General features: G+C 67.7%; 47 protein-coding genes (2 of these 47 running past the window's edge). 22 read left to right on the top strand and 25 right to left on the bottom strand.

Translation table 11 applies throughout. The features are described from left to right. From QSK35_RS35470 to QSK35_RS35450, 5 genes are all read left to right on the top strand, one after another. On the top strand, positions 1–610 hold the 3' portion of the coding sequence (locus QSK35_RS35470) for a hypothetical protein (protein ID WP_285752072.1). 2,702 nt of this gene lie to the left of the window's left edge; 610 of the gene's 3,312 nt are visible here — the last part of the coding sequence; its start codon lies beyond the left edge, outside the window; its stop codon occupies positions 608–610. Positions 611–749: 139 nt separating this feature from the next. After that, on the top strand, positions 750–5,675 hold the full coding sequence (locus QSK35_RS35465; protein WP_285752071.1) for an NAD-glutamate dehydrogenase: 4,926 nt from the start codon (positions 750–752) through the stop codon (positions 5,673–5,675). Beyond that, the gene (locus QSK35_RS35460; RefSeq protein WP_285752070.1) at positions 5,676–6,605 is read left to right on the top strand and encodes a winged helix DNA-binding domain-containing protein; all 930 of its coding nucleotides are present in this window, start codon (positions 5,676–5,678) and stop codon (positions 6,603–6,605) included. Positions 6,606–6,624: 19 nt separating this feature from the next. After that, a complete protein-coding gene (locus QSK35_RS35455) occupies positions 6,625–7,056 on the top strand; it encodes an acyl-CoA thioesterase (protein WP_285752069.1) in 432 nt (143 codons plus the stop codon). Then, positions 7,049–7,678 (top strand): DUF8010 domain-containing protein, encoded by a 630-nt coding sequence (locus QSK35_RS35450; protein ID WP_285752068.1) that lies wholly within the window; start codon positions 7,049–7,051, stop codon positions 7,676–7,678. Before QSK35_RS35455 ends, QSK35_RS35450 begins: the two co-directional genes overlap by 8 nt. Here the strand turns inward: QSK35_RS35450 and QSK35_RS35445 are convergent. Beyond that, a complete protein-coding gene (locus tag QSK35_RS35445) occupies positions 7,590–8,498 on the bottom strand; it encodes a DMT family transporter (RefSeq protein ID WP_285752067.1) in 909 nt (302 codons plus the stop codon). The genes QSK35_RS35450 and QSK35_RS35445 overlap by 89 nt on opposite strands. A 50-nt stretch (positions 8,499–8,548) precedes the next feature. Between QSK35_RS35445 and QSK35_RS35440 the strand changes: the two genes are divergently transcribed. Beyond that, positions 8,549–9,670 carry a low temperature requirement protein A gene (locus QSK35_RS35440; RefSeq protein ID WP_285752066.1) on the top strand — a complete coding sequence of 374 codons (1,122 nt, stop codon included), beginning with the start codon at positions 8,549–8,551 and terminating at the stop codon, positions 9,668–9,670. A gap of 117 nt (positions 9,671–9,787) precedes the next feature. Here the strand turns inward: QSK35_RS35440 and QSK35_RS35435 are convergent, their stop codons facing one another. The 4 genes from QSK35_RS35435 to QSK35_RS35420 form a co-directional block, all read right to left on the bottom strand. Further along, on the bottom strand, positions 9,788–11,380 hold the full coding sequence (locus QSK35_RS35435) for a glycoside hydrolase family 13 protein (RefSeq protein WP_285752065.1): 1,593 nt from the start codon (positions 11,378–11,380) through the stop codon (positions 9,788–9,790). Positions 11,381–11,437: 57 nt separating this feature from the next. Further along, positions 11,438–11,821, bottom strand: coding sequence for a globin (locus QSK35_RS35430; RefSeq protein ID WP_285752064.1), 384 nt, complete (start codon positions 11,819–11,821; stop codon positions 11,438–11,440). Between the two features lie 61 nt (positions 11,822–11,882). Next, positions 11,883–12,719, bottom strand: coding sequence for a mechanosensitive ion channel family protein (locus QSK35_RS35425; RefSeq protein ID WP_285752109.1), 837 nt, complete (start codon positions 12,717–12,719; stop codon positions 11,883–11,885). A gap of 98 nt (positions 12,720–12,817) precedes the next feature. Then, positions 12,818–14,911, bottom strand: coding sequence for a prolyl oligopeptidase family serine peptidase (locus QSK35_RS35420; RefSeq protein ID WP_285752063.1), 2,094 nt, complete (start codon positions 14,909–14,911; stop codon positions 12,818–12,820). A gap of 150 nt (positions 14,912–15,061) precedes the next feature. Here QSK35_RS35420 and QSK35_RS35415 point away from each other — a divergent pair, with 150 nt between their 5' ends. Then, positions 15,062–15,730: an HNH endonuclease gene (locus QSK35_RS35415; protein ID WP_502881764.1), complete on the top strand. Its 669-nt coding sequence runs from the start codon at positions 15,062–15,064 to the stop codon at positions 15,728–15,730. 6 nt (positions 15,731–15,736) lie between these two features. Here QSK35_RS35415 and QSK35_RS35410 read toward each other — a convergent pair whose 3' ends face one another. Continuing rightward, on the bottom strand, positions 15,737–16,231 hold the full coding sequence (locus QSK35_RS35410) for a DUF2345 domain-containing protein (protein WP_285752061.1): 495 nt from the start codon (positions 16,229–16,231) through the stop codon (positions 15,737–15,739). A gap of 357 nt (positions 16,232–16,588) precedes the next feature. Between QSK35_RS35410 and ctaJ the strand changes: the two genes are divergently transcribed. Beyond that, positions 16,589–16,834, top strand: a complete 246-nt coding sequence (gene ctaJ / locus QSK35_RS35405) for an aa3-type cytochrome oxidase subunit CtaJ (protein ID WP_285752060.1) — start codon at positions 16,589–16,591, stop codon at positions 16,832–16,834. Next, positions 16,821–17,300, top strand: a complete 480-nt coding sequence (locus QSK35_RS35400) for a DUF5130 family protein (RefSeq protein ID WP_285752059.1) — start codon at positions 16,821–16,823, stop codon at positions 17,298–17,300. The genes ctaJ and QSK35_RS35400 overlap by 14 nt, the downstream gene beginning before the upstream one ends. 143 nt (positions 17,301–17,443) lie before the next feature. On the opposite strand, the gene QSK35_RS35395 is transcribed toward QSK35_RS35400, so the two are convergent. The 3 genes from QSK35_RS35395 to QSK35_RS35385 are packed head-to-tail and all read right to left on the bottom strand — an operon-like array spanning position 17,444 to position 19,806. Continuing rightward, the gene (locus QSK35_RS35395; protein ID WP_285752058.1) at positions 17,444–18,127 is read right to left on the bottom strand and encodes a response regulator; all 684 of its coding nucleotides are present in this window, start codon (positions 18,125–18,127) and stop codon (positions 17,444–17,446) included. Further along, entirely contained in the window at positions 18,099–19,247 is a 1,149-nt protein-coding gene (locus tag QSK35_RS35390; protein ID WP_285752057.1) for a sensor histidine kinase, read from the bottom strand. Before QSK35_RS35390 ends, QSK35_RS35395 begins: the two co-directional genes overlap by 29 nt. 16 nt (positions 19,248–19,263) lie before the next feature. Further along, complete coding sequence (locus QSK35_RS35385) at positions 19,264–19,806, bottom strand: hypothetical protein (RefSeq protein WP_285752056.1); 543 nt, start codon at positions 19,804–19,806, stop codon at positions 19,264–19,266. Between the two features lie 728 nt (positions 19,807–20,534). On the opposite strand from QSK35_RS35385, the gene QSK35_RS35380 reads away from it, so the two are divergent. From QSK35_RS35380 to QSK35_RS35365, 4 genes are all read left to right on the top strand, one after another. Further along, a complete protein-coding gene (locus QSK35_RS35380) occupies positions 20,535–23,930 on the top strand; it encodes a LamG-like jellyroll fold domain-containing protein (RefSeq protein WP_285752055.1) in 3,396 nt (1,131 codons plus the stop codon). A 46-nt stretch (positions 23,931–23,976) separates the two neighbouring features. Then, entirely contained in the window at positions 23,977–30,792 is a 6,816-nt protein-coding gene (locus QSK35_RS35375) for an RHS repeat-associated core domain-containing protein (RefSeq protein ID WP_285752054.1), read from the top strand. Further along, entirely contained in the window at positions 30,779–31,282 is a 504-nt protein-coding gene (locus tag QSK35_RS35370; RefSeq protein ID WP_285752053.1) for an SUKH-3 domain-containing protein, read from the top strand. Before QSK35_RS35375 ends, QSK35_RS35370 begins: the two co-directional genes overlap by 14 nt. A 771-nt stretch (positions 31,283–32,053) precedes the next feature. Then, the gene (locus QSK35_RS35365; protein WP_285752052.1) at positions 32,054–32,572 is read left to right on the top strand and encodes a hypothetical protein; all 519 of its coding nucleotides are present in this window, start codon (positions 32,054–32,056) and stop codon (positions 32,570–32,572) included. Here QSK35_RS35365 and QSK35_RS35360 read toward each other — a convergent pair whose 3' ends face one another. Genes QSK35_RS35360 through QSK35_RS35350 form a run of 3 tightly spaced genes read right to left on the bottom strand, consistent with a single transcriptional unit; the run spans position 32,573 to position 35,899 of the window. Continuing rightward, positions 32,573–33,844 carry a sensor histidine kinase gene (locus QSK35_RS35360; protein ID WP_285752051.1) on the bottom strand — a complete coding sequence of 424 codons (1,272 nt, stop codon included), beginning with the start codon at positions 33,842–33,844 and terminating at the stop codon, positions 32,573–32,575. Further along, entirely contained in the window at positions 33,834–34,523 is a 690-nt protein-coding gene (locus QSK35_RS35355) for a response regulator transcription factor (protein ID WP_285752050.1), read from the bottom strand. The genes QSK35_RS35360 and QSK35_RS35355 overlap by 11 nt, the downstream gene beginning before the upstream one ends. Next, on the bottom strand, positions 34,520–35,899 hold the full coding sequence (locus QSK35_RS35350) for a BTAD domain-containing putative transcriptional regulator (RefSeq protein WP_285752049.1): 1,380 nt from the start codon (positions 35,897–35,899) through the stop codon (positions 34,520–34,522). The genes QSK35_RS35355 and QSK35_RS35350 overlap by 4 nt, the downstream gene beginning before the upstream one ends. 309 nt (positions 35,900–36,208) lie before the next feature. On the opposite strand from QSK35_RS35350, the gene QSK35_RS35345 reads away from it, so the two are divergent. Genes QSK35_RS35345 through QSK35_RS35335 form a run of 3 tightly spaced genes read left to right on the top strand, consistent with a single transcriptional unit; the run spans position 36,209 to position 38,420 of the window. Beyond that, positions 36,209–37,144 (top strand): ABC transporter ATP-binding protein, encoded by a 936-nt coding sequence (locus tag QSK35_RS35345; RefSeq protein ID WP_285752048.1) that lies wholly within the window; start codon positions 36,209–36,211, stop codon positions 37,142–37,144. Next, complete coding sequence (locus QSK35_RS35340) at positions 37,141–37,917, top strand: ABC transporter permease (RefSeq protein WP_285752047.1); 777 nt, start codon at positions 37,141–37,143, stop codon at positions 37,915–37,917. The genes QSK35_RS35345 and QSK35_RS35340 overlap by 4 nt, the downstream gene beginning before the upstream one ends. Continuing rightward, positions 37,914–38,420: a COG1361 family protein gene (locus QSK35_RS35335; RefSeq protein WP_285752046.1), complete on the top strand. Its 507-nt coding sequence runs from the start codon at positions 37,914–37,916 to the stop codon at positions 38,418–38,420. The genes QSK35_RS35340 and QSK35_RS35335 overlap by 4 nt, the downstream gene beginning before the upstream one ends. Positions 38,421–38,512: 92 nt before the next feature. On the opposite strand, the gene QSK35_RS35330 is transcribed toward QSK35_RS35335, so the two are convergent. From QSK35_RS35330 to pepN, 6 genes are all read right to left on the bottom strand, one after another. Beyond that, positions 38,513–41,671, bottom strand: coding sequence for an efflux RND transporter permease subunit (locus QSK35_RS35330; protein WP_285752045.1), 3,159 nt, complete (start codon positions 41,669–41,671; stop codon positions 38,513–38,515). 6 nt (positions 41,672–41,677) lie between these two features. Continuing rightward, on the bottom strand, positions 41,678–42,121 hold the full coding sequence (locus QSK35_RS35325; protein WP_285752044.1) for a hypothetical protein: 444 nt from the start codon (positions 42,119–42,121) through the stop codon (positions 41,678–41,680). After that, on the bottom strand, positions 42,114–45,230 hold the full coding sequence (locus QSK35_RS35320) for an efflux RND transporter permease subunit (RefSeq protein ID WP_285752043.1): 3,117 nt from the start codon (positions 45,228–45,230) through the stop codon (positions 42,114–42,116). Before QSK35_RS35320 ends, QSK35_RS35325 begins: the two co-directional genes overlap by 8 nt. 176 nt (positions 45,231–45,406) lie before the next feature. Continuing rightward, complete coding sequence (locus tag QSK35_RS35315) at positions 45,407–45,721, bottom strand: type II toxin-antitoxin system PemK/MazF family toxin (RefSeq protein ID WP_285752042.1); 315 nt, start codon at positions 45,719–45,721, stop codon at positions 45,407–45,409. Beyond that, positions 45,711–45,938 carry a hypothetical protein gene (locus QSK35_RS35310; protein WP_285752041.1) on the bottom strand — a complete coding sequence of 76 codons (228 nt, stop codon included), beginning with the start codon at positions 45,936–45,938 and terminating at the stop codon, positions 45,711–45,713. The genes QSK35_RS35315 and QSK35_RS35310 overlap by 11 nt, the downstream gene beginning before the upstream one ends. An 85-nt stretch (positions 45,939–46,023) precedes the next feature. Continuing rightward, entirely contained in the window at positions 46,024–48,585 is a 2,562-nt protein-coding gene (pepN, locus tag QSK35_RS35305; RefSeq protein WP_285752040.1) for an aminopeptidase N, read from the bottom strand. Between the two features lie 164 nt (positions 48,586–48,749). On the opposite strand from pepN, the gene QSK35_RS35300 reads away from it, so the two are divergent. Together QSK35_RS35300 and QSK35_RS35295 are read left to right on the top strand one after the other, a co-directional pair. Then, a complete protein-coding gene (locus tag QSK35_RS35300; protein WP_285752039.1) occupies positions 48,750–49,361 on the top strand; it encodes a mycothiol-dependent nitroreductase Rv2466c family protein in 612 nt (203 codons plus the stop codon). Between the two features lie 67 nt (positions 49,362–49,428). Continuing rightward, positions 49,429–50,781: an aldehyde dehydrogenase family protein gene (locus QSK35_RS35295; protein ID WP_285752038.1), complete on the top strand. Its 1,353-nt coding sequence runs from the start codon at positions 49,429–49,431 to the stop codon at positions 50,779–50,781. On the opposite strand, the gene QSK35_RS35290 is transcribed toward QSK35_RS35295, so the two are convergent. Continuing rightward, a complete protein-coding gene (locus tag QSK35_RS35290; protein ID WP_285752037.1) occupies positions 50,762–51,361 on the bottom strand; it encodes an MBL fold metallo-hydrolase in 600 nt (199 codons plus the stop codon). The genes QSK35_RS35295 and QSK35_RS35290 overlap by 20 nt on opposite strands. After that, on the bottom strand, positions 51,358–52,020 hold the full coding sequence (locus tag QSK35_RS35285) for a 2-phosphosulfolactate phosphatase (RefSeq protein WP_285752036.1): 663 nt from the start codon (positions 52,018–52,020) through the stop codon (positions 51,358–51,360). Before QSK35_RS35285 ends, QSK35_RS35290 begins: the two co-directional genes overlap by 4 nt. 26 nt (positions 52,021–52,046) lie before the next feature. Between QSK35_RS35285 and QSK35_RS35280 the strand changes: the two genes are divergently transcribed. The 3 genes from QSK35_RS35280 to QSK35_RS35270 are packed head-to-tail and all read left to right on the top strand — an operon-like array spanning position 52,047 to position 53,788. Continuing rightward, positions 52,047–52,511, top strand: coding sequence for a ribose-5-phosphate isomerase (locus QSK35_RS35280; protein ID WP_285752035.1), 465 nt, complete (start codon positions 52,047–52,049; stop codon positions 52,509–52,511). Then, on the top strand, positions 52,508–52,984 hold the full coding sequence (locus QSK35_RS35275; RefSeq protein ID WP_285752034.1) for a hypothetical protein: 477 nt from the start codon (positions 52,508–52,510) through the stop codon (positions 52,982–52,984). Before QSK35_RS35280 ends, QSK35_RS35275 begins: the two co-directional genes overlap by 4 nt. 3 nt (positions 52,985–52,987) lie before the next feature. Further along, complete coding sequence (locus tag QSK35_RS35270; RefSeq protein WP_285752033.1) at positions 52,988–53,788, top strand: Fpg/Nei family DNA glycosylase; 801 nt, start codon at positions 52,988–52,990, stop codon at positions 53,786–53,788. Here QSK35_RS35270 and QSK35_RS35265 read toward each other — a convergent pair. The 4 genes from QSK35_RS35265 to QSK35_RS35250 form a co-directional block, all read right to left on the bottom strand. Next, positions 53,785–54,498 (bottom strand): hypothetical protein, encoded by a 714-nt coding sequence (locus tag QSK35_RS35265; RefSeq protein ID WP_285752032.1) that lies wholly within the window; start codon positions 54,496–54,498, stop codon positions 53,785–53,787. The two genes, QSK35_RS35270 and QSK35_RS35265, sit on opposite strands and share 4 nt — an antisense overlap. A 53-nt stretch (positions 54,499–54,551) precedes the next feature. Further along, the gene (locus QSK35_RS35260; RefSeq protein ID WP_285752031.1) at positions 54,552–55,769 is read right to left on the bottom strand and encodes a GNAT family N-acetyltransferase; all 1,218 of its coding nucleotides are present in this window, start codon (positions 55,767–55,769) and stop codon (positions 54,552–54,554) included. Positions 55,770–56,064: 295 nt separating this feature from the next. Beyond that, the gene (locus tag QSK35_RS35255) at positions 56,065–56,409 is read right to left on the bottom strand and encodes a VOC family protein (RefSeq protein ID WP_285752030.1); all 345 of its coding nucleotides are present in this window, start codon (positions 56,407–56,409) and stop codon (positions 56,065–56,067) included. After that, complete coding sequence (locus QSK35_RS35250; RefSeq protein WP_285752029.1) at positions 56,393–56,728, bottom strand: winged helix-turn-helix transcriptional regulator; 336 nt, start codon at positions 56,726–56,728, stop codon at positions 56,393–56,395. The genes QSK35_RS35255 and QSK35_RS35250 overlap by 17 nt, the downstream gene beginning before the upstream one ends. A 55-nt stretch (positions 56,729–56,783) precedes the next feature. Between QSK35_RS35250 and QSK35_RS35245 the strand changes: the two genes are divergently transcribed. Continuing rightward, the gene (locus QSK35_RS35245) at positions 56,784–57,332 is read left to right on the top strand and encodes an NAD(P)-dependent oxidoreductase (protein WP_285752027.1); all 549 of its coding nucleotides are present in this window, start codon (positions 56,784–56,786) and stop codon (positions 57,330–57,332) included. Positions 57,333–57,542: 210 nt separating this feature from the next. Here QSK35_RS35245 and QSK35_RS42895 read toward each other — a convergent pair whose 3' ends face one another. Continuing rightward, a protein-coding gene (locus tag QSK35_RS42895) for a winged helix-turn-helix transcriptional regulator (protein WP_502881763.1) crosses the window boundary here: on the bottom strand, positions 57,543–57,671 show its end. The gene runs 720 nt beyond the window's last position; 129 of the gene's 849 nt are visible here — the last part of the coding sequence; the start codon falls outside the window, past its right edge; it ends in the stop codon at positions 57,543–57,545.

Genomic DNA, 57,671 nt, shown 5'->3' with positions numbered 1-57,671 from the left:
GCCGTTCAGCTTTGGCGTCCCGGCCGAACCCGCCGCCGAGCCATCGCCGTTCACCTTCGACACCCCCGTGGTGCAGCCGTCACCGAGCGAGACCGAGCCCCAGGTCCCCACCCCGGAACCGCAATCAGACCCCGGAGACCTCGCCTACGTCCACGCGCCGTACGCGACCCCAGACCTCAGAATCCCAGCCCCACCGGAACGCGAACCGGAACCGGACCCGGAGCCACCACGCCCGAAGCAACCGCAGCCCCAGCCGGTCCCGGAACCGGTCCCGGACCAGCCAGTCCCGGACGAGGTCCCGGACGTACCCATCCCGGACGAGGTCCCGCCCCAACCGGACCTGGTGTCGAACCAGTTCCTGAGCCCGGCGGACATCGAGGACGAACCGGAAGAACCGGCGAAGCCGAAGCGCAAGGACAGCGAGATGAGCCTCGCCGAGCTCCTGGCCGAGGCCCTCGTCGCGTACGAAACGGGCCGCCAGGAAGAGCAGCAAACCGACCCGGAGAAGACCGGGCCGATCCGGCCTGTTGAGACGCCGGACCCCGAAACCACGGGTCCGATCCGGCCCGTCGGCGAGTCGTATGGCGGATGGACGCTGCCCAGCTCATGATCGAGCCGTTGACTCGATTCAGCCCACGATTCAGAGGTTAAGAACTGCTCAACCCCTTACCGGTGAACGGCATGAACCCCTCTAGGGTGGAGCCGGACCCGGCACACAGAGGTGCCGGATAGCGTGGAGTCGCCTGAAGATGACCTCGACTGGAGCCCCGATCCGAACCGACGCCCCCGCTGAGGGGAGTCCAACGGCCAGTCCCGAGCAGGTCCGTGACGAGTTGATCGAACGGGCCGCCGCCAATGCCCCCGAGCTCGCCGACCTCATCCGCCTTTTCTACCGCCACGTCCCCGCCGAGGAAGTCAACGACGACGACCCGGTCGACCTGGTCGGTGCGGTGCGGTCGAACTACCAGCTTGCCGAGACCAGGGTTCCCGGCCGGGCCAACGTGCGCATTCTGAACCCGACCAGGGCGCACGACGGCTGGCAGTGTCCCGTCACGGTCGTCCAGGTCGTCACGGACGACATGCCGTACCTGGTGGACAGCGTCGCCAGCGAGCTGACTCGCGGCGGGGTGCAGGTGCAGCGCGTCGTGCACCCGATCGTCGTGGTGCGGCGCGACCCGGTGACCGGGCAGCTGCAGGAGGTCCTGCCGCACGCCGACCCCGCCGAGCCGCCGGCGGACACGCTCGCCGAGTCGTGGATGTACGTCGAGGTCGACCTCATCACGGACCCGGACCGGGCGCGCGAGCTCGAGACGAAGCTGCACGCGGTGCTCACCGACGTGCGCGAGGTCGTCGAGGACACCGAGAAGATGGCGAGCACGGCGCTCCAGCTCGCCGACGAGCTCGAGAAGAAGGGCACCGAGGAGACGGTCGACGGCGCGAACCTGCTGCGCTGGCTCGCGCGCGGGCACTTCACGTTCCTCGGATACCGGCAGTACGAGCTGGTGCGCGAGGACGGCGACCACGCGCTGCGCGCGGTGCTCGCGAGCGGTCTGGGCGTGTTGCGGCAGGACAGCCTCGCGGCGCGCAGCCTCACCGCCGGGCCCGACGCGGGCGCGCAGGCGCTCAGCCCCGAGCTGCTCGTGCTCACGCAGGCGAGCGCGCAGAGCAGCGTGCACCGCAGCGTCTACCCGTACTACGTGGGCGTGAAGACGTTCGACGACGAGGGCAACGTCAGCGGTGAGCACCGGTTCCTCGGCGTGTTCAGCACGAGCGCGCTGCACGAGGACGTGCTGGACATCCCGGTGATCGAGCGCCGGGTGCGCGACGTGATCCACCGGGCCGGCTTCCCGATGCAGTCGTACTCGGGCCAGCGGATGCTCGAGGTGATCCAGAACTACCCGCGCACCGAGCTGTTCTCGGTCAACGCGGAGACGCTGTACCAGACGACGACGGGCGTCATCGCGCTCGCCGAACGTCGCCGCCTGCGGCTGTTCCTGCGCCGCGACCCGTACGGCCGCTTCTTCTCGTGCCTGGTCTACCTGCCGCGCGACCGGTACACGACGACCAGTCGCCTCGCGATGCAGGAGGTGCTGCTCGCCGAGCTCGGCGGCATCAACCTCGAGTACTCCGCGCGCATCGGCGAGTCCGCGCTGGCCCGCGTGCACTTCATGGTGCACACGGACCCGGCGCGCACGATCGAGCCGGACACCGCGGCGATCCAGAACAAGCTCGCGGAGGCGGTGCGCAGCTGGGACGACCGCATGGTCGAGGAAGTGCTCGCCGACACCGGTGCGCTGGGCGCCGAGTCCGCCAACGAGCAGGGCCAGCGGTTCGCCGCGATCTTCCCCGAGGCCTACAAGGAGGACTTCTCCGCGGCCACCGGGCTCGGCGACTTCAAGCGGATCGAGGCGCTCGCCGAGGGCGACCTCGACATGGTCTTCTACGTGCCGGACGAGGCCGAGCCGGGGGAGCGGCGGTTCAAGCTCTTCCTCGCCGGCTCCGGCATCACGCTGTCGGACGTGCTGCCGATGCTGCAGCGCATGGGCGTGATCGTCGTCGACGAACGGCCGTACGAGGTCACCCGCGAAGACGGCGTGCAGTGCTGGATCTACGACTTCGGCCTGCGCATCGACCAGGCGACGCTCGACCAGATCAGCACGACGGACCTGGAGAGCGTCCGCGAGCGGTTCCAGAACGCGTTCGCCGCCGTGTGGCGCGGCGAGGCCGAGGTCGACCGGTTCAACTCGCTCGTGCTGCAGGCCGGACTCACCTGGCAGCAGGCCGCGATGCTGCGCGCGTACGCCAAGTACCTGCGGCAGGCGGGCACGCCCTACAGCCAGGACTACATCGAGGACGCCGTCCTCGGGCACACGCAGGTGGCGAACGCGCTGGTCGACCTGTTCGAGGCGCGGTTCGACCCGGCACTCGACGCCGGTACCCGCGCGAGTCGCACGGACCACCTCAACAGTGACATCGGCAAGCTGATCGACGACGTCACGAGCCTCGACGCGGACCGCATCCTGCGCAGCCTGCTGACGCTGATCAACGCCACGCTGCGGACGAACTACTTCTACCGCGACGCGGCGGGCAACGCGCGGCCGTACCTGGCCGTGAAGCTCAACCCGCAGGCGATCCCGGACCTGCCGCAGCCGCGGCCGCGGTTCGAGATCTTCGTGTACTCGCCGCGGGTCGAGGGCGTGCACCTGCGCTTCGGCTCCGTCGCGCGCGGTGGCCTGCGCTGGTCGGACCGGCGCGAGGACTTCCGCACCGAGGTGCTCGGCCTGGTCAAGGCGCAGGCGGTGAAGAACGCCGTGATCGTGCCGGTCGGCGCGAAGGGCGGCTTCGTCGTGAAGCGCCCGATCCCGGCGACGGGCGACCCCGGCATCGACCGCGAGAACTTCATGTCGGAGGGCATCGCCTGCTACAAGATGTTCATCTCCGGCCTGCTGGACCTGACCGACAACCTGATCCAGGGCGAGGTCATCCCGGCGCCGCAGGTCGTGCGGTACGACGGCGACGACACCTACCTCGTCGTCGCGGCGGACAAGGGCACCGCGACGTTCTCCGACATCGCGAACGGCGTGTCGCAGAGCTACGGCTTCTGGCTGGGCGACGCGTTCGCTTCCGGTGGCTCGGTCGGCTACGACCACAAGGGCATGGGCATCACCGCCAAGGGCGCGTGGGAGAGCGTGAAGCGCGCCTTCCGCGAGCTCGGCACCGACACCCAGTCCGAAGAGTTCACGGTCGTCGGCATCGGCGACATGTCCGGTGACGTGTTCGGCAACGGCATGATGCTGTCCGAGCACATCCGGCTCGTGGCCGCGTTCGACCACCGGCACATCTTCATCGACCCGAACCCGGTCGCGGCGACGTCGTTCGCCGAGCGGGTCCGGCTGTTCAACCTCGGCCGCTCGTCGTGGGACGACTACAACCGCGAGCTCATCAGCGAGGGCGGCGGCGTCTTCCCGCTCAGCGCCAAGTCGATCCCGCTGAGCCCGCAGGCCCGCGAGGCCCTCGGCCTGCCCGAGAACGTCGAGAAGCTGTCTCCGCCGGAGCTGAAGAAGGCGATCCTGCTCGCGCCGGTCGACCTGCTGTGGAACGGCGGCATCGGCACGTACGTCAAGGCGTCGACCGAGTCGCACGCCGAGGTCGGCGACAAGGCCAACGACGCGATCCGCGTCAACGGCTCCGACCTGCGCGTGAAGGTCGTAGGCGAGGGCGGCAACCTGGGCCTGACCCAGCGCGGCCGCATCGAGTTCGCGCGCACCGGCGGCAAGGTCAACACCGACGCGCTCGACAACTCGGCCGGTGTCGACTGCTCCGACCACGAGGTCAACATCAAGATCCTGCTCGACCAGCTGGTCCGCGAGGGCAAGCTGGACCAGCAGCAGCGCAACGAGGTCCTCGCCGAGATGACCGACGAGGTCGGCGAGCTCGTCCTCGCGGACAACTACTCGCAGAACAACGTCCTCGGCGTCAGCCGGGCGCACGCGGCGCCGATGGTGTCGGTGCACGCCCGGCTCGTCGCGGATCTCGTGGAGCGCTGCGACCTCAACCGCGAGCTGGAGGCGCTGCCGAGCAACGCCGGGTTCAAGGAGCTGGAGAAGAACGGCGACGGACTGACGTCGCCGGAACTGGCGACGCTGCTCGCGCACACCAAGCTCGACCTCAAGGAGCAGGTGCTCGCGAGCGACCTGCCGACGATCGACACGTTCAAGAATCTGCTGCCCACGTACTTCCCAAGCCTGCTGCGGGAACGGTTCGGCGACGCGATCCCGAACCACCCGCTGGCGAAGGAGATCATCACGACGGTCGTGGTGAACGAGGTCGTCGACGGCGGCGGCATCTCCTACGCCTTCCGGCTCGCCGAGGAGATGAGCGCGTCGGCCACCGACGCCGTGCGTTCGTACGCCGTGGTGACCGCGGTGTACGACCTGCCGCGGATCTGGCGCGAGATCGAGGCGCTGGACAACGTGGTGCCGACCGGTGTGCAGGACGAGATGGTGCTGGAGACCCGGCGCCTGCTCGACCGCGCGTCGCGCTGGCTGCTGTCCAACCGGCCGCAGCCGCTGCCCGTCGGTTCCACGATCAACCGCTTCCGCGGCGTGGTCGAGGAGCTGTCTCCGGCCGCCCTGGAGTTGTTGCGGGGCAAGGAGAAGGACGTCGTAGCGGGTAAGGCGGACCGGCTCATCGGATTCGGTGTGCCGGCGGACCTGGCCCGTGAGGTCGCCGCGCTGCTGTACATGTACGGGCTCCTGGATGTCGTCGAGGTCGCCGAACTGGCCGAACGCGAGGTCGGCGTGGGCGCGGGCATGGGCCCGGAGCGCACGCACCGGGAGACCGCCGAGCTGTACTTCGCGCTCTCCGACCACCTCGACATCGACCACATGCTGGACTCGGTGACGAGCCTGGAGCGCGGCAACCGCTGGCACGCGCTGGCCCGGCTGGCACTGCGCGACGACTTCTACTCGTCGTTGCGCGCGATCGCGATCGACGTGCTGCGCAACAGCGACCCCGGCGACACCGCCGAGGAGAAGATCGCGAAGTGGGAGCAGGCCAACGCCTCGCGCCTCGCCCGGTCGCGGGCAGCGCTGGAGGAGATCAACCGCGTGCACGCGCTGGATCTCGCCACGCTGTCCGTCGCCGCGCGGCAGGTGCGGAGCATGGTCCGGTAAATGGATCCGGCGGCGGTCAGGGCCGCGCGCATCAAAGCGCAACGCCTTGACCGCCCGCCCGGTTCCGTCACGGATCTGGTGCGCGGCATCGTCGCGCTCCAGGCCCAGGACCTGAAGGCCGCGCGGCTCGCGGTGCGAGCACGAACGAACTCCTTGACACCACAGGACTTCGACGACGCGGTCGCGAGTGGAGCGCTCGTCCGCACGTGGGCGATGCGCGGCACGTTGCACCTCATCGCGCGTGAGGATGTCGGCTGGATCGTGACGCTGCTCGGTCCGGTCAATGCCGAAAAGGGCCGCAGAAGGCGGATGCAGCTCGGTCTCGACGACGACTTCTGCGCCAGGGCGATCGACCAGCTGCGCGATATCCTCGTGGAACCGTTGGGCCGCAAGGAGATCGTGCGACGGCTCGGTGAGCGCGGCATCCGGCTCGAAGGACAGATGACGCCGCATCTGCTGGGCTACGCGGCGAATCTCGGGATCATCACCGCGGGCGACGACTCTTACGAACTGCTGGGCACCCCCAAGCTGAAGCACGGCCTGCCGGAGCTCGTCCGGCGTTATATGGACGCGTACGGCCCCGCGACGGCCGAGGACTTCGCGACGTGGAGCGGGTTGCCGCTCAAACAGGTCCGCGAGGTGTTCCCGGCGGAGCTGCCCGAGTTCGAGCCGGCGGAACCGTGCGTGCGGCTGCTCGGCCACTTCGACCCGTTCCTGCTCGGGTACCGCGACCGCAGCGCGCACCTGGCGGCCGAACACGTGTCCGCGATCCAGACCGGCGGCGGCTTCCTCACCCCGCACGTGCTGGTCAACGGCGAGGTGCGCGGCACGTGGACGCGGCGCGGCAAGATCATCGACCTGACGCCGTTCGGCCCCATACCGCAACGTCCGCTCAAAGCCGAGGTGGACTCGCTCGTAACGTGGTATTAGCAATAGATAGGGTCGCCCCATGGGTGTCTTCGTCACGAGTGTGCGTCCGCGGTGGTCGGACATGGATGCGTACGGCCACATCAACAACGCGAAAACGGTGACGCTGCTCGAAGAGGCCCGGATCGCCCTGCTGTACGCCGAGGCGGAACGCCACGGGGTCAAGGACATGCTCGCGGGTATGGTCGTTGCCAAGCTGGCCGTGCAGTACCTGAAGCCGTTGGTGTTCAACGGTGAGGACATCCGCGTCGAGCTGTCCGTGCGGGAGATGCGGGCGGCGTCGTTCACGCTGGACTACGTGGTGCGCGGCGGGCCCACGGCGGAGTTCCAGGTGACGACGAAGGCGGAGACCATGATGGTGCCGTACAACGTCGCTGCCGGGTATCCGCGGGCGTTGACCGAGCCCGAGCGGGACTTCCTCGCGGGCTTCCGGGCCGGAGGTAATGGTGCCTGAGCTGGTGTTGGCCGACGCGGCCGAGCGAGACGACCTCGGCGCGTTCGTCGCGCGCGCGGTGCGGCTCGAGGGCCAGGCCGTGGTGCGGCTGCGGGAACGCGCTGGAACGGACCTGTTGGACGCGTGGGTCGCCACGCCGTTCGACACGCTCGCCACGCGCACGGTCCAGGGCAAGGTGACGCCGAGCGATGTCACGGTCGGCGGCAACGACCTGCTGACCGGTCTCGCCGTGATGCGCGGCGAGGTGATCGACCCCGGTCCGGCGAAGGACCTGATGTGGCGTTCGGCGCTGCCGCCCGCCGAGGGCTGGTCGCTGGTCGACCGGCTGCCGGTCGAGGTCGTGTCGAAGCTCGCCGACGAGGGCGTCGCCGTCGCGCGGGAGAACACCGGCCCGCAAGGCACGCCGCCGGCGTCGTTGCTCGATCAGACCGTGCTGACCGTGAGCGGGTCCGGACTGGACGTGAAGATCCCGCTGCGCTGCCTGTTCGCGTTGTCCGGCATGGGTTTCCTCGGCGACGAGGGCGACGTGCGCGTCATCGCGACGGATTCGTGGCTGCGGATCGACGCCCGCTACGGCGCGGTGGTGCGCCGCCGGCACTCGATGCTGCCCCTGCTGGTCTGAGCGCGAGCAGGCTCAGGCCGCCCAGTACGAGCAGCGCGCCGATGACGGTGTTCGCGGTGAGCGCCTCGCCGAGCACGACCACGCCCAGCGTGGTCGCGACGACCGGTTCGGCGAGCGTCAGCGTCGCGACCGTCGCTGCGGGCAGAACCTTCAGGCCCGCACCGAACAACAGGTACGCGACGACTGTCGGAACGAGCGCGAGGTACAGCGCGACGGTCATGCCGGGCGTGCTGTCGAGGCCACCGGGCCACCTCAACGCGAGCACCGGCGCCAGGAGAACCGCACCGGCGCCGAACATCAGGCCCATCGCGCCGTAGGACCGTTGTCCCTGCGCGATCAGCTTGCTGCCGGTGACCGTGTAGAGGCCGTAGCCGAGGCCCGCCGTGAGCGAGGCGGCGATGCCGAGCAGGGACGTCGTGCCGCCGCCGGTGAGCACTGCAACACCTGCGATCGCGAGCACCGTCGCGGCGATCCACTGCGGCGACGGCCTGCGCCACTCGACGATGCCCGCCCACACGGGCCCGGACCCGAGTGCGACGACCGTGCCGATCGCGACACCACCGAGCCGGACGCCGGTGAAGAAGCCCAGCTGGTAGAGCACGACACCGACCGCGCCGATGAGCACGAGCGTTGCCGACGGGCGGGTGCCCTTGTAGGCGCCGAGCGCCGCGGCCAGCGCGAGGAGCACGACGCCGGCGATGACGACGCGGATCGCGCCGACGGCCAGCGGGTCGAGGCCTCCGGGGCCCAGCTCCTGGGCGGTACCCGTCGTGCCGAACAACACCGCCGCCGCGAGTACCGCGAACACGCCTCTCGTCACGGCTCTCATCCTGACAAGCGAAAGCAAGCGAGTTATCTACAGTTGCGCTCGTGTCCGAAAGCGAGCCCGAGTACCGGGTCACCACGCTGGAGTTGTTCTTCGACCTGGTCTTCGTCTTCACGCTGACGCAGCTGACGGCGTTGCTGGCGGACGACACGACGCTGCGCGGCCTCGCCAGGGTCGTCCTGATGCTCATGGTGATCCTCTGGATGTACGGCGGCTACGCGTGGCTCACCAACGCCGTCGCGCCGGACACGCCCGTCCGCCGGACGTTGCTCATGATCGGCATGGGCGGCTTCCTGCTGATCGCACTGGCGATTCCGGACGCCTTCGGCGGCTCCGGCGTGGCCTTCGGCATCGGGTACCTCATCGTGAACCTGGTCCACTCCGGACTGTTCGTCACCCACGGCGGACCGGGTTCCGCGGAGGGGATGCGGCGGCTCTCCGTGTTCAACCTCGGCTCGGCGATCATCGTGCTGGCAGGCGGGTTCCTGCCCACGCCCTACCGGTACGCGGCCTACCTGGTCGCATTGCTGGTGATGGTGCTGACGCCGTACGTGAACCCGCAGCAGCGCAACATCCAGATCCGGCCGGGGCACTTCGTCGAACGGCACGGGCTCGTCGTGATCGTCGCGCTCGGCGAGTCGATCGTCGCGATCGGCGTCGGGGCCGCGGGACTGCCGGTGAACGGCGGGCTCGTACTCGCCGTAGCGTTTGGGCTCGTGCTCGCCTACCAGTTCTGGTGGAGCTACTTCGGCGGCAACCAGGACGAGATCGCCGAACGTCAGTTGTCCCTTGTTCCGCCCACAGAGCGGGCGCGCAAAGCGCTGGCCGCGTACGGGTGGGCGCACGCGCCGATCCTGCTGGGAATCGTGGTGCTCGCCGTCGGCGTGAAGAAGACCATCGGGCACGCCACGGACCACCTGAAGCCGGCCGCCGCGTTGGCACTGGCCGGCGGCGTGGCGTTGTTCCTGCTCGGCGAGGTGGCTTTCCGGTGGGTGCTGCGGATCGGGCCCGTCCGGCGACGGGCCATCGGGGCGGTGGCGGCGCTCGCGACCGTGCCGCTGGGCCTGTGGGTGGCCCTGGCACAGGTCGCGGCGCTCACCATCGTCTTCGGGATCGTGCTGATCCCGGAGGTCCGCCAGAACGCCGCCGACGAACGCGTTTCTTGATCGCGAGTTGTCCACAGATCGCCGAACGGTCCCTTGACCTGCGGTTTTGTCGGTAGACTGGAGCCGGGGTCGCCCCCCGGGAAGGGTGGGGGCTGCCCTTCCCGGGTTTTGTCGTTGTCAGACCAGCCAGACCGCGGTGTCCGGGGGCAGCTGGTCGCCGTCCATCGGGCCGGACGACAGCAGCACCTGACCGGGCGGCAGCGGAACCGACGCACCGGACGTGTTCAGCGCGCAGATCAGCCCGCCGCCCTTGCGCCGGAACGCGAAGCAGCCGGGAGGCGCGCCGTACCACTCGAGCTCGTCGCCCGCGAACGCCGGATTGGTCTTCCGGTGCTCCAGCGCCTCCCGGTACAGGGAGAGCATCGAGCCCGGATCCTCCAGCTGGGCCTCGGCGGTGAAGCCGCCCCACTCGTTGGGCTGCGGCAGCCAGGTGTTGGCCGTCGTGGAGAAGCCGAACGGCGGCGTGCCGCCCTCCCACGGGATCGGCACCCGGCAGCCGTCGCGGCCGCGTTCGGTCCGGCCCGAGCGCTCCCACGTCGGGTCCTGCAGGGCCCAGTCCGGCAGCTCGACGTTGGGCAGGCCCAGTTCCTCGCCGTTGTACAGGTAGATCACGCCCGGCAGCGCCAGCTCGACCAGCGCCATCGCGCGGGCGCGCTGCACCCCGGCGGCGCCGTCGCCGTACCGCGTGACGTGGCGGACCACGTCGTGGTTGGAGAGCGTCCAGGTGGCCGGAGCGATCCCGGCCACCGCGCCGAGCGAGTGCTCGATCGCGGAACGGATCGAATCGGCGTCGTACGAAGCCTCGACGAGCCGGAAGTTGAACCCGAGGTGCAGCTCGTCGGGACGGACGTACTGGGCGAACCGCTGGTCGTCCTTCACCCAGATCTCGCCGACGGCCATCGTGCCGGGGTAGCCGTCCATGACCTTGCGGATCATGCGGTGGATGTCGTGCACGCCCTCGTTGTCGAACCGCGGGTCGTCGGCATCGTCGACCAGCACCGCGGACGACGAACCGGGGTGCAGCTCCATGTCCGGCAGGCCGTCCGGCTTGGCCATGCCGTGGGCGACGTCGATGCGGAAGCCGTCCACGCCGCGGTCCAGCCAGAACCGCAGCGTCTGCTCCAGGTCCTGGCGCACCTCGGGGTGCTCCCAGTTGAGGTCCGGCTGCTGCGGCGCGAAGAGGTGCAGATACCACTGGCCGTCCGCGACCCGCGTCCACGCCGGGCCGCCGAAGATCGAGGGCCAGTTGTTCGGCGGCTGCGAACCGTCGTAGCCGCGGCCCTCGCGGAAGATGTATCGGGCGCGCTCGGGGCTGCCGGGCGGGGACGCCAGTGCCTGCTGGAACCAGATGTGCTGGTTGCTGGTGTGGTTCGGCACGAGGTCGACGGTCACGCGGATGTTGTGCTCGTGCGCGTCGGCCACCAGGCGGTCGAACGCCGCCAGGTCGCCGAACAGCGGGTCGACATCACGCGGATCGGACACGTCGTAGCCGTGGTCCGCCATCGGGGAGCGGTAAAACGGCGTCAGCCACAGGGCGTCGACGCCGAGCAGTTCGAGGTAACCGAGGCGGGACCGGATGCCATCCAGGTCGCCGACGCCGTCACCGTTGGAGTCGGCGAAGGAACGCACGTAGACCTGGTAGAACACGGCATCCAGCCACCAGGCGGACTCTTCGGCGATCTCAGGGCTGAGGTCGGAGGATCGTCGCACGGGGGGTCATCCTGCCATTCGAATCGCGTCGTTATTACCCGAACGGGTGACGAGCGGTCAGGTCCACGAGTTCATCAGGCTGTTCGCGGCCATCTCCAGGTACTCCCAGAGCTGGTCGCGCCGCGCCTCGGGCAGGCCGGCCTCGTCGACGGCGATTCGCATGCATCGCAGCCAGGCGTCCCGTTCAATGGGACCGATCTTGAACGGGGCGTGCCGCATGCGCAGCCGCGGGTGCCCGCGGCGGTCGGAGTACGTGTGCGGGCCGCCCCAGTACTGCATCAGGAACAGCCGCAGCCGCTCCTCGGCGGGGCCGAGATCCTCCTCGGGGTACAGCGGCAGGAGCACCTCATCGGCCTTCACTTCCTTGTAGAAGCGAGCCACGATGCGGTGGAAGGTCTCCTCGCCGCCTACCTGTTCGAAGAAGTTCTCGGGATTGCCCACGCAACCATCCTGACTGACGCGGGGGCGGCCGCGCAGGCCGCCCCCGCAAACAGTCGTCTCACTAGGGCTTGTGCGGGGGCTTGAGACCGGCCTCTTCCAGCGCGGGCATCAGCTGGGCGCGCAGCGCGCGCTGTACCGCCCACTGGCGGCCGGGCCGCGTCTTCACGGTCACCCGCATCGTGATGCCCTCCGGCGTGACCTTCTCCACACCGAGCACCTCGGGCTTGGCGGTCACGTCGTTGGACAGCGGCTCCTTCTCGGTGACCGCGCGCGCGACCTTCTCCATGACCTGCGAGGCCTCCGCCAGGTTGGCGCCGTAGCCGAGCGGCAGGTCGACGACCGCGACCGCGAAGCCTTGGCTGGAGTTGCCGACCCGCAGGATCTCGCCGTTGCGCACGTACCAGACGGTTCCGTTGGTGTCGCGGATCGTCGTGGTGCGCAGGGCGACCGCCTCAACGGTGCCGGTCGCGGGGCCGAGGTCGACGACGTCACCGACGCCGTACTGGTCCTCCAGCATCATGAACATGCCGGACAGGAAGTCCTTCACCAGGTTCTGGGCGCCGAAACCGACGGCGACGCCGAGGATTCCCGCCGAGGTCAGGATCGGCGCGACGTTCATCCCCAGCTCCGTGAGGATCTGGATGAACGCCACACCGAACACCAGGATCGTGATGACCGACTTCAACACCGAGCCGATGGTCTTGGCCCGCTGTTCACGCCGCTCCGACACCAGCGCGCCCAACGCCTGAGGCGCGCGTTCCTTCAGCGGCTTGAGCAGGCCGGGCTTCTTGCCCTGCCTGGCGCCGCCGGTCAGCCGGGTGATGATCTTGTGCAGCACCGCGCGCAGGATCAGTGCGATCAACACGATCAGCGCGATCCGGATGGACCCCTCGAGCATCTTGGGACCGTTCTGCTCGATCCAGGTCAAAGCTTCCGTCGACTGCTGCTGCAGATCGGTGGCCACGCCTTCGAAACCCCTTCCAGTCGACCCCCGGCTCACAACTCCATGCCGGTGGCATTCGCGAGAAACGTCAGCTGGTCCACGGCGAGAGCGACCGTCCGGCTCACCGACCGGCCCGCGTGACCGACCTCGGTCTCGCGGCGGATGAGCACGGGGTGCTTGGTCGGATCACTCGTGCTCGCGTGTTGCAACGCGGCGCACATCTTCCGGGCGTGGTTGGGGTCCACACGGGAATCCGACTCGAACACCGTGAACAGCACCGAAGGGTACTCAACATCCGGCCGCACGCGGTGGTACGGAGAGTAGGACAACAACCACCCGAGCTCCTCGGAAACGCTTGCGCTGCCGTACTCCTCGGCCCACAGGCGGCCGAGCAGGAACTTCTCGTAGCGCACCATGTCCAGCAGTGGGGCTGAACACACCACTGCCGCGTACAGCTCCGGGCGTTGCGTGAGCGCCGCGCCGACGAGCAGGCCGCCGTTGGAGCCGCCCATGATCGCGAGCTGCTGCGGCGTCGTCCACCCGTCGCGCACCAGGCGTTCGGCGGCCGCGTGGAAGTCGTCGAACACGTTCTGCTTCTTGTCGCGCATGCCCGCCTGGTGCCACTCCTCGCCCTCCTCGTCGCCGCCGCGCAACGAGACGTGCACCCACACGCCGCCGGCCTCGACCCAGGCCAGCGTGGTCGCGGAGTAGCCGGGACCGCGGCCGATCGCGAAGCCGCCGTAGCCGGTCAGCAACGTAGGGCGGGGCAGATCGGGCTTCTGCTCGCCGGACACGACGAACATGCGCACGGTCGTGCCGTCCAGCGACGCGTACGAGATCTGCTGCGTGGTGACGCGCGGCAGCGCGATGCGGCCCGGCGCGGCCTCGGCGAGCTCGGTCTTCCCGCTGGACAAGGAGAAGCGGAACACCGACAGCGGCGTGACGAAGTCCGTCCAGCCCACCCACAGGGAGTCCTGCGAGTGCGGCGTCGCGGCGTCCACAACGGACATGCCGTGCACGGAGCCCATGCCGGGCAACGTGATCTCGCCCAGGTACTCGCCGGACGGCGAGTGCAGGTGCAGTTCGGACACCGCGTGCCGCGTGCGCAGCACCGCGAGCTTGCCGTTCAGCCAGCGCACCCCGTCCAGCACGGAGTCCGGCTCCTCGCTGACGATCTCGGTCCACTCGGTCGGCGTCCTGGGATCCGCCACGCAGATCCGGAACCGCGGCGCGCCCAGCGAGGTGTGCAGGTAGAGCCGGCCGTCACGGGCGACGAACGCCGAGCACTGCGCGCCGTCGTCGGCCGAGATGACCTGGCGCAGTTCTCCGGTTCCATGCAGGTCCGCGATCCACACCGAGTCACGGCGGACCGTGCCGGGCGCGCCGTTGACGACGAGCCACCGGCCGTCGTGCGACAGGTTGAGGCCGTAGTAATAGGTGTGGTCGAGGCCGTCGCCGAGGACGTTGACGTCCGTCGCCGGGTCCGTGCCGACGTGGTGGCGCCACACGCGACGGTGGAACAGCTTCTCGTCGTCGGGCAGCAGCGCCGGATCGAGCTGGCGGACGTAGAAGAACTCCTCGCCGCCGGGCAGCCAGCCGATGGGGGAGTAGCGGCAGCGGTCGATCGGGCCCTCGATGAGCTCGCCGCTGTCCACGTCGATGACGTGCAGCAACGAGTGCTCGTTGCCGCCGACCGACACCTGGTAGGCCAGGCGCGTGCCTTCGAGGCTGGGCGACCAGCCGTCCAGAGTGGTCTTGCCGGACGGGTCGAGCTCGCTCACATCGAGGAGTACGCGCTCCGTGCCGTCCGGTTCACGCAGATAGACGACCGGATGGTCCTGCTCGGGGCCGCGCCGGGTGAAGAACGCCCGGCCGGCGCGCCAGGTCGGCGTCGACACCGAACCGGTGCGCATCAGCTCACGCAGCCGCGTGCCGAGGCGTTTACGGCCGGGCATCGCGTCCAGCCACGACCTGGTGAGCCCGTCCTGCGCCGCCGACCAGGCCTCGGTGCGCGGGTCGCCCGCGTCCTCCAGCCAGCGATAAGGGTCGGCCACGGCGCGTCCGTGCAGATGCTCGACCAGGTTGAGCCGCTCCGCCGACGGGTACGTGATCGTCGCCGGACGGGATGTAGAAGGTGCCTCGGTCACCTTGTCAAGGGTAGCGGGTGATGAAAACCATCTCCGATAGGGAGCTGTTCACGCAGGTTTCGATCACACATCCATGACGCGTCACGTATCACACGTGATTTTTGAGGGTGATCTGTGGTCTGCTATGGCTGAACCGGTGGAGGTGGTCGCGTGCCAGACCGACAACCGACCCCTATCGGCGCCCCCGTAACGGGTGGGACAGCGCCGGTGATCCCCTCTGGCCGAAATAAGTCTTCTGTGCACGCCGTGCCGGATGGGGATCGCGATGGGGGAGGTGCCGGTCATACCCCGGTCGTCTTCCCCTGGGGAAGACGCAAAGTACTCCTGCTCAACGCCACGTTCGAACCGCTGACCGCGCTCTCTCTTCGTCGCGCGGTCGTGCTGGTGGTCTGCGGAAAGGCCGAGGTCGTGCACGGTGACCCCGCCGGGCTCGTCCTGCACTCCTCGACGTCCGAGGTCCTCGTGCCGTCCGTGATCCGGCTGAGCAACTACGTGCGTGTCCCGTACCGCGGCCGCGTCCCGCTGACGCGCGCCGGGCTGATGCACCGCGACCGCTATCGCTGCGCTTACTGCGGCGGTCGCGCCGAGACCATCGACCACGTGGTGCCGCGCTCTCGCGGCGGGCCTCACACCTGGACCAACTGCGTCGCGTGCTGCGCGAAGTGCAACCACCGCAAGGCGGACAAGTTGCTGTCCGAGTTGGGTTGGCGGCTGCGCGTGGTGCCCGCGGCGCCGCGGGGTCCGCATTGGAGGCTGCTGGCGGGTGTGGCGGAGGCCGACCCGCAGTGGTTGCCGTACCTGGGCGAGCCCGCGGCCTGACCTTTGTCAGGCCGCCAGGGCGAGTTCTTCCCGGCGGGCCGTGATGCGGACGCTGTCGCCCATCGTGATGCGCACGCTGTCGTTCATGGTGATGCGCACGGAGTCCTCAGCCGTGATGCGGACCGAGTCGTCGTCGCACGTGATGCGGACGCTGTCACCCGCAGTGATGCGCACGGAGTCGCCGGCCGTGATGCGGACGCTGTCCCCGGCGGTGATCCGCACGGAATCGTCCATCGTGATGCGGACGCTGTCGCCCATGGTGATGCGCACCGAGTCGTCCATGGTGATCCGGACGCTGTCGCCGCACGTGATCCTGACCGAGTCGCCAGCCGTGATCCTGACCGAGTCGCCCGCCGTGATCCGCACCGAATCGCCCGCAGTGATCCGAACGGAGTCACCCGCAGTGATGCGAACGGAGTCACTAGCCGTAATACGCACTGAATCGTCCTTGTACGTCGGAAGGGTGAGAAGGCATGCCTGGGGGCGGTTCGTCGTCAACATTTTGTGTCCTCCAGGACGGTCAGGCGGGTGCGCAAGACCCGTATAGGTGAAAAGCTAGAAGCCGGTTGTTCCAGGGACAAGACCCCAAACCGGCACCCGTTCGCCGCCGTCCGGGTGAAGGCCTACCGGGTGTAACCGCTGCGCCGCACGAGAGCGCTCACTGCCTCTACTAGCCGGTATGAACACGGTGTGTGACGCTTGAAGTGGTGGAACGTGATATTCGTCACGACAGATCTGTCAGGCGGCGCGTCGAAATTCGGTCGCAGACCAGTCACCCCAGGGCCTCGCGATGATGTTGACCGCGATCACGCTGGCCCGGCCGCTCGCGCACGGGTGAAGTCGGCTACCGTACCGCCCGTGACCATCGTGGAGACCGTCCTCGTCTTCGCGCTGATCCCGCTGGCCATCTACGGCGTGATCATGCTGCTGACGCTGAGGCCCAAGGCCACCCGGATTCCCCGGTACCGGCCGGGGCAGGAGTGGGGCTACGCCCCCGTGTGGTGGAGTGCCAACCCCGCCGGGTTGAACCGTGCGCACTCGTCCGAGCCCGTCACCGTCGAAGGTGGACGGACGGCCAGGGGAGGTGCCCGTGGCAACTGGTGAGATCGAGAAGGTCGACCCGAACCGCGAGCTCGGGATCGGAGAGGTGATCACCAACAGCGGTCGCCTGTCCGTCGCGAAGATGTACGAGCCGCACGCCCCGGAGCTGCCGTTCTCGCCGACCCAGCTGGCCGCCCTGGACGAGGCGCTGACGCTGTCGAGCCGCACGACCGGCCTCGAATTCAGCGTGTACCTGGGTGAGCTGGGCAAGGACACCCGCGCCCGCGCCGAGGAGCTGCACTCGCAGACCGCGCACCCCGCCAACGCCGTGCTCGTCGCGGTGTCGCCGGGCGAGCGCGCCGTAGAGATCGTCACCGGCGAGGAGTCGCACCGCAGGCTCCCCGACCGTGGCGCCAAGCTCGCCGTGATGAGCATGGTCGCGTCCTTCAAGGAGGGCGACCTCGCGGGTGGTCTCGTCAGCGGCCTGCGCATGCTGACCGACCAGGCGGGTCGCGCACCGCGTTCGTGAACGGGTGGCAGGAGGTCAGCGTTACCGGCCCCGCAGCCGGGCACTGACCTCCTGGTTCCTCCCCCCACCGACATGCTTTCCCGACGGTGGCTCACGGCGCGTCAACCTCAGATCGGATTTCGCGCGTCCGCCTGGGGGAGTAGTTAGTCCAGTCCGGTGACCCGGACCAGCCCGCTCTGGTACGCGACGGCGACCGCCTGTGCCCGGTCGCGCAGGTCCAGCTTCATCAGGATCCGGCCGACGTGCGTCTTGACCGTCGCCTCGCCGAGCACCAGCCGTTGCGCGATCTCGGAGTTCGACATGCCGCGGGCGATGTGCGTGAGCACCTCGGCCTCTCGCGGCGTCAGCTGACCGAGCCGGTCGCGCGCCGCGAACGTCGACTCCGGCACGGCCCTCAGTTCGGCGATGAGATCCAGCGTGACGGCCGGGTCCAGCCACGCCTCGCCGCGGGCGACGACCTTGACCGCGGCCATGAGATCCGTGCTGGCGCGGTCCTTGAGCAGAAACCCCGACGCGCCCTTGCGCAGCGCGTCGCGCACCGCCGCGCCGACGTTGTACGTGGTCAGCACCAGCACCTTGATCGGCCGGTCCGGGTCCGCCGAGAAGTCGTCCGCGGTGATCACGCTCGTGGCGGAGACGCCGTCGAGCTCGGGCATCCGCACGTCCATCAGCACGATGTCGGGCTGCAGCTCGCGCGCCTTCGCGACGGCCTCGTGCCCGTTGCGCGCGTCGCCGACGACCTCGATGCCCTCCTCGCGCTGCAGCAGCATCCCGATGCCCTCGCGCACGAGGTCCTGGTCATCCGCCACCAACACCCGGATCGTCATCGGCTCCGTCCCCCCGTTGCGTCGGCAGGGTGGCCTTCACGAGGAACCCGCCGTCCCCCACCGGCCCCGCCGACAACGTTCCGCACGCGGACTGGACGCGTTCCCGCAGCTTGCTCAGCCCGTGTCCGGTGGAGAGAGCCGCCACGACCGGTTCGCAACGCCCATTGTCCCGCACCTCGATGACGAGATGGTCCGTTTCCCACCGCATCGTCACCACGGCGTGCGCGTGCGCCCCCGCGTGCTTCGCCACGTTCGTCAACGCCTCCTGCACCACGCGGTACGCGGCAAGATCCACACTAGGCGTGAGCTCGGCCGGCGGCCCCTCCTGGTGCAGCTCGACGGACGGCCCGGCCGACCGGATCACCTCGACGAGCCCGCCGATCTGATGCACGCCAGGCGCGGGCTGGAACGTCCGCTGCTCACCCTCCTGCACCAGCTTGAGCAGCCGGCGCAGCTCCACCATCGCCTGCTGCCCGGCCTGCTCGATGTTCGTCAGCGCCCGGTCGGTCTCCGGACTGATGTCCTTCCCGCGCGCCCCGGCGGCCTGCAACACCATGACCGTCACCGAGTGCGCCACGATGTCGTGCAGCTCGGCCGCGATGCGATTCCGTTCCGCCGCAACGGCGAGAAACGCCTCCGCCTCCTCCCGCCGTTGCGACTCCAGCACGAACACGCGGTGCTGAGCCCGCAACCGCGCGATCGCCCACGTGGCCAGGTAGACGACGAGGTAGAAGACACCGGTCGCGGCCAACGCGTCTATCCCGTGCCCCGGCTCCGCGAGCTTGGTCTCGCGCCAGATGTAGAGCGCGGCGGGCACCACCGAGGCGGCCAGCCCGACGAACGACCACAACTTCGTCGAATAGGCCGCCACCGTGTACAACGCGAGCAGCATGACGAACGTGGGCCGCGGCCCCGGCACGGGCATGAAAGCCAGCAACCCCACCGTGTGCGCCCACACGATGAAGAACACCGCGCGCGGATGCACCCGGCGCCAGCACAACGCGAGCGGCGCGCCGGCCCCCAGCGCGATCCACAGCCAGGGCGCCGGTGCCCAGAACCCGAAGACGTCGAACGCGAACAGGGCCGTGGCCAGAGCCATGTCCCTCAGCCGACCCTTCATCCGCATTCTCCTCGAGTCAACGCCGGCACGACTCCGAGCAATTGATGAAGCAGTTCGCCGTCAGTTCGGCCGCGGTCAGGTCCGTGAGCGACTGGAAGTTGCGCACGTGGTACGCCTCCTCGGCGGCCAGCGCGTTCTCCAAAGCCTTCGTGACCTCGTCCTCCGACATCCGGGCCCCGAGCGCGGTGACCCGCTGCGCCCCGAGCCAGATGTCGTTCTCCTCGGCCATCGCCTTTTGCAACGCCGGTTTGGTGAACGACGGACATCCCGGCCGGTAGCGCGACGGGTGCATCAGCCGGATCGCGGCGAACGTCTCTTTGGCTCCGGTCAGCTTCGCGACCATCAGCCTCTCGGGCCGGATCCGTTCGACCTCTTCACCGTCCTGCAGCGGCACGGGCGTGACGAGCACCTCCAGCTCGTTCAACCGCCCCAGCTCGGCCTTCTCGTCCAGTGCGACCAGCGCGACGTTCTCGTTGACCAGGCCACCCACCCCGAGCGGCCGGTTCAGTGTCGTGTCACCGGCTTTTATGAGCACCGCCAACACTCGTCGATCGTTCATCTCTTCCCCCTTGAGGTAGAACGAGGCCCCGACGGTAGCGAGGACCAGCAGAGCACAAGGGTGCTTTGCCGGAGTCAGACCGGAAGCGGACTTCGGTTGTCCACCAAGAGATGTAGACGATGCGTGACGTCGCACGCCTGGCCGTTCGTGACTGTGCGAAGTTGCTCCGAATGGCGGCATACGCATTCCTGCGAACCGGGGGGATAGTGCTCCGGCGACGGTCGGTGGGACCGTTCGGAACCCGCCGGGTGAGATCCGGCTCTGGGGAGCAACAAATGCGTTCGTCCGCGAGATCGCGGGGCTCAGTCCTGCGCACATTCGGCACGGCGGCAACCGCCGCGATCGTTTTGACCGGCTGTCTGAGGACGTGGGTCGGGGCGGCCGCGATGGCGAAGAACTCGAAGCACCAGAAGGTCAGGGATCGGTGAGCTCGGTGAAACGCGCCGAGGCCGAGAAAGGGCTTTCCGTTGTCGCGCCCATCGCGGCGGCCGCTCCAGACGCACGGACACTTGTATGACGCTGGTCACCTACTGTGCGTAGAGTGACGAAGTTACTCCGTTCGGCAGCATTCCCAACCGGGCGGACTGTCGGGATAGTGCTTTCGGCACGGTCGGGGGACCAGGTCTAGGGGGGAGCCGGATTACCGGCTCAGGGGGGCACAACGCATGCGTTCGTCCGCGGCAACGCGGGGCTCAGTCCTGCGCGCGTTCAGCACGGCGGCTACCGCCGTGATCGTTTTGACAGGTTGTCTGACGCCGTCGGTGGCGGCGGCCGAGAGTCCGGTGCCCAACGAGGTAGCCGATGCGGCGACCGCCGAACGGCTCGCCGCGGAAAGCGGCAAGCCGATCGTGATCTCGTCGGAAACGACCGAGACCGCCCAGGTCACCGCGAACCCGGACGGTTCGCGGACCCTGGTCGACTACACGCTTCCCGTGCGGGTCAAGCAGAACGGGGCATGGGCCGCCGTCGACCTGACGCTCGTGCAGCGCGGAGACGGCACGGTGGCGCCGAAGGCCGCGCCGGTCACCATGGCGTTCACCGCGGGCGGTGCGGGATCGGCGGTGCGCGGCCCCGTGGCCAAGCTGGTCAAGGACACCGCGGAGGTCGGCTTCGGTTGGGACACCGATCTGCCCGCCGTGCGGATCTCCGGTTCGACCGCCACGTATCCCGAGATCCTGCCGGGCGTCGACCTGGAACTGAAGGCCGCCCTCACCGGGTTCTCCCAGTCGCTCGTGGTGAAGACGCCCGAGGCGGCGAGGAACCCGAAGCTGACGAAGGTCACCTTCAAGTCGCACACGAAGAACGTCACCATCAGCAAGACCACGACGCCGAGCGCGGCGTCCGACCAGCCGCGTGCGGAGAGCCTGGTGGTCACCAACGCTGCCGGTCAGCAGGTTTTCGGCGGCGACGCGTCGACCATGGTGGACTCGTCGCAGGACACGCGGCGCGCGGTGATGGCCGTCGAGGTCGGCAGCAACACCGTCTCGATCACGCCGAACCAGGCGTTCCTGGCCGACCCGAGTACCAGGTACCCGGTCCGGCTGGATCCGGACTACTACTGCAACACCTGCACCAAAGCACACCACGCGGTGGTGCAGTCGCCACCGGAGTGGGCGAACGCGCGCAACTACGATCACACCGACGGCCAGCTCGGTGACCTGAAGGCCGGCTACCTCAACGCGTACTCGCTCGGCGCGACACAGAACGGCATCTCGCGCACATACATCGCGATGAACACCTGGTCGCTGCACAGCCGAGTCATTCATTGGGCGAAGCTCAACGCCAAGGTCATCCACAGCCATCACTGCGCGGAGGCGACAGCCACCGAACTGTGGCTGACCAACGGGATCGACGAGAACACGACCTGGAACAACCAGCCCGCGTGGGCGTACTCGCTGTCCGACAACAACACGGTGAACAACGTCCCCTATTGCCAGACCAACGGCCTCGCGGAGTTCGATGCGACGAAGGCGGTCAGGCACATCGCCGACACGAACCAGAGTTATGCCACCTTCATGCTGAAAGCGAAGGAAGAGAGCTCGCTGGACGCGTCGTGGCGCCGGTTCGATCTCAACCCGTTCCTCGAGGTGCACTACAACACCATTCCGAACACGCCCACCGACCTGGGCATGGAGGGATGGGGCCCGAACGGTGCGGACGCCCTGCCGTGCCGCGTCGGTGAAAGCCGGCCCGCGGTCTTCACCCGCACTCCGGAAATGCGTGCCCGAGTGTCCGATCTGGACGAAGGCACGATGAACGCGGGGTTCCGCGTATACAAGGGAACTTCCACCAACTACACGTGGGGCGGCCAGGAGGCCGCCGACGGGAACATCCCCTCCGGCTCGTTCGCCAGGGCCAGGCCGCTGTCGAGATGGATCTCTGAGGACGGCATCTACACGTGGCAGATGTGGTCCGGCGATTACGAGAGCAGCAGCTGGTCGGCTCTCTGTGAGTTCGAGGTGGACAGCGTCGCTCCGAACGCGCCGACGGTCGTCTCCACCGACTTTCCGCAGACGGGACCCGGCGGGCCCGTCGGCCGGACAGGCAACTTCACGATCACACCGAACGGCAACACCGGCCTGAACGGCAAAATGGACATCGACCACTACGCCTGGGCGCTGAACAGCGGCACGGTCGGGACCCGCGTCGATGTCAAGACCGCGGACGGCAAGGTCGTCGTGCCGATCACACCGACGCGAGGCGGCACGAACATGTTGTACGTGCAGGCGATCGATCGTGCCGGCAACCGGCTCGCCGAGCCTGTGACGTACAAGTTCAACGTCGCCGACCCGGCGGGTCCCGTCGGGGCTTGGTTGCTTGACGAGAAGAGCGGAACCACCGCTGCCGACACGAGTGGCCGGAACCATCCGCTCACGTTGGCCGGCAACGCGGCCTTCGGCAGTGCTTACTCGGGCAACGGGCAGGCAGGCAACGGTAGTTCGGCGTATTCGGCCACGTCGGGTCCGATCATCGACACGTCGCGCGCGTTCTCGGTGTCGGCGTGGGTGAAGCTCGACAACACCAACTTGTGGTCGACCGCGGTGAGCCAGGAAGGCCTGCGCGCCAGCGGCTTCCTCCTCGAGTACTCGAAGGACCGTGATCGCTGGACGTTCAGCGCTGGGCAGTCGGATGCCAACGGAACTCCGGCGATCCGGGCGGAGTCGGCGGCATCGCCTCAACTCGGTGCCTGGACGCACCTGTTGGGTACCTACGAGCCGAACAGTCACAAACTTTCCTTGTACGTCAACGGAAAGCTTGAAGGAGCAGCCGACGCGACGCTGTGGAACGCCGGCGGACCACTGCTGGTCGGCGCGGGCAAATGGGATTCATCGCGTGGTAGTTACTTCGCCGGCACGGTCGACCACGTTCAGGTCTGGGACCGGGTGCTCAGCGCGACTGAAGCCGCCCAGCACAACAACCTGGTTGTTCTCCGTGCGCGATATGGGCTCGATGAGCTCACCGGGACCGTTACGAAGGACGACGTGAGTGGTCAGAACGGGACTCTCGGTGGTGGCGTGACGTGGGCGGCAAAACCGGTCGATCCGACCGACGTCAACCCGAACCCCGTCGGTGAGGAGAAGTGGCTGCACTACGACGACTCCTCCACCGGTGAGGTGGTCGGACCTCGGCCCGCGACACTGCGCACCGACCGATCCTTCACGGTCTCCGCATGGGTCCGGCACAGCGGGTTGGACGGCGGCCCGCGAGCCGCGGTCGGCATGGGCGACGCCAAGTTCTCGCCCTTCATGCTCGGCTATCGATCCGAATGGGGTAAGTGGGGGCTACTGCTGACCGAGTCACCGACCAGCGCGGGTAGCCGGTTCGCACTGTCCGACCAGGCAGCGGAAGCCGACACATGGGTGCACCTGGCCGCCTCCTATGACGCGGTCGACGGGACGATCGCCTTGTATGTCAACGGGGTCAAGCAGAGTGCCTTCATGAACACCGATGGAAAAGGCCTGACCACCTTCAACGCATCCGGTCCGTTCCTCGTCGGCCGTGGCACCTGGGAAGGGCACGGCTCGGACTGGTGGAAGGGTGACCTGGACGATGCCCGGATCTATTCGGGTGTGCTCACCCTCAGCGAAATCGAACAGCTGTACTCGGCGACCAATCACTACTGATCGAGCGGTTTCTTCCATTTCTTTCTTTCTTTAGCAGGGGGTTGTAGTGAGCAGCGGTGGAAGGCCCGCGTCCAGAAGGATCATCGCGCTCGGCATCGTGCTGACGCTGTTCGCCTGGGGGCAGAGCGCGGCGGCCGCGCCGGTCAACGGCTCGGGTCGGCAACGGCCGGAGTTGCAGAAGGAGAAGTCGGTTCCGACCAGCCCGGTCCCAGTGCGCCCACTGCCCGAGGATCCGGCAGCAAAGGCGGTGATCAAAAAGCTCGATCCGCCCGCGTGGCCCGCCGAGACGCAGAACGACGTCGACCTGGCGGGTGCTCAGCAGAAGGCGCAGGCGAAGGCCGGCCCGGTGAAGGTAAGCCGCAAGGCGGATGTTGCCACCGCGGCGGCGAAGCCCGGCAAGGTTCGGGTGAAGGTGAAGGGGCAGAACGAAGCGAAGGCGTTGGGGCTCAACGGCTTCGTGTTCACTGTCTCGAACGTGGATGGCGCCGCGTCCGTGCCGCTGCGGCTGGATGTGGATTATGGGTCCTTCGCGCCTGCCTTCGGCGGTGACTACGCGTCGCGACTCAAGCTGGTGGCGCTCCCGGCGTGTGCCCTCACTACTCCCGACAAGTCGGAATGCCGTCGCGCTACACCTCTGGCGGACGGGAAGAACGACCCGAAGGCGCGCACCGTCTCCGGCGACATGACGATGGCTCCTGCTGGCGTGAGCAAGGCGGAGAGCGGTGAGTCCGGCCAGCTCGTCCTGGCTGCTGCCGCGGCTCCGTCGAGCGGCAACGGTTCCTTCGCCGCCACGTCACTCGCCGCTGCGGGCTCGTGGACCGCCGGAACCGGGTCGGGTGACTTCACGTTCGGCTATCCGTTGCGGATGCCGCCGGCGATCGGTGGCGGGACGCCGACGGTGTCGCTGGGCTACTCGGCGCAGAGTCTCGACGGGCGTATCTCGGCGACCAACAACCAGGCCTCCATCGTGGGTGATGGCTGGGACTTGGCGCCTGGCGGCTTCATCGAGCGGCGGTACAAGCCGTGCGGCCTGGACCTGGGCGGCAACAACGGCCAGACCAAGACCGGTGATCAGTGCTGGGCGACGGACAACGCGACGATCAGCCTGGCCGGTGTCTCCGGTGAGTTGGTGAAGGACAAGGACACCGGGGCGTGGCGTCCCAAGAACGACGACAGCGCTCGCATCGAGCGCTTCACCGGTGCCACGAACGGTGACAACGACGGCGAGTTCTGGAAGGTCACCACGACCGACGGCACCCAGTACTTCCTCGGTCTGAACAGGTTGCCCGGCTGGAGTTCAGGAAAGCCCGAGACGGCGTCCGCGTGGACCCAGCCGGTGTTCGGCAACAACGGCGGCGAGCCGTGTAACCAGAGCACGTTCGATGCGTCCTGGTGCCAGCAGGCGTATCGCTGGAACGTCGACTACTCGATCGACCCGCACGGCAACGTCACGTCGTACTACTACCAGGCGGAGAAGAACTTCTACGGCCGCAACGCGGATGCCGCGAAGGGGACCGAGTACGTCCGTGGCGGTTACCTGGACCGGATCGAATACGGCCTGCGTGGCGACAACATCTACGGCTCGGCCGGTGCGCGTGTCGTGTTCGAGACCGCGGAACGCTGCTTCCCGAGCGGCGCGATCACGTGTCAGCCCGACCAACTGAACCCCTCCACGGCCTGGGCGTGGCCGGACGTGCCCGCCGACCAGATCTGCAAGGCCGGCGAGCAGTGCACGTTGCGCATGACGCCGACGTTCTTCACCACGAAGCGGCTGACGAAGATCAAGACGCAGGTCGGCGACGGCAGCGGTGGTTTCAACGACGTCGACTCGTGGGCCCTGACCCAGGACTTCCCGGGTACTGGTGACGGAACGTCGCCCGCGCTGAACCTGACATCGATTGTCCATACAGGACATGTTGGCGGCACGATCACCCTTCCGGCGACCACGTTCCACCGGGAAGCCAAGGGCAATCGAGTAGACCCGCGGGAGCCCGACGGCCGCTTGCCGTTGACCCGCTATCGGGTCACCCGCGTGATCAACGAAACCGGCGGTCTCACGGAGATCAAGTACAGCGAGCCGGATTGTGTTCCAGGTTCCCGCATGCCGTCCCCATCCGCGCTCGAGGCCAACAACCTGCGGTGCTATCCGACCTGGTGGACGCCGGACGGTGACAAGGACCCGGTCCTGGACTACTTCCACAAATACATCGTCACGGACGTCACCGACGACGACCGCACGGGTGCATCAGCACTGATCAAGACCCACTACGACTACCTGGATGCCCCGGCATGGCACTTCGACGAGAACGACTTCGCCGAGCCGGAGCGCAGGACCTGGTCGCAGTGGCGCGGTTACGGCACGGTCCGCACGGTCCGTGGTGACCCGTCTGGTCCGCAGTCCGTGAGCGAGACGCTTTACCTGCGCGGCATGCACGGCGACAAGATGCCGAACGGGACCCGCGACGTGTCGGTGTCCAACAGCGAGGGCGAAGTGGTCCAGGACAAGCCCAGATGGCAGGGCTTCGTCCGGGAGACGCGGCAGTACGAGGGCGGCAAGCTGGTGTCGGCCTCGGTCAACGACCCGTGGGTGAGCCCATCGCCGACGGCGACCGGCGCCGACGGTGAGCAGGCCATGCTCAGTGGCATCGAGGCGGTCCGCGGCCGCACGCTGCTGGAGGACGGTCAGTGGCGCCGGACCAAAGTCGTGAAGAGGTTCAACGAGTTCGGCATCGCGACGTCGACCGAGGACCAGGGCGACGTCGCGGTGACCGGCGATGAAACGTGCACGCGCAGCTCGTTCGCGCGTAACGACGCCGCCTGGATGCTGACATACGCATCGCAGGTGGAGACGGTCAAGGGCTCGTGCTGGGTGTTCTCGTCGCCGACCACGATTCTCTCGCTCGCGAAGTCCTCGTTCGACGGGCAGGCCTTCGGTGCTGCTCCGGTGAAGGGCGACATCACCAAGGCGGAGGTCCTCGACTCGTGGGACGGCTCCGGCCAGCACTTCATCACCGCGTCGACCTCGACGTTCGACGACTACGGCAGGCCCAAGGAGGTCGTGGACTCCAACGGCAGCAAGACGACTACCGAGTACACCCCTGCGTTCGGGCCGCTGAAGCAGATCACCAGTACGAACGCGTTGAACCACGTCAGCAGGGGCTTCGTCGAGCCGGCTTGGGGTGCCTCGATCGCGTCGGTCGACGCGAACGGACGGCGTGCGGACCTCGAGTACGACGCGCTTGGCCGACTCGTCAGGGCATGGACCCCTGGCCACCCCAAGGAGACCTCGAAGCCGGACGCAGAGTTCGTCTACACCTACAACACCGACAAGCCCAGCGTTGTCGAGGCGAAGCAGTTGCAGGACGACGCGACGTACCTGTCGTCCTACACGCTGTACGACGGTCTCATGCGAGAGCGCCAAACGCAGACCTTGTCGCCGGGGTTGGAGGGGGGCCGGCTGATCTCCGACACCTTCTACGACACGCGAGGCTTGGTCTTCAAGCAACGTGGCGCCTTCTGGAACAACGAGGCACCCGGCGGGACGCTGGCCGGTGCGATCGACGTCGAAGTACCCAACGTGACGCTCACCGAGTTCGACGACATGGGCAGGCCCAAGGAGTCGATCTACAGGAAGTTCGACCAGGAGCAGTGGCGCACGTCGACCCGCTATGGCGGTGACAGGGTCCACATCACGCCTCCTGCCGGCTCTCCCGCGACAACCGTCATCAACAACGCGCAGGGCCGCACGGTCGAGAAGCGGCAGTACCACGCGGGGCTGGGCAGCGCGTTCGACACGACGAAGTACTCGTACACGCCGGCCGGTCAGCTCGAGACGGTGACCGACCCCGCCGGCAACATCTGGAAGTACGGCTACGACCTGCGCGGCCGGAAGGTCAGCACGGACGACCCGGACGCCGGACACAGCACGACGGCCTACTACCCGGCCGGAATGATCCGCACATCGACGGACGGCCGGGGCCGCACCCTCGCGTACACGTACGACGAGCTCGGCCGCAAGAAGGCGATGTTCGACGGGTCGGACACAGGCACCAAGCTCGCCGAGTGGGAGTACGACACGTCGATCGACGCGAACGGTGCTCTGAACGGGCGTGGTCTCCTGACGCTGTCCCGCAGGTGGGTCGACGGCCAGGCGTACGTGCGGAAAGTGACCGGGTATGACGCCGCGGGTCGTCCCAAGGGCGAGAAGGTCACGATCCCGACGACCGAAGGCGTGCTCGGCACGAGCTACGAGATCGTCAACAAGTACAGGTACACCGGCAAGATCAACGACATCACGTACGTGCCCGTCAGGTCCGGCGGCAACACGATCGTCCCGACGGAGACGGTCATCTCCCAGTACAACAAGCTGGGTCTGCCGACCACGCTCACGGGCAAGGACGTGTACGTCTCCGCGACCGAGTACACGGAGTATGGCGAGATCAGCTTGCTGCAGTTCGACCACGCGACGAGCACGAGCAATCTGGAAGTAACCAATGTGTACGAAACAGGGACGCGCAGGCTGAGCCGGACGATCGTCCATCCGGAAACGACCACCGGTGCCGATATCTCGGACCGCAACTACTCCTACGACGCGGCAGGCAACATCCTCAAGGTCGCTGATATCCCGCAGGGCGGCCAGCAGGACATCCAGTGCTTCTCCTATGACTACCTGCGTCGTCTGTCGGAGGCGTGGACGCCGTCGTCAGGTGATTGTGGTGCGGCGCGTTCGGTGACGGCGTTGGGTGGCCCGGCCCCCTACTGGATGTCGTGGACGTTCGACGTCACCGGCAACCGCAAGACCCAGACCCAGCACACAACGGCCGGCGACACGACGAACACCTTCACCTACCCGGCTCCCGGCGCGGCCCAGCCGCACACGGTCCGGCAGGTCGACACGGCGGGCCCGAACGGCACGTCGCAGGACACGTTCGACTACGACAAGTCCGGCAACACGACGTTGCGCAAGATCTCCGGCAACGACCAGAAGCTGGACTACGACGTCGAGGGCCACGTGTCGAAGGTGACCAACGCCGACGGCAAGGCTTCCACATACCTCTACGACGCGGATGGTTCGCGTCTGATCGCGCGTGAGCCTTCGGGCACGACGTTGTACGTGTTCGGTGAGGAGATCCACCTCGCCGCGGGTACGTCGACGCCGACGTGGACGCGGTACTACTCGCACGCCGGGCAGACCGTTGCTCTTCGCAACAGTGTGAGCGGTCTGAAGTGGTTGGTGAGTGATCACCAGGGAACGAACATCGTGTCGGTGACGGCGGGCAATCTGCAGGCGTTGACGCGTCGGCAGACGCCGTTCGGTGCGCTGCGTGGTCCGGCGCCTTCCGAGTGGCCGGATCGCAAGGGCTTTGTCGGTGGCACCAATGAGGAGTCGGGTCTGACTCGTGTTGGTGCGCGGTTGTATGACGCTTCCATAGGCCGGTTCTTGTCGGCGGATCCGATCGTGGACAACAACGATCCGCAGCAGATGAACGGGTACGCGTACAGCAACAACAGCCCAGTGACGTTCTCGGACCCCACGGGTCTGTACTCCAACTGTGGTCCGGACGGGGTCAAGTGCGGTTTCAACAACGCGAAGCCTGGTACGCAGCAGTGGGACATCAATGAGGGGCAGTGGCCTGGTTCGAAGCTGGCGAAGGAGCTTCAACAGCAGCAGGCGGCGAAGGACAACGCCCTCCGAGAGGGGTTGGCCGCGGAGGGGGTTAGTTGGGAGGAGTATCAGCAGGCGCTTTTGAATGCCCACAAGACGAAGTGGGACATCATCAAGGAGGTCGCCTGGGACCTCTTGAAGGACATCTCCGGGTTCAACGACATCATGGATTGCTTCACCAAGGGCGACATCATGGCCTGTGGTGGGCTGGTGATGAACCTGGTGCCGTGGGGCAAGGTCGGCAAGGTTCTCGAAGCTGGCTATAAGGCCGTGAAGGCTGTTGCGTCGATGGCGAAGGTGATCGACCGGGCGCAGTCGTTGCTGCGCAAAGTCGCGAAGATCGCCGCGCGAGCTGAGGAGATCGCCACCAAGGCGATGGAGAAACTCCGTCGTCGTGGCGGTGGGGGCTGTCCCGAGCTGCACAGCTTCGTCGGTGCCACGCGTGTGTTGATGGCCGATGGTTCGAGTAAGCCGATCTCAGCGATAAAGATCGGCGACAAGGTCAAAGCCACCGATCCCAAGACCGGTGAGACGTCTGATCGTGCGGTGGTGGGCACGATCGTGCACATCGAAGGCACGATGACGCGACTGACCGTGGGCGGAGATTCAGTCGAGGCCACGTCATGGCACCCGGTATGGGTCAAGTCGCAAGGTCGGTTCGCTGCTATCGGATCGATCAAACCTGGGGAACAGCTGCGCTCGGCTGACGGCAAGCCCGCGTTCGTTTCTGATATTGAGCACTACGCCCAGGTTCAGCCGGTTTACGACCTGACCATCGCCGGAGTACACACTTACCACGTGGAGATCGGCGACTCGGAGGTCCTTGTTCACAACTGCGGACCGTCCGACGAACTGCTCGCTGAGGCCGACCGTGCGGAGATCGAGGGCGGCGACTTCGCCGCAGAGTACACATCACCTTCCGGCGAGAGATATCGTGCGCACAACAAGTCCCGGACGAGCATCCCGGACGGAATGGCCGACGAACTCGCGTCGTTCGACCATCCTCACCTGGGTTGCGCGGAGATGCAGTGCCTTGCGAAGGCCTATGCCGCAGAGGGACCAGACGCGATCCGAGGTGGTTCGATGACCGTGGTTCATGTGAGTGATACCGCCAAGGGGGCTCATGGCAGTCTGGCCCGGCCCTGCGGAGCATGTAGTCGCACGCTGAGAGGGTTGTTCATCAATGTCGTCGGGTGAGCTGAATCTCGAATCGTCACATCCGGACGTGCTGAAGGCTTTGGTCGCGTCTGGTTGGTATCCCGGTCGCACGGCGGACATAGTGGGCACTCTTTCGCGTTTGACGAAAGTGGGATACCGGGCAACTCCGCTCGCGATGGAGCTGCTGACCAATGTGCTAGACCTGCGCATTGATCCGCTCAATGAGCAGGGGGTGAACTTTGTCAACAGCGAGCCGCTGTTGATTGACCCAATTGGTGTGGGCTCAAGGCACGTCGACGAGGCGCAAAGAATCGGAGCCGTGCTGGGCGAGGAATTGTTCCCAGTCGGCTGGTGGCTTAGCTATTCCCATGTGTACTTGGGCAGCTCGGGCGCCTTGGTCGCCTATGCGTCGGGGTTGGTTTGGAGGTTAGGCGATACTCCGCGGGACGGCATCGAGTTCGCGGTCCGGGCTCACCGGAGGCTCGAGTGCCTGTATGCGGAAGAGGGGGTCACGCCATGGCCTAAATAGTTGGATTAAGGGCGTTTCTCATGAGAAGCGCCCTTACTTACTCTACTCACGAATCCGAACACGATCCGCGCGGTAGATAGAGGCCGAGCTGGAGGAGCGTGGACACGCTTCTGTTGGGTGGCATCGAAGCGCGGCGATCGTTGAGCGGAGCGGTTGTGGTGCTGACGTGACAGGAGACGGTGCGGCAATCGAGGTAATAACCTTCTCGGGCGTGGAGTATCGAGTTACTTCAGTCGGTGTGTCGATGTGGATGCTGAAGGTCTTTAATTCGTTGCGTTGAGTGGTTCCAGTGTGGCCATCGCACATCGGGATGATGACCCCTCCGGCGCGCTGTGCATAAACGTTGATTATGAGCTCGAGGTTGCTGCGCTCGAAGCGATGATCGTATTCGCGCGGGGCAGATTTGAGTCTGCGAAGCATGATGTTGGAGGCCGCTGATCTGCTTGGTTGCTCGATAAAACTGGACCCATTAAGCTCGTCGTGAGTTTGACCTGTTAAGCGCATAGTCCGCCAGTGGGCTGTGATCATGGTGACTTCGAGCGGTCAGGCGGGCAGTTGCGCTGCTTGGCGCGCTGGAGATTGAAGGATGTTGATCGAATTGGCGGTAGATTGGCGTTCGTGGTGAAGCGTGTTTTGTTTGGAATGTTGGTTGTTATTGCGGTTGCGGGTTGTTCGGATGGAACAGTGGCTCCCGTCGTGAGCAGTAGCTCGACCGCCACCACAAGAACGACTACGACAACTAGCACGCCCCCAAAGCTGACCCCTGCCGAGGTGGAGCAAAAGGTCAACGCAGCGATCCTCCCCGACAACGCGTTCGACGCTGTCGACGGGACGTTCAAGGAAAACAAGGACGGAGGCAAGGTCCTGACGACGACCTGCGGCGGTGATAGCCCGGCCAACAGATCTGTCACCAAGAAGAGCGGCAAACAGTGGTACATGGCAGGCAGCGTGGTCAGGGCGAGCGTCACGCATCTCGATGTGGCCAAGCCCGACGGAATCATCGATGATCTGCGCAAACTGATCTCCTGCGGGTCCTACGTCGAAACGTGGACCGAGCAGAAGGCCACAGTGACGGTCAACGGCGAGGTCACGCTGCCGAAGACGGCCGGCACGGATGGTCAGATCGCGTGGTGTGAGTCGCAGGCGAGCGGTGCCGGGACGTGCTGGGCGATCGTGGTTCGCGGCCCGTTCGTGGCCGGTGTGCAGGTGGCGACGGCAAAGGGACGGGCCGAGGCGGAGAAGGGCCTCACTGTTGTTTCACCCATTGCGGCCGCCGCGCTCGCGAAGTAGCTATGTGTCGGCGATGGGCAGACGGACGTGGAAGCTCGAACCGTCTGCCAGCCACACCCGGCCGCCGTGCTGTGCCACGACCTCGCGCACTATGGCGAGCCCGAGCCCGGCGCCACCGGAATCCCGATCGCGGGCGGGCTGCAGCCGATAAAACCGCTCGAACACCAGCTCCCGCTCGGATAAAGGCACCCCAGGCCCGTCATCGGCCACCACGAGTTCCGCGAAGTCCGAACCAGCGACCAACCCGACGGTGATCCGTGAACGGGCGTGCCGCTCGGCGTTCACCAGCAGGTTGCGCACCACCCGGCGCAGCTCGGACGCATGCCCCCGCAGGCGCGCGGCGGAGAACGGCGACAGGGATACGTCCGCACCACGGGACCGGGTCGCCTCGATCTCGGAGAGCACGATCTCGTCGAGATCGACCCATTCGGGATCAGCGGCGGCGCCGTCGGAACGCGCGAGTACCAGGAGTTCCTCCGCGAGCGACGTCAGGCGGGAGCTCTCGCGGTGCAGCTCCGAAGCCAATGCCACCCAGTCCGTCGCAGACGGGTGGGCGAGACCGACTTCGAGGCGGGTCTGCAGGGCCGCCAGGGGTGTGCGGAGTTCGTGGGCGGCGTCGGCGGCGAAGCGGCGTTGCAGGTCGTGGGCCTGTTCCAGGCGGCCGAGCATCTCGTTCATGGTGTGGGCGAGGCGGCTTATCTCGTCGCCCGACGGAGGTTCGGGCACCCGGCGGTCCAGTTGCGACGCGGTGATCTCGGCTACCTGGGCCCGGATCGACTCGACCGGGCGCAGGGCGCGGCCGACCAGGAGCCACGCCGTGCCGGCCACGGCGACCAGCAGAAAGGGCACGGTGCTCAGCAACGCGTACGTCGTGGCTTCGGCGCCTTCCTCGACGTGTTCCAGAGAAACGGACGAATAAAGCGCGCGATCCGCCGAGATCAACACACCGGCGACAGCGTGGTAGTCGCCGTTGGGGAGACGGGTTGTCCCGGTCACCGGGCCGTTGGACGGCCAGAGGGCCAGCAGACGGACGCCGGTCAGGTCCGGGCTCGACCGGAGGACGGTGCCGTCGCGGGAAACCTCTTGGGAGAACGAGGGAAGCGCGCCGGAGGACGCGGCCGACGAAGCGCGGGTCAACGCTTCGGTCGAAGCGATCGATGTTAATTGGGAACGGACCAGGAAGACCGCCGCCGTGCCGCCGACGGCGAAGCCCACGCCGACGACCAGGACCGCCAGGGCGGTCAGGCGGACGCGGACTCCCTTAGCCGCCATGGGGGTCCAATGAGTAGCCGGAGCCACGTACGGTGCGGATCGCGTGCCTGCCGAACGGGAGGTCGATCTTGCGGCGGAGGTAGGCGACGTAGACCTCCAGGACGTTCGAGTCGTCGGGCATGGCCGCGTCCCAGACCTCGTCCAGCGCAAGGCGTTTCGACACGACTTGGCCTGCTCGGGACATCAGGAGCTCCAGCAGGCTGAACTCGCGCGGGGTCAGGTCGATCACGGAAGAGTCGCGGCGGCAACGGCGGGAAACGCGATCCAGGACGAGATCTCCTGCCGCCAGTACGTCGGAGCGGCGGGGGCCCGAGCGGCGTAGCAACGCGTGCAGGCGCGCCACTAAAACGCGGTAGGAGAAGGGTTTCGAGAGGAAGTCGTCGGCGCCGATGCGCAACGCTCGCAGCTGGTCCAGTTCGCCTCGGCGGGCCGTGAGGACCAGCACCGGGACGTCGATGCCCGCGCGGCGGATCTGGGCGCACACGTCCAGGCCCGCTAGGCCCGGCAGCATCAGGTCGAGGACGATCACGTCGAACGGGCGGTTGAGGCTCGCGTCCAGGGCGAGCATGCCGTCGTGCACGGTCTCCACGTCGAAGCCGTCCTGGCGCAGGCCGTCGGCCAGGGCCGACGCGAGGGACGTCTCGTCCTCGACGACCAGTACTCGGCCCGCGGTGGTCACGACGACACCTTCGACGAGACCAGTTTTCCCTTGTCCAGCAAGAGGACGCCGGTGCAGAGCTGTTCGGCCTCCGGCAGCGAGTGTGTCGAAAGGACGATCGTCGTGCCGCGCGACTCGGCGATGGTGCGGATGAGCGCAAGGATGTCCTGCCGGCCCGCCAGGTCGAGCCCTAGAACGGGTTCGTCCAAGAAGACGACGGCCGGGTCGTTGACCAACGCACGGGCTATGCCCAGGCGCTGCCGCATACCTCGACTGTAGGTCGATATGCGCAGGTTCGCCTGATCGGTGAGCCCGACCAGACCCAGTAGCCGGACCGCGTTGTCCTCCGCCTCGACGAGGGGCAGGCCGAACAGCCGGCCGTGGTACGTCAGGAACTGCGATCCCGTTTGCTGGCCCGGATATCCGGCGTTCTCCGGCAGCACGCCGATGCGTCTTCGGACCTCGACGACATCGGTCCCCGGCACACCCGCCACGGAGAACTCGCCGGACGACGGCGTGAGCAACGTCGAGAGCATCCGGATGATGGTCGTCTTGCCCGAACCCCTGGGGCCGAGCAGGCCGAGCACTTCACCCTTGCGAGCAATGAAGCTGATCGAGTCCACGGCGGTTCGCCCGCCGAACACCTTGGTCAGCTCGCGGGCCTGGACGGTGACCTCGTCGGAGTCCGGGGCGGTCGGCAGGAACGACCAGATCTCGTGCGGCAGCTGGGTTCGCGCGGGCGACAGCTTCGGGTGTGGTGCGTCCAGTGACGGGTCGGCGCGCAGGATCGCGCGTTGCAGGTCGGTGAGCCGCGACTCCGGTTCCAGCGCCAGCTCGTCGGCCAGCCGGCCGCGGGCCAGGCGGTAGGCGTCGAGCGCGTCGGTGACGCGGCCGCATCGGTACAGCGCGAGCATCAGTTGCGCTTGCAGGCGTTGCCGGAACGGGTACAGCGCGGCGAGCTCGGTCAGTTCGTCGACGACGGTGTTGTGCCGGGCCAGCCGCAGTTCGGCGTCGAGGCACTCCTCCAACGCCGACAGCCGTGCCTCTTCCAGACCCTGGCAGAGCACGGCCGCGACGTCCGGGGTGGCGACGTCGGCCAGCGGCGGGCCGTGCCACATCGTGAGGGCGTGCCGCAGCAACGGCACCCGCACGATGTCGTCGGCCTCCTGGCGCGCTCCGGCGACCACGGCGCGGAACCGGTGCGCGTCGATGCACAACGGGTTGACCTTCAGCATGTACGCCGAGCCTCGTGTGACGATGTCGGCGTCGTTGTGGCCCGTGCGGGCCTGACCGATCGTGCCGCGCAGGTTCGACACGCGGACATGGATCGCGTGATGTGCGGTCCGCGGCGGCTGCGACGGCCACGTCAGGTCGACGAGACGCTCTACGGGAACCAACTTATTCGCATTCAACGCGAGGATGGCGAACGCGAATCGTTGTTTCCGAGGTCCCAGATCAAGTTGTAGTTTCTGTGCCCAGGCCTCCACGGCGCCCAGTAGCCGAAACTCCACAGCGCCCCCCTCCCGGCGGGGTCCATGCACCCTTAAATCGCCCAAAGGCGCCCAATGTTTCGCGGCGTTGGTGTGAGTCACGCATCGTGTGCGGGTCGTCGCTGCAGGTAGAAGGCCTTTGGACCCTATTTCTTATCGGGCTCTAATCTGCGTCTGGTCTGGTGATGGCAATGCTCCGACTGAGGAGGGGATGCCATGCCAGGCGTGACTCTCGAGGCGCGTGAGTTGTCGAAGTGGTTCGGTTCCCGAACCGCCGTCGAGTCGGTCAGCTTCACCGCGCATGAGGGGGAGGTGATCGGACTGCTCGGCCCGAACGGGGCCGGGAAGACCACCACCATCAGGATGTTGTCGACCGTCCTGCCACCGACCGCGGGCGACTTCGAGGTCGCGGGAGTCCCGAGCAGCCGGCCGGCGGACATCCGGGCCCGCATCGGCGTGCTGCCCGAGAGCTCCGGCTATCCGGGGCACCAGACCGGACTGGAATACCTGACCTATCACGCTCGGCTGTTCGGCTGTTCGCGTGATGACGCGAAGCGGACCGCGGTCCGGTTGCTCGGCCAGGTCGGGCTCACCGAGCGGGCCAACACCCGGATCGCCACCTACAGCCGGGGAATGCGGCAACGACTCGGAATCGCTCGCGCGTTGGTGAACGACCCGGCTGTTGTGTTCCTCGACGAACCAACGCTTGGTCTCGATCCGGCCGGGCAAAAGGAAATTCTCACTCTTGTACGCACTATCGCCGAAGCGCACGGCACGACCATCGTGCTTTCCACGCACACGCTGCCCGAGGTCGAACAGGTGTGCTCGGCCGTGCTGATCCTCGACCGGGGCAAGGTGATCTCGGCCGGCACGGTCGCCGACGTGACGAGCGCGGACGCCAACCGCCAGTCCGGGCGGCTGCGCGTGCCACCGGGTGAGGTGCCCAGGGCGAAGGAGGTTCTCGCGGCCGTGCCCGGCGTGACCGTGACCCCGGACGACCGCCGGGACGTCGTCGTGCTCACGGCGACCGACGGGATGAACAAGGCGCTCGCGGCGGTCCTGAACGCGGGGATTCCCGTGCTGTCGTTCGAGATCGAGGGCACGCGGCTGAGCGACGCGTTCCTCGCGCTGACGAGAGGCGGTGCGTCATGACGGCGGCCGCGCCGATCGTGGCGCGGCAGGAGTCGCGCGACCTGTGGTTCGGCGGACGCGGACCGGTGCTGCTGTTCGCCTACAGCGTGCTGCTGAGCGTCGTCACGTATCTGGCCGCCACCAACCAGATCCTGAACTTCCTCGAACAGCGCGAGTCGGTGAACCTGGTCGTCCAGATCGCGGTCGCGGTCGGCGTTCTGCTCACGCTCGTCGTCGCCGCGGACGCGATCAGCGGGGAACGCGAACGCGGCACGCTGGAGAGCCTGCTGCTGACGCCGATATCGCGTGGCTCGATCGTGCTGGGCAAGGTCGTGGCCGCGATGTCGTTGTGGGGAGCGGCTTTCCTCGTCAGCGTCCCGTACGTGTGGGTGCTCGGCCGTGGTGTTGCGGTGGTGGGTAAGGCTTTGCTGCTGAGCCTCGTGATCGGCACGCTGCTGGCATTGGCGATGGCCGCGATCGGGTTGCTGATCAGCGCGCTGGCGAGCTCGAACAAGGTGAGCCTCGCGGTCAGCCTGTTCCTGATGCTGGCGCTGTTCGCGCCGACGCAGCTGCCCGCCATGCCCACGTCATCCGTCGGCGACTTCCTGGTTCGGGTCAACCCGGTGACGGCCGGCATGCACTACATCCAGCTGGTCCTGCTCAAGGGGCACACGTGGACGCAGGACCTCACGTACCTCATCTCGCCCGTCGTGGCGGTGGCCGGGGCGTTGGTCGCGCTGGCCGTGGCGGGTCCGCGGATCGTCCGGCTCAAGGGAGGGGTTGGATCCGAATGAGACTGGTGTTCATCGTGTCCGCACTGCTGCTGGTGCTGGCCCCGGCGGCGGCCGCGGACGTGTCCGTGCAGGTCGAGCGGAATCGGGTCGACAACAGCGTCGGCGCGTTCATCAACATCCGGTCGACCGTCACGAACACCGGCGCCGAATCCACGGGCAAGCTCATCGCGCACCTCAACGTCGCGTCGCTCAACGACGTCTACGTCGACCTCGAGGACTGGACGGCGCAGCCCACCCAGTCGATCGACGCGCTGGGACCGGGGGAGAGCACGACCGTCGAGTGGGACGTCCAGGCCGTCAACGCGGGCATCTTCAACGTCTACACCGTCGTGATGCCCAACGGGTCCGGCGGCCCGCTCGCCGTCAGCCCGCCGGTTCACGTCGAGATCGCCGGCCGCCGCACCCTGAGTGCGGGCGGTGCACTGCCGATCGCCCTGATCGTCCCGCTGCTCCTGGGCGCAGCCGCATACGGCGTCCGCCGCCGCATCCACGCCACATCCTGAACGTAAAACTCAGGGGGCGGGAACGTAAGACACGGAGGTCCGGAACGTAAAACTCGCGCGAGTCTTACGGTCCGGACCCCCGAGTCTTACCTTCAGGCTGGGGTGGGTTCGGGGGTGGGCTTCGCTGGGCGTTCGCGGCGCTTGGCGAAGCGGAGGTACAGGGACGGGGTTACGAAGAGGTTCAGCAGGGTTGAGGTGACCAGGCCGCCGATGATGACGATGGCCATCGGGTGCTCGATCTCGTGACCCGGCAGGTTCCCCGCCACCGCCAGCGGCACCAGCGCGAGACCGGCCGCGAGCGACGTCATCAGGATCGGTGCCAACCGCTCGCGAGCGCCCTGCAACACCAGGGCGGGCCCGAACTCGACGCCCTCCTCGCGTTCCAGGTGCTGGAAGTGGTTGATCATCAGGATGCCGTTGCGCGCGGCGATGCCCAGCACCGTGAAGAAGCCGACCAGTGAGCCGAGCGAGAGGATCCCGCCGGTCGTCCAGGCGCCGAACACACCGCCCACCAACGCCATCGGCAACGTCAGCAGCACGAGCAGCGCGAGCCGCCAGCTGTTGAACGCGGTCACCAGGATCACCAGGATGCCCAGCAGGGCCACGCCGGCGAACAGCAGCAGCCGGTCCTGCGCCGCGGTGGCCTCCTTGTACTCACCGAGCAGCTCGGCGTGGTAGCCCGCCGGGAACTGCACCTGGGCCAGCTTCGCCTTGACCGCCTCGGCCGTCGCGATGAGCGCGGCGCCCTCCTCGATGTTGGCGCCGACGTCGATGCGCCGGGAGCCGTCCTCACGCAGGATCTGGTTGGGCGTCGACACCAGCTTGACCGACGCGAGGTCACCGATCGGGACCTTGCGGCCGTCGGCGGCGTCCATCAGCATCGCCTTCACGCTCTCGACGCTGAGCCGGGCCTTCGGCTGGCTCCACACGTGGACCTCGGTGTTCTTGCCGTTGCGCCAGATGTCACCCGCTTCCTCGCTGGAGATGTACGCCGACGCGATCCGGCGCACCTCACCGGGCGAGATGCCGTACTGCGACGCCTTCTTCAGGTCGACCTCGACCGCGATCTGCGGGATGTTCGCCTGCAGGGTCACGTGTTCTTCCTTGACCCCTGGCACCCCGGCGATGAGCTCCTTGACCTCGTTCGCCTTCTCCCGCATGACATCCAGGTTGTCGCCGTAGATCCGGATCGTGATGGCGTCGCTCGACCCGGCCAGCACTTCCTTCGTGCGTTCCTTGAGATACGTCTGCACATCGCGTTGCAGACCGGGATAGCCGTTGACGACCTGTTGGATCGCGGCCACCGTCTTGTCGTAGTCGACGTCGGGGGAGATGCTGATCCAGTTCTCCGTGAAGTTCAGGCCGACGATCTCGTCGGCCAGCGTGCCCTGGCCGATGTGCGCGCCGAAGTTGCGCACACCCGGAATGGCCCGCAGCTCCTTGCTGGCCTGCTGGGTGATGCGGACCATCTCCTCGCGGGAAGTGCCCGGCTGCGTCACCCAGTGCATCAGGAAGTCGCGTTCCTTGAACGCCGGGAACAGGTTCTGCCCCAGCAGGGGCACGATCGCGATGCCCGCGACCATCACCAGCGCCACCACGGCGTACGCCACCTTGGCCCGCTTCACGACCCGGCCCAGCAGCGCGGTGTAGCCCCTCTGCAGCCAGCGCACCAACGGTGAGGTGTGCTTCTCGATCGGCGCGTTGCGCAGCAGGATCAACGCCAGCGCCGGGATGACCGTCAACGCCACCAACAGGGACGCCAGGATCGACAACCCGTAGGCGAACGCGAGCGGCCGGAAGAACGCGCCGGTCAGGCCGCCGAGCAGGAACACCGGCAGCGTCGACATCAGGATGATCATCGTCGCGTGCACGATCGGGCCGCGGACCTCGATCGAGGCCTCCAGGACGATCGACGCCGTCGACCTGTCGCTGCCTTCCAGGCGATGTTGCCGTATTCGGCGCACGATGTTCTCGATGTCGATGATCGCGTCGTCCACCAGCACGCCCAGCGCGATCACCAGGCCGGCCAGGATCATCACGTTGATCGTCGCGCCCATCGCGTTGAGGACAAGTCCTGCCGCCACCAGGGAAAGCGGGATGGTGATCGCGCTGATCAACGCCACGCGCCACTCGAACAGGAAGAAGATCAGGATCAGGACGACCAGGCCGAAGCCGATCAGCATCGCCCGGCCCAGGTTGTTCACCGAGGTCTCGATGAACGTGGCGGGCCGGAAGATCTCGGTGTCGATCTGCAGGCCCTGTGCGCCCGGCTGGAACTCCTTGATCGCCGCCTCGACGCCCTTGGTGACGTCCAACGTGTTGGCCCACGGCAGCTTCTCGATGATCACCATGATGCCCGGCCCGTCGTTGATGACGGCGTCGCCGTTGAGCAGCGACGGCGGCATGATGTCGTCGCGGATCTCGGCCACGTCCTTCAGGTAGACCCGCGGCGTGCCGGGCGGGGTCTCGATCGGGATCTCGGCCAGTTGCTGCCCGGTCAGGTGGGGCAGCTGGTGCTGCACCGGGAACCGGTTGTTGGCGGTGTCGACATAGCCGCCGGTGCCGATCTCGAAGCCGCCCTTGAACTTCAGCTGCCCCACGTCGACGGCGTTGCCGGCGGATTCGAGCACCTGTTGCATCGTGACGTTGTGCTGCTTCATCTTGTCGGTGTCGACCAGGGCCTGCTTGACGTGCCAGCGATCACCCCAGATCGCCGCGTTCGCCACGCCCGGCACACGCATCAGGCGCGGCCGCAATGTCCAGTACGTCAGCAACGCCATCTGGACGTGCGCGTCGTCGGACTTGTCGGCCTGCGATATGCCGATCTTCATGGCACGGCTGGTCGACGACAACGGCTGGATCATGAACGGCGAGTTCGCCCACCGCGGCAGGCGCGGCGTGATCACGTTGAGGCGCTCCTGGATCAGCAGCCTTGCCCGCATCAGGTCCGTTCCCGGCGAAAAGATCATCACGATCGACGACAGCTGGGACACGGACTTGGACCGCATGGCCGTCAGTCCCTCGATCCCGTTGAGACCCTGCTCCAGCGGGACCGAGACGAGCTCCTCGACATCGCGCGCGGACAGACCGCTGCACAGGGTCTGCACTTCCACCCGTGGCGGCGCGAACTCGGGGAAGGCGTCGATCGACATGTCCTTGATCTGCAGGATGCCGAAGAACATCAGCATCGACGCTCCGACGACCACCAGGAACTTCAGCTTCAGGCTCGTACCGATGATCCAGCGCATCATGGTGGGCTACTTTCCGACGCCGAGTTCGGCTCCGTACAGCTCGATGAGACCCGTCTTGACGATCGTCGTGCCCACGGCGGGGCTCTGGGACAGGACCGCCACGTCACCCGTGGCACCGGTCACCGAGGCGATCACGACCTGTTCCCGGACATAGCTGCGCGTGCCGGCGACGGTGTAGACCCACGTCTTGCCGTCCGGCGTGTAGAGGACGGCGGCGTAGGGCACGGTGGTCCCACCGGCCCCCGCGGCGATCTGGACCGTGTCGAGGCCGACCCGCTTCTCCGCCTGTTCGGTCAGCGTGACGCTCTTGACGCTCTTGCCCGCGATGGCCTCGACCTTGGCGGGCTTCTCGGGCGCGGTGGTCTTCGTCGACGACGCCGGGGCGGCGCATCCCGCCGCGCCCAGGCCGAGGACGACCAGGGCCACGACGACCCATCGCCTGCTAGACATCTGCCTTCTCCTTCGGCGCGAACTGCAGGTAGAGACCGGGCAGGATGAAGAGGTTCACCAGCGCTGTGGTGACCAGGCCGCCCAGGATGATCAACGCCAGTGGCGTCAGGACCTCGAGTCCGGCAACGACCCCGATGACGACCATCGGCACGAGGGCCACCGCGGCGGCGAGCAGACCGGTCACGGCCGGCGTGAACCGCTCCCGCGCACCGCGGGCGACGAGCTCCGCGTTGCCGGCGTTGAGCTGCTCGTACTGCTTGAGCTGGACCATTCCGGTGCGCACGGCGACCGCGAGCACCGCCAGCAGACCGGCCAGCGAGGCGGCCGACTGGTGCGTCCGGTCGAGCGCGGCCACGAGCAGGCCACCCGAAGCCGCCACCGGCAGCAACAGGTAGAGCAGCGTCGCCATGCGCCAGCTGCGCAGGCCGGCCTGGAGCAGGAAGTAGATCAGGATCGCCGCGCCCGCCACGTAGGTCCAGATGCGGAAGTCCGCGGCTGCCCGGACCTGGCTGTCGCCGAGCACCTCGAGGTGGTGCTCTCGCGGGAACGCGACGCCCTTGACCCGATCGGACACGGCCTTGGTGACATCGGCCAGCGAACGGCCGCGCACGTTGGCCACGACGTCGACCTTGCGCGACACCTGGTCGTGCGTGATCATCGCCGGCTTCGGCGACACCCGGACGTCCGCGACGTCGCTGAGCTTGACCTGCGTCGGCCCGCCCTCAGGTCCGCCGACCGGTGCGTCGATCAGCATGTTCTTGATCGTGTTCGGGTTCTGCCGCAGCTCGGGCCTGCCCCAGACCACGACCTCGAACACCTTCTGCTCGTCGAACAGGTTGCCCGCCACCGTCGCCGACACCAGCGTCGCGGCCTGCCTGCGGACGTCACCCGGCTTGAGGCCGAACGCGGCGGCCTTGTCGACGAAGACCTCGATCTCCAAGGTCGGCTGGACCTCGGTCGCGTTGATCCGCGGGTCGGCCACGCCTTCGACGCCCTTGACGAGTGCGAGGACCTCGTTCGCCTTGTCGTTCAGCACGCCGTAGTCCTGGCCGTAGATCCGGACGACGAGGTCGTCGGTCGTGCCCCGGCTGACCTGGTCGCGGACCTGGCGGTCGGAGTACGTCAGGACGTTGCTCCGGATTCCCGGATAGCCCTCGACGATCTCCTTCACCGCGTTGAACGTGCGCTCGTAGTCGGCATCGGGGGCGATGCTCAGCCAGACCTCACCGGAGTTGATGTTGACGATCTGGTCCGAGGCGATCGCGCGTCCGGTGTGCGCGCCGGCGTTGCGCACGCCCGGCGTCGCCCGCAGCTCGCTGGTGAGCGCGCCGGTGATCCGGTTCATCTCGCCGCGGGACGCTCCGGGTGCGGCCTCCCACGCGATCAGCAGGTCGCGTTCCTGCAACGCCGGGGTCAGCGGCCGGGACGCGAGCAGCGGCAGCACGGCCACGCCCGCCAGCAGCAGCACACCGGCCAGCGCGAACGACACCGCGCGGAACCGCAACAGTCCGGCGATCGCGGCGGCGTAACCGCGTTCGAGCCACGCGGCGACGGGCGACGGCCGGTGCCGCAACGAGTCGCCTGCCAGCAGCACCGAGGCGAGCACCGGCGCGAACGTCAGCGCGACGAGCAGGGACACCGTGGTCGCGATCAGGAACGCCACGGCGATCGGCGTGAGCAGCGCGCCGCGGACCGCGTCGAGCACGAGCAGCGGCACCGTCGACACCGCGACGATCACGGCGGCGACGAACAGCGGGCCGCGCACCTCGATGATCGCGTCCCGGATCACGTCGAGGGCCGACGTCTCCTCGGTGTCACGCCGTTCCCGCAACCGCTGCCGGACGTTGTCCACACCGACGACCGCGTCGTCGACCAGCACCACCAACGCCGCGACCAGGCCCGCCAAGGTCATCATGTTGAGCGGGATCCCGAACCACTGCAGCACCAGCACGGTCGCCGACACCGACATCGCGACGGTCGCCACGCTCACCAGCGCGGTGCGCCAGTTGAACAGGAACGCGGCGAGTGCCAGCAGGAGCAGGATCGCGCCGGCGATCAACGACGTCGCCAGGTTGTTCTTCATCTTCTCGATGAACGACGCGGGCCGGTAGATCGTGGTGTCCATCTGCACGCCCGGCAGACCGGGACGCAGGTCGTTCAGCGCCTGCTCGACCCGGTTGGTCACGTCGGTGACGCTGGTGCCGGGGAACCGTTCCACGACGAGCATGAGGCTGGGCTGGTCGTTGACGACCGCGTCACCGATGAGCAGCTGGTGGTCCTCGACGATCGACGCCACGTCGGCGAGCTTCACGCCGCGGTCCTCGGCGCCCTGGACCGTCACCTCACCCAGCTGCGCGGCGGTCTTGATCGGCTGGTTGTGCTGGACCTCGATGCGCTGGTTGCGCGTGTCGACGAAGCCGCCCAGCCCCGGTGTGGACGCCTCGACGAACGTCAGCGGCGACACCCACAACGCGTTGGCCGACGTGCGCAGGACCTGGTCCAGCGTCACGGCCTTCTCGGCCAGCTTCGCCGGGTCCACCTGCACCTGCAGCTGCCGGTCGCGGAAGCCGAAGATGGTCACGTTCGCCACGCCCGGCACGCTGAGCAGCCGCGGGGTGATCGTCCAGCGGGACAGCAGCGACATGTCGATCAGCGACTTGTCCTTGGACGTCAGGCCGACCATCATCACGCGGCCGGTGCTGCTGAGCGGCTGGATGACCAGCGGCGGCTTCGACGAGGCCGCGGGCAGCGCGGGCACCATGGTGAGGCGCTCCTGCACGACCTGGCGGGCCCGGATCGGGTCCGTGCCCGGCTCGAAGGTCATCTCCATCGAGCTGAGGCCGGGGACGTTGCGCGACTCGAGTTTCTGCAGCCACGGGATCCCGTTGAAGAACTCGTTCTCCATCGGGTTGGTGATGAGGTTCTCGACCTCCTCGGCCGACAACCCGAGGGCTTCGACCTGGACATCGACCCGTACCGGTCCGAACTCCGGCAGAGCCTCCACAGTCGCGTCGCGGAGCTGCACGAAGCCGAACGCCATCAGGGCGACCGCGACCGCCAGCACGAGGCGGCGGTACTTCTGGCTCGACCCGACGATCCATCGCATCATTGCCGAGGCCCCTTCACTCCGATCCGGGCAATCCGGGCACGGGGTGACTGTGCTGCGGGGCGCTCACAGCAGGCTCATAGCCGGGTCACAGCGGCGTCATAGCGGCACTATGAGAAGAGCCCCACCAGCGGTGATAGCTGGTGAGGCTTCCTCATAACGATGCGGTCTACGAGCGGTCAGTTCAGGCCGAGTACCACCCGCAGCGCCGCGTCGATCTCGTTCATTTCGTGCAGCGCAAGCCTTCCGGCGAGCTCGCCGAGGCGCTGCGGGTCCACGGCGGTCGTCTGCTCGACCAGGACTCGTGTCGGCTGTCCGTCGAGCTCGATCTCCGGCCGGAACGACGCCGCCCGCGCCGAGGTGGACGTCGGAGCCACCAGCCACGTGCTCAACGGCAACAGATCGGACTGCACCACAACGGCGTAGCGGGCGCCGCGCTGCTCGTGCCCCTTGGCGTCGCGAGGAGCGCGCAGCCGGTAGATCTCACCACGCACGCAACGGCTCCAGGTCGGCGAGCACGGCACGCGCCTCGGCGACATCGTCCGGATCCGCCGCCAGCGCAAGGGCTTCGGCGCGCAGGCGTTCCTCGGCCTTGGCTCGCGCGGCGGCGAGCACGGCCTCGCGGATCGCGGCGGACACCGAGCGGCCGTCCGCGGTGAGTTCCGCGAGGGCCTGTTCGGTCTCCGAATCGGGACGGAACGTGATGGACATGAACCCAGTGTACGACAATCGGTAAGACCAGGCGACTTACGTCGTGTCGTCCCTGGTCAGCACAACCAGAGACGACACGACAGGCTCACGAGCGGTCGAACTCCTGCGCGGCGAGCGCGCGGACGATGCCCGCCCGGCCCTCCGACACGAGCCGGCGCAGCGCCGGCGGGTGGTCGCCCGCCAGCCACTTGTCGGCGGCCTCGACGGTCGACTTCGCGATCGACCACGCGGGGAACAGCCCGACGACCATCGACTGTGCGCGCTCGGACGAACGGCGGTCCCACACGCCCGACACATCACCGAAGTAGCGCTCGACGTACGGCGCCAGCAGCTCCTTCTGGCCTGGGTGCGGGATGCCCGCGATGATCGCCTCGCTGACCGCGTTGGGCAGCTCATCGTCGTTCACCGCGCGGTCCCACGCCTCGTCCTTGGCGGCCTGGGTCGGACGCAGCGCGCGCGCCTGCTCGGCGCGGCGGCGGCCGGTGGCGGTGGGGTCGCGCTGCTCCTCGGCCTCGATCTCCGCGAGGTCCGCGGCACCGTGCGCGGCGAGGGCGTGCAGCAGCCGCCAGCGGAGGTCCGTGTCGATCTCCAGGCCCTCCAGTACGGACGTGCCGTCGTACCAGCCGCGCAGCACGTCCAGCGTCGAGGAGTCCAGAACGGACGACGTGAGCGCGTTGACGAACGCCAGCTGGTGGTCCGAGCCCGCGGGCGCGGCCTGGGCCAGCTCGAGGGTCTTCGTGACGAACCGGCGCCAGCCCTCGTCGCGCCACGAGGTGTCGCTGTAGGACGACAGGGCGGTCTGCGCCTGGAGCAGCAGGCGCTGTACGACGCTGACCTCGCTCTCGGCGTGCAGGCCGCCGAGCACCAGGTTCACGAAGTCGCGGGCCTTCAGCTCGGCCTCGCGCGTCATCTCCCACGCGGCCGACCAGCACAGGGTGCGCGGCAGCGGCTCGGCGATGTCGGCGATGTGGTCGATCAGCGCGGCCAGCGAGTCCGGGTCGAGGCGCATCGTGCAGTACGTCAGGTCGTCGTCGTTGACCAGGACGATCTTGCCGCGGTGCACGCCGACGAGCTCCGGCACCTCGGTGCGGTCGCCGGTGACGTCGAGCTCGACGCGGTGCATCCGGACGAGCTTGCCGTCGCCGTTCGCGTCGTAGATGCCGATCGCCAGGCGGTGCGTGCGCAGTTCGCCGGCACCCGGACGGGCGCCGCCCTGCAGCACGGCGAACTCGGTGAACTTCCCGGAGGCGTCCACGGAGAACTTGGGGCGCAACAGGTTCAGGCCGGTCGTCTCCAGCCACTGCGCGCTCCACCACGACAGGTCGCGGCCGGAGGCCTCTTCCAACGCCGAAAGCAGGTCCGCGAGCGTCGCGTTGCCCCACGCGTGCTTGGCGAAGTACACGCGCAGCGACGCGAGGAAGTTGTCCAGGCCCACGTACGCCACGAGCTGCTTGAGCACCGAAGCGCCCTTGGCGTAGGTGATGCCGTCGAAGTTGACCTCGACCGCCTGCAGGTCCGGAATGTCACACGCGACGGGATGCGTGGACGGCAGCTGGTCCTGGCGGTACGCCCAGGACTTCTCGACCTTCGCGAACGTCGTCCAGGCGTGCTTGTACTCGGTGGCCTCGGCCTGCGCGAGCACCGACGCCCACGTCGCGAATGACTCGTTCAGCCACAGGTCGTCCCACCAGCGCATGGTGACCAGGTCGCCGAACCACATGTGCGCCATCTCGTGCAGCACGGTCTCGCAGCGCCGCTCGTACAGCGACCGGGTGACGCGGCTGCGGAAGACGTAGTCCTCCAGGAACGTCACGCAGCCGGCGTTCTCCATCGCGCCCGCGTTGAACTCCGGCACGAAGCACTGGTCGTACTTGCCGAACGGGTACGGCACGCCGAACGCCTTGTGGAAGAACCCGAAACCCTGCTTGGTCTCGGTGAACAGCCGCTCGTGGTCCATCGACGACGCGAGCGAAGCACGGCAGTAGATGCCGAGCGGGATCGTCAGGTCACCCTCGACGTAGGAGTCGCGCCACTCGGCGTACGGGCCGGCGACCAGCGCGACCAGGTACGTCGACATCGGTTTCGTCGTCGCGAACGTGTGCGCGTCCGCGCCGCCGGGACCGTCCTCAGTGGACACGATCGCGGAGTTGGAGATGACCTTCCAGTCGGTCGGGGCCACCACGCGAAGGTCGTAGACCGACTTGAGGTCCGGCTGGTCGAAGCACGCGAACATGCGCTTCGCGTCGGCCGTCTCGAACTGTGAGTAGAGGTACACGCCGCCGTCGACCGGGTCGACGAACCGGTGCAGGCCCTCGCCGGTGTTCATGTACCGGCAGTCGGCCTCGATCGTGAGCTCGTTCACCTCGGCGAGGCCGTCGAGTACGACGCCGTCCTCCTCGCGGTAGCCGGACACGTCCAGCTCCGCGCCGTTGAGCACGGCCCGGTGGACGGTCGCCGCCACGATGTCGATCCAGGAGGAAGCCCCCGGAGTCCGACTGCGGAAGGTCACAGTCGTGGTGGAGCGGAACGTGTCCGAACCGGGCTTTCCGCCGCCGTCGGTCAGGTCCAGCTCGATCCGGTAGGACTCCACTTCCAGCAGCTCAGCGCGTTGCTGTGCCTGGTCGCGGGTGAGGTTGGGCGCCGCCACTGGTCACCTCGTCTGTCGCGCGCGTGGTTGCGCGCTGACGTCGTCGGGAATGGGTATGACAGTCGCATCCAATCACGGAACCGCGTCCCGGGAAGAGATGGCGCGGTGATCTGGTTGCGCAATATGGGGGATAAACCCCACAGACGGTGACGTTAGGGGCACGCATGGCTGACAAGGCGAGGGTCGACTTCTACTTCGACCCCGTTTGTCCGTTCGCCTGGATCACCTCCAGGTGGATCCTGGAGGTCGAGAAGGTCCGGGACATCGACCTGAAGTTCCACGTGATGAGCCTGTCCGTGCTCAACGAGGGCAGGGACGAACTCTCCGAGCAGTACAAGGAGCTGTTGAAGACGGCCTGGGGGCCGGTCCGCGTGCTGATCGCGGCCGAGCAGCGGTTCGGCAACGAGGTGCTGCCGAAGCTGTACACCGCGATGGGCACCCGGTTCCACAACGAGGGCAACAAGGACCGCACGGAGGTCATCAAGCTCGCGCTGGAGGACGCCGACCTGCCCGCCGAGCTGGCCGACGCGGCGACCTCGACCGAGTACGACGAGGAGCTGCGCGCGAGCCACCACCGCGGCATGGACCCGGTGGGCATGGAGGTCGGCACCCCGACCATCCACGTCGACGGCGTCGCGTTCTTCGGCCCGGTGCTGACGAAGATCCCGCGCGGCGAGGACGCCGGCAAGATCTTCGACGGCGCCCGCCTGCTGGCCGGCTACCCGTACTTCTTCGAGCTGAAGCGGACCCGCACGGGCGAGCTCGACTTCTCCTGAGGGTTAGGGTCGTGAGTGTTTTCCGTCGTCATAGCGACGGAAAACACTCACGACAGGGAGGTTTGGAGTGATCGAGGTCGTCAACCCCGCCACCGAGGAAGTCATCGGCACCGTGCCGGAGGGCACACCCGCTGACGTCGACACAGCGGTGGCCGCCGCCGTCGCGGCGTTCCCGGCGTGGTCACAGACCTCGGTCGACGAGCGGCTGAAGATCGTGCACGCGATCGCGGACGGTCTCGAAGCCCGTGCCGACGAGCTGGCGGCCACGATGAGCCGCGAGATGGGCACGCCGCTGACGTTCGCGCAGAAGGTGCAGGTGCCCAACCCGATCAGCATCGCGCGCGGCATCGCCGAGGTGATCGAGGGCGGCTACTTCGACGGCGAGGAGATCGGCAACTCGCTGGTGCTGCGCGAGCCGATCGGTGTCGTCGCGGCGATCACGCCGTGGAACTTCCCGCTGCAGCAGATGGTCGCGAAGGTCGTCCCCGCGCTCGCCGCGGGCAACACCGTGGTGCTCAAGCCCAGCGAGCTCGCGCCGTTCACCGCGAACATCCTGGCCGAGGTGATCTCGGCGGTCGTGCCGGCCGGCGTGTTCTCGTTGGTGCACGGCACGGGCCCGGTCGTGGGTGAGGCGCTGGCCGCGCATCCGGACGTCGACATGGTCTCGTTCACCGGCTCCACGCGCGCCGGTCGCCGCGTCTCCGAGGTCGCGTCGGCCACGGTCAAGCGCGTCGCCCTGGAGCTGGGCGGCAAGTCCGCATGCATCGTGCTCGACGACGCCGACCTCGGCCGCGCGGTGAAGATCGCGGTGGCCAACGCGTTCATGAACAACGGCCAGGCGTGCAGCGCCTGGACCCGCCTGCTCGTGCCGGCTTCCCAGCACGACGAGGCCGTTGCGCTGGCCGCCGCCGCGGCCGCCAAGTACCAGTCGGCCGACCCGGCCGAGGCCACCACGCGCATCGGCCCGGCCGTCTCCGCCGCGCAACGCGACCGCGTCGTCGGCTACATCCGGCAGGGCGTCGAGGAAGGTGCTCAGCTCGCGCAGGGTGGCCCGGATGCGCCATTGGAGCGCGGTTTCTACGTCGCGCCCACGGTGTTCGGTGGCGTCAAGCCCGAGATGACCATCGCCCAGGAGGAGATCTTCGGGCCGGTGCTCTCGGTCATGCCGTACACCGACGAGGACGACGCGGTGCGCATCGCGAACTCGACGATCTACGGGCTCGCCGGCGGCGTGTTCTCCGCCGACACCGACCGGGCCATGCGGGTCGCGCGCCGGCTGCGCACCGGTCAGGTCGACATCAACGCGGCCGCGTTCAACACCAGCGCGCCGTTCGGCGGGTACCGGCAGTCCGGCAACGGCCGCGAGTTCGGCCGGTTCGGGCTGGACGAGTTCTGCGAGGTCAAGTCCATTCAGCGGTAGGCGTTCCGTGGCCCGGCACGACCATCGCGGGGGCTAGCCGCTTGATCTGTTCGATCACGTTCGGCCAGTTCTCCGGGGTCGCGTCGGGCCCGAACTGCACGGGCGCGCCGATCTCCACGACGTCGCCCGCGAACACCACGTCCACGTCCGGCACGTGCACCACGACGTCGTGACTCGTGTGCGACGGGCCGAAGTGGTGCAGCTCGACCGTGCGTCCGCCCAGGTCGAATTTCTTGTGGTTCTTGAAGGTATGGGTCGGCGGGACCAGCACCGGGTCGACCGGGATCAGCTCCGGGTAGTTCTTCGCGTCGCCCAGGAGGATCTCCTCGTCGACCGTGCAGTTCTCGTGCGCCCAGATCTCGCACGGGAGGAACGCGGGCGTGCCCAGCACGTGGTCCCAGTGGTTGTGGGTCAGCACCACCCGCCAGGGCAGCGGCGTGATCTTCCGCACGTCGGCGGCGAAGGCGTCGTTCAACCCGGTGTCGATCACCAGGCACTCCCGGTCGCCGACGACGAGTCCCAGGTTGAGGTCGAGCTCCTCGTGTCGTTTCACGAACACGCCGGTTGCGATTTCGATCACCGAAGCACCCCGTCCACCAGCGTCGGCGCGGCCTTCGACACGCCCTGTTCCAGCGCCAGACCCACGTCCGCGCCGTGCCCGTACTCGATCAGTTCCCGGCCGGACACGCACGACAGGACGGCCGCGCGCACGTCGGTGAACCGGTAGGCGTCCGCGGCCAGCCGCGCCTCGGGGGAAGCGTTGCCGCTGAGGGCGTCGAGGATCGCGCCCGCGCCCAGGTAGTCCTCGACGCACGGCCGCAACGGGCCGAACTCGCGGGTGCCCTCCTCGCGGATGTCGAGCCCCCAGCGTTCGCCGGCGGGGATCACGCCGATCGTCTCGCCCAGTTCGCTCGCCTTCCTGGCGACGGCTTCGGCGTTGCGCAGGCAGCCCGCCAGCACGTGCTTGCCGGTCTGGGCCGCCAGCGCACACAGGTTCGATCCGTTGGGTGACGGCAGCTCCACGAGCCCGGTGGCGTTGACGAGCGTCGCGGGTCTTTGCGTGCGAACCCCTTCATGCCAGCGAGATGGCCGCACCTGGCCGCCGTTGCCCACCACCAGGTCGACCGATGTGGTGAACGACAGCACGTCGACGATGATCAGCACGTCACAGCCGGAGAGCGCCGTCACGCCCTCCGGACCCCATTCCAGCCGCAGCCGGTACCCCTCCTGGCCGAACACGACGCCCAGCGTGTCAGACTCGTGACGTGCGCGTTTACCTGGGAGCAGACCACGCCGGCTTCGAGCTGAAGGGCCACCTCGCAAAGCACCTGGCGAGCCAGGGCCACGAGGTGATCGACGTCGGCCCGGCCGCCTACGACGCCAACGACGACTACCCGCCGTTCTGCATCGAGGCCGCCCGCCGGGTGGTCGAGGACGAGGGCAGCCTCGGCATCGTCATCGGCGGTTCCGGCAACGGCGAGCAGATCGCCGCGAACAAGGTGCGTGGCGCGCGGGCCGCGCTGGCGTACAACGTGGAGACCGCGCAACTCGCGCGGCAGCACAACAACGCCCAGCTGATCGGCCTCGGCGCCCGCATGCACACGACCGAGGAGGCGTTCGAGATCGTCGAGGCGTTCCTCGCCACGCCGTTCGAGGGTGGTCGGCACGCCCGCCGCATCGGGCTGCTCGACACGTATGAGCGCACCGGCGTCGCCCCCGAACTGCCTTGACCGAGGCCGAGTTAGTCGCGCTGGTCATCGACGACGCGGCCGAGGTGCCGCGTCGGATGTCCGCCATGCGGGCGTTGGCCGCCATGGGCAACTCGGCGGGCTACTGCGGGGTCGCCGCGGTCGTGGCGATGGGCACGGAGATCGACTGGTATCCGCGCCTCGCCGAGGCCGTCGCGGGCAGCCGGGCGCACGCCGTGCGCAACGGGACCGTGCAGCGACGCGTCGACGCCGTGCACGGAATGGTGTTGCGGTGCGACGAGTTCTACTTCGGTGAGCACCTGGCGCTCGCATTGGACGACCACACGCTGCCGCACGTCGCGGACGACCTGGCCGCGGCCATCGCGCGGGGTTTGGAACGTCTCGGCGAGCCCCGTTCGTTCGACCTGGGCAGGCAGCTCGCCGGTCTGACCGCCGTGCTCGGTGTGGTCGACGGGCGTTCCGCTGTTCTGCTGGGCCAGTACTTCGAGGATTGATCAGTGCCTGAAGGTCATACGCTGCACCGGCTCGCAAAGCTGCACCAGCGCCGGTACGCGGGCAAGGAAGTCTCGGTGTCCAGTCCGCAGGGCCGGTTCACACCGTCCCTTGTGGACGGACGGGTGCTGAAGCGCGCCGAGGCGCACGGCAAGCACCTCTTCCACATCTACGGGCCGGATGCCGTGGTGCACGTGCATCTGGGGCTCTACGGGACGTTCACCGAGGAGAAGCTGCCGGTGCTCGCGCCGGTCGGCCAGGTGCGCATGCGGATGGTCGGGGCCACGCACTGGACGGATCTGCGCGGGCCCAACACGTGCGAGATCCTGACTCTCGAAGAGGTTTCGGCTGTTCGCGCGCGGCTCGGCGCGGACCCGTTGCGGCGTGACGCCGACCCCGATGCCGCCTTCGCGCGCATCTCGCGTTCACGCGTGTCGATCGCGGCGTTGCTGATGGACCAGAAACTCGTCGCGGGCGTGGGCAACGTGTACCGCGCCGAGGTGTTGTTCCGGCACAACGTGAACCCGCAGCTTCCGGGTCTTCGCGTGAGCCGGTCGTTGTGGGACGCGATGTGGGCCGATCTCGTGTTCCTGATGAAGGACGGCGTTCGCGTCGGCCGGATCGACACCGTGCGGCCCGAGCACCTGCCCGAGGTGACCGGCCGCGCGCCGCGGCAGGACCGGCACGGCGGTGAGGTCTACGTGTACCGCCGCGCCGGGATGCCGTGCCTGATCTGCGGAACTCCGGTCGCGCAGGCGACCTTGGCCGGCCGCAACCTCTACTGGTGCCCGACCTGCCAGCCTTAGAAGTCGAATCCGCCGAAGTCCATGTCGCCCGCGCCGTCGAACCCGCCGAAGTCGTCGCCGATCCCCATGCCCATGTCGCCCATGCCGCCGTCGTAGGCGTCGAAGCCGTGCATGCCGGAGAACATGGCGTCCATCAGCAGGAACGAGCCGACGCCCCACGCGCCGGCCACGAGCGCGGGCTTCCACCACGGCTCGCTGTACCAGCCCTGCGGCACCGGCCGGCCCGCGACCATGCCGCCGGGGTAGTAGTGCGGCGTGGCCGAACCGGCGTGCGGTGAGGCGGCGTAGGCGTGGCCCTCGACGGTGACCTGGCGGTCCTCGGACACCCGGCCGGCCTGGTTGCGTCCGGAGGTGTCGGGCAGCGTGGGACCGGGGTCCATGCCCATCGCCTCACGCGCGGCGCGCACGTAGTGCAGGCCCTCCATGGCCGTCTCGGTGACGAGCCGCGCCTGCTGCACGGTCTTCACCTGGTCCATCTGACCGCCCGCCGCGGTGAACCGCTCCGACGCGTCGGCCAGTGCCTGCTTCGACGCGACGTCCGTGCCGATCAGGCTCATGACCTGCCCGCCGAGGCGTTCGACCCAGCGTCGTGCCTCCGCCTTGGCGTCCTCCAGCTCATGTGCTCTGCGGTCGGCGCTCTTCTTCGCGAGGTAGATCCCGCCCCCGACCACGAGGATGAGCAGTGCGATCAGCACGACGGCTGTGGCCACGATCCCTCCCGGAGTAGATGTCCGGTCAACGAGGACGCTACTCCGGAGGTTCCCTAGAACACCTCGGGGCAGTGCGGCTCACGCTCGTCGAGGAACGCCGCGGACAGCGCGCTCACCGCACCCGGCGTGCACTCGCGCACGCGCTGTGCCCGCGCGAACACACTCAGCCGGGGCCCGCCGAGGAACACCGACCCGAGCACCGAGATGTCCAGCGCGACGTCGGGTTCGTCCGTGGTGCGCTGCACAACGGCCTCGCCGGACTTCGTCGTGAACCGCCATTTGCCCTGGTTCCACGGGCAGAACTCGTCGGACAGCTGCAGCACGTAGTCCACATCGGACTGATAGCGGCGTTGCGGCAGCGCGCGTTCGACGTCGGCGATGCGCACCCACAGCGAGTCCGTGCGTTCGCGCAACGCGGTCCGCGCGTTCACGATCATGTGCGTGATCGGGTCGTCGGAGGCGGTGAAGTACTTCACCTCGCCCGCGAGGTCCATGTCGAGCAGGTGCCGGTACAGCGCGGCGTACGCCTCGTCGGTCTCCGCGACGATCTCGCGCACGTGCAGCTCGTTGCGCGGGCCGCGCGTCTGCCAGTCGTGCTTGACGCGGTAGACCGTGTACCCCCGCGGGTGCAGCGCGTAGCGGTACGACGTGAGCCCGTCGCGGTCCGACTCCTCGTCGCCGAGGTGGAACAACCAGGATCCCTCGACGCGGTTCAGCCATCCGGTGCGGGCACGCCTCACCCGATCGTGCAGCTCCCGCATGACCGGCATCGCCTCGTCGCGGGTGACCTCCCGGATGCGCCGGTCGTCCACCTTGACCTCGGGCCGGAACGGCGCCTGGTGCGGGATCGACATCATCGCGACCTCGGCGGCGATGCCGTAGCCGAAGCGGCCGTAGATGGAGCCCTCGGACGCCCAGAGAATCGCGATGGCTTCCTTGTTCTCCTCGTGCAGCCCGTGCAGCTGGGTCCGCATGAGGAGGCTGGCGACACCGCGACGCCGATGCCCCGGTTTGACGCCGACGGCGGTGACCGCGGCGGCCGGCGTGGGCATCGCACCCGGCAGCGTCAGGTCGCGGGTGAGAATGCCGCCGACGCCGATCATCTCGTCACCGTCGAAGATGCCGTGCGTGCGGTCCGGCTCGAGGATCCTGCGCTCGCGTTCGGCGTTCTCTTCCTTGAACTCGCTCTGGAACGCCGCCGCGAGGACCTTGGACAGCGCGGGGAAGTCGTCGTACGTGAGAGTCCGGATGCTCAGCGTCGAGTCGCCCATATCGCTGGTTGTACGCCGGTAGCCGGTGCCGCGCGACCGTATTTCCATACGGTTAGCCCACACGTGCACACCGTGTCCGCATCGGCGATCGGGCGAAGCGAAATCGACTCGATGGCCGTTGTTGGTGGGGCAACCGGCCGGTAATCCTGAGAGCCCTTGTTGAACCGATCCGTCTCGAGGTGGCCGATGAAGGGCGCGAAGCTCGTGGTCATCGTGCGCTGCCTGGTCACCTTCACCATCGGCCTGCTCATGGTCCTGCTGGCGGTCAAGTTCGGCGAGGCGCTCTGGCGCGCGTTCAGTCCCTGACGAAGCAGAACTCGTTGCCTTCCGGGTCCCGCATGACCTGGAAGCTGCCCTGCTCGTCCGTGACGACGACGCCTTCCCGTTGCGCACCAAGGCTCACGGCCTTCACGACAGCGGCTTCGATGTCCTCGACCTCGAGGTCGAGGTGCAACCGGTTCTTGGTCGTCTTGTGCTCGGGCACCGGCTGAAACGACATCCGGACGCCGTCCGGCGGCTCCACGTGCGACCAGTTGTGCGCGCGGTCGACCGGCTCACCCCCGAGCAACTCGGCCCAGAACCGCACGAGCAGCGCCGGGTCGTTGCTGTCGATGACGATCTGCTCAAGCCGTGCCCGCATGGTTCGCCTCCCGCGCCGCAAGGATCTCCGGCAGGTGCTCGCGCGTCCACGCGCAAGTGTGGTCCAGCAGCTCTTTCACTGCGCGCCCGAGGCTTGTGAGCTGGTACTCCACGCGCGGCGGCAGCTCGTCGAACTCGGTGCGCTCGATGAGGCCGTCGCGCTGCATGGCGCGCAGCGTCTCGGTGAGCACCTTCGGCGTGATGCCGTGTTCTTTGAGTTCGGTGAACCTCTTCGGCCCGCTCTCGAGGTTGCGGACGATCATCGCGGTCCACTTGTCGCCGACCCTGACCGGCAGCGTTTTGCTCGGGCACGTCTCCACAGGTGGCCCCCAGTATCGTTGCGGTAACCCGATATGCCCAGCTTAGCGTGGGTGCATGGCAAAGATCGTGATATTCGGATCGGGTGGTCAGGCGGGGCGTTCGCTGGTGGCTGAGGCCTCTCGCCGAGGACATGAGGTGACCGGTGTCGGCCGCAACCCAGGCCTGTCGGCCTCGCTCGCCGCGGGGTACGACGTGGCGATCAGCGCGGTGTACGACGCCGCGGCAGACCCTTTCGAGTTCTATTCCTTCGCGGCTCGTGAGTTGGTCGCCTCGGGTGTGCGGCGGATCATCGTGGTCGGCATCTACCCGCTGCTCGAGGTATCACCCGGCGTGCGGTTGATCGACACGCCGTCGTTCCCGGCGGAGCACAAGCCGTTCTGCCTGGGGCACTCCGCCGGGGTCGACGTGTTGCGTTCCTCTTTGGTGGACTGGCTGGTCATGAGCCCGGTGGGGAACTTCGGCGGTGAACCCGTTGGGAGATACGGAATCGGTGCGGTGGATCCGTCGGACACTCTGTCCTACTCGGACTTCGCACTGGCCGTGCTCGATGAGGTGTCGCAGCCGTCGTTCGAGCGGACTCAGGTGGGCATCCGGTCGGCCTAGTCAGTGCCAGGGCGTTCCCGTGCAGCAGGCCGTCTCGGTGGTCTGGTGCCCGGGAATGCTTCCGGCTGCAACGACGGCGAGGACGATCGCGACAGCGGTGACGACCTTGCGGATCAACATGGGCAGGGCTCCCGTCTGAAGTGGACTGAACCCAAGGTAGAGGTTCGATTGGAGAGCGCTCCCATGTGCACTTTAGTTTAAGGGGAAGTACTACACCTTTGTGGACCGCCAGGGATGTTCCTTCGGGAGGACCTGGCGGAGCCACCGTCGTTGGTCGTCCTCCAGCAGCGGCCAGGCCATCTCGAAGTCCAGCTGATCCTTGGGCCGCGGTTTGTCGGC

The organism is Lentzea sp. NBRC 105346, from assembly GCF_030269605.1.
Classification (GTDB): Bacteria; Actinomycetota; Actinomycetes; order Mycobacteriales; family Pseudonocardiaceae; genus Lentzea.
This window is presented reverse-complemented; position numbering and strand designations above follow the sequence as displayed.

Excerpts from the sequence above, each read along its gene's own strand:
- QSK35_RS35390 (WP_285752057.1), bottom strand. The coding sequence starts at position 19,247 with ATGAAGGGTCGGCTGAGGGACATGGCTCTGGCCACGGCCCTGTTCGCG.
- QSK35_RS35370 (WP_285752053.1), top strand. The coding sequence starts at position 30,779 with ATGTCGTCGGGTGAGCTGAATCTCGAATCGTCACATCCGGACGTGCTG.
- QSK35_RS35465 (WP_285752071.1), top strand. The coding sequence starts at position 750 with ATGACCTCGACTGGAGCCCCGATCCGAACCGACGCCCCCGCTGAGGGG.
- QSK35_RS35395 (WP_285752058.1), bottom strand. The coding sequence starts at position 18,127 with ATGACGATCCGGGTGTTGGTGGCGGATGACCAGGACCTCGTGCGCGAG.
- QSK35_RS35425 (WP_285752109.1), bottom strand. The coding sequence starts at position 12,719 with ATGCTCGAGGGGTCCATCCGGATCGCGCTGATCGTGTTGATCGCACTG.
- QSK35_RS35335 (WP_285752046.1), top strand. The coding sequence starts at position 37,914 with ATGAGACTGGTGTTCATCGTGTCCGCACTGCTGCTGGTGCTGGCCCCG.
- QSK35_RS35385 (WP_285752056.1), bottom strand. The coding sequence starts at position 19,806 with ATGAACGATCGACGAGTGTTGGCGGTGCTCATAAAAGCCGGTGACACG.
- QSK35_RS35455 (WP_285752069.1), top strand. The coding sequence starts at position 6,625 with ATGGGTGTCTTCGTCACGAGTGTGCGTCCGCGGTGGTCGGACATGGAT.
- QSK35_RS35255 (WP_285752030.1), bottom strand. The coding sequence starts at position 56,409 with ATGCGGGCACGGCTTGAGCAGATCGTCATCGACAGCAACGACCCGGCG.
- QSK35_RS35340 (WP_285752047.1), top strand. The coding sequence starts at position 37,141 with ATGACGGCGGCCGCGCCGATCGTGGCGCGGCAGGAGTCGCGCGACCTG.
- QSK35_RS35325 (WP_285752044.1), bottom strand. The coding sequence starts at position 42,121 with ATGTCTAGCAGGCGATGGGTCGTCGTGGCCCTGGTCGTCCTCGGCCTG.
- QSK35_RS35330 (WP_285752045.1), bottom strand. The coding sequence starts at position 41,671 with ATGATGCGCTGGATCATCGGTACGAGCCTGAAGCTGAAGTTCCTGGTG.
- QSK35_RS35460 (WP_285752070.1), top strand. The coding sequence starts at position 5,676 with ATGGATCCGGCGGCGGTCAGGGCCGCGCGCATCAAAGCGCAACGCCTT.
- QSK35_RS35345 (WP_285752048.1), top strand. The coding sequence starts at position 36,209 with ATGCCAGGCGTGACTCTCGAGGCGCGTGAGTTGTCGAAGTGGTTCGGT.
- QSK35_RS35310 (WP_285752041.1), bottom strand. The coding sequence starts at position 45,938 with ATGTCCATCACGTTCCGTCCCGATTCGGAGACCGAACAGGCCCTCGCG.
- QSK35_RS35410 (WP_285752061.1), bottom strand. The coding sequence starts at position 16,231 with ATGTTGACGACGAACCGCCCCCAGGCATGCCTTCTCACCCTTCCGACG.
- QSK35_RS35245 (WP_285752027.1), top strand. The coding sequence starts at position 56,784 with ATGGCAAAGATCGTGATATTCGGATCGGGTGGTCAGGCGGGGCGTTCG.
- QSK35_RS35320 (WP_285752043.1), bottom strand. The coding sequence starts at position 45,230 with ATGATGCGATGGATCGTCGGGTCGAGCCAGAAGTACCGCCGCCTCGTG.
- QSK35_RS35260 (WP_285752031.1), bottom strand. The coding sequence starts at position 55,769 with ATGGGCGACTCGACGCTGAGCATCCGGACTCTCACGTACGACGACTTC.
- QSK35_RS35360 (WP_285752051.1), bottom strand. The coding sequence starts at position 33,844 with ATGGCGGCTAAGGGAGTCCGCGTCCGCCTGACCGCCCTGGCGGTCCTG.
- QSK35_RS35300 (WP_285752039.1), top strand. The coding sequence starts at position 48,750 with ATGGCTGACAAGGCGAGGGTCGACTTCTACTTCGACCCCGTTTGTCCG.